The 56,628-nt window shown below is 59.5% G+C and carries 55 protein-coding genes and 2 pseudogenes (1 of these 57 only partly in view); 28 read left to right on the top strand and 29 right to left on the bottom strand.

The genetic code is table 11. The features are described 5' to 3' along the window. The 8 genes and pseudogenes from E1N52_RS32040 to E1N52_RS44620 form a co-directional block, all read left to right on the top strand. Window positions 1-39, top strand: partial view of a hypothetical protein gene (locus E1N52_RS32040; RefSeq protein ID WP_133187431.1) — the final stretch only. Its footprint begins 369 nt before the window's first position; only the last 39 of its 408 coding nucleotides appear in the window; its start codon lies beyond the left edge, outside the window; it ends in the stop codon at window positions 37-39. Between the two features lie 54 nt (window positions 40-93). Then, the gene (locus tag E1N52_RS32035) at window positions 94-1,248 is read left to right on the top strand and encodes an IS110 family RNA-guided transposase (protein ID WP_133187429.1); all 1,155 of its coding nucleotides are present in this window, start codon (window positions 94-96) and stop codon (window positions 1,246-1,248) included. Window positions 1,249-1,782: 534 nt separating this feature from the next. Further along, window positions 1,783-3,264: a UvrD-helicase domain-containing protein gene (locus E1N52_RS32030; protein ID WP_133187426.1), complete on the top strand. Its 1,482-nt coding sequence runs from the start codon at window positions 1,783-1,785 to the stop codon at window positions 3,262-3,264. An 87-nt stretch (window positions 3,265-3,351) separates the two neighbouring features. Then, a complete protein-coding gene (gene parS / locus E1N52_RS32025) occupies window positions 3,352-3,858 on the top strand; it encodes a type II RES/Xre toxin-antitoxin system antitoxin (RefSeq protein ID WP_133187424.1) in 507 nt (168 codons plus the stop codon). Beyond that, window positions 3,855-4,337: an RES family NAD+ phosphorylase gene (locus tag E1N52_RS32020; protein ID WP_133187422.1), complete on the top strand. Its 483-nt coding sequence runs from the start codon at window positions 3,855-3,857 to the stop codon at window positions 4,335-4,337. Before parS ends, E1N52_RS32020 begins: the two co-directional genes overlap by 4 nt. A gap of 533 nt (window positions 4,338-4,870) precedes the next feature. Beyond that, window positions 4,871-6,436 carry an integrase gene (locus E1N52_RS32015; protein ID WP_133187420.1) on the top strand — a complete coding sequence of 522 codons (1,566 nt, stop codon included), beginning with the start codon at window positions 4,871-4,873 and terminating at the stop codon, window positions 6,434-6,436. Between the two features lie 92 nt (window positions 6,437-6,528). Then, the gene (locus tag E1N52_RS32010) at window positions 6,529-7,494 is read left to right on the top strand and encodes a hypothetical protein (RefSeq protein ID WP_133187418.1); all 966 of its coding nucleotides are present in this window, start codon (window positions 6,529-6,531) and stop codon (window positions 7,492-7,494) included. 219 nt (window positions 7,495-7,713) lie between these two features. Then, window positions 7,714-7,860, top strand: a pseudogene (locus tag E1N52_RS44620) (IS6 family transposase); the annotation flags it as partial. Between the two features lie 10 nt (window positions 7,861-7,870). On the opposite strand, the gene E1N52_RS32000 reads toward E1N52_RS44620, so the two are convergent. The 3 genes from E1N52_RS32000 to E1N52_RS31990 form a co-directional block, all read right to left on the bottom strand. Further along, entirely contained in the window at window positions 7,871-8,098 is a 228-nt protein-coding gene (locus E1N52_RS32000) for a phage integrase N-terminal SAM-like domain-containing protein (protein WP_133187416.1), read from the bottom strand. Window positions 8,099-8,985: 887 nt separating this feature from the next. Continuing rightward, window positions 8,986-10,056, bottom strand: a complete 1,071-nt coding sequence (locus tag E1N52_RS31995) for a trypsin-like peptidase domain-containing protein (RefSeq protein WP_342777911.1) — start codon at window positions 10,054-10,056, stop codon at window positions 8,986-8,988. Window positions 10,057-10,190: 134 nt separating this feature from the next. Beyond that, a complete protein-coding gene (locus E1N52_RS31990) occupies window positions 10,191-10,475 on the bottom strand; it encodes a hypothetical protein (RefSeq protein WP_133187414.1) in 285 nt (94 codons plus the stop codon). 366 nt (window positions 10,476-10,841) lie between these two features. On the opposite strand from E1N52_RS31990, the gene E1N52_RS44980 reads away from it, so the two are divergent. After that, complete coding sequence (locus tag E1N52_RS44980) at window positions 10,842-11,129, top strand: hypothetical protein (RefSeq protein WP_028207653.1); 288 nt, start codon at window positions 10,842-10,844, stop codon at window positions 11,127-11,129. A 208-nt stretch (window positions 11,130-11,337) separates the two neighbouring features. Beyond that, entirely contained in the window at window positions 11,338-11,622 is a 285-nt protein-coding gene (locus E1N52_RS31980; protein ID WP_133187412.1) for a hypothetical protein, read from the top strand. A gap of 316 nt (window positions 11,623-11,938) precedes the next feature. Here the strand turns inward: E1N52_RS31980 and E1N52_RS31975 are convergent, their stop codons facing one another. The 3 genes from E1N52_RS31975 to E1N52_RS31965 form a co-directional block, all read right to left on the bottom strand. Further along, on the bottom strand, window positions 11,939-12,136 hold the full coding sequence (locus tag E1N52_RS31975) for a hypothetical protein (protein WP_133187470.1): 198 nt from the start codon (window positions 12,134-12,136) through the stop codon (window positions 11,939-11,941). Between the two features lie 958 nt (window positions 12,137-13,094). Further along, window positions 13,095-13,328 (bottom strand): hypothetical protein, encoded by a 234-nt coding sequence (locus tag E1N52_RS31970; protein WP_133187411.1) that lies wholly within the window; start codon window positions 13,326-13,328, stop codon window positions 13,095-13,097. 699 nt (window positions 13,329-14,027) lie between these two features. Continuing rightward, window positions 14,028-14,267: a hypothetical protein gene (locus E1N52_RS31965; RefSeq protein ID WP_133187410.1), complete on the bottom strand. Its 240-nt coding sequence runs from the start codon at window positions 14,265-14,267 to the stop codon at window positions 14,028-14,030. A 681-nt stretch (window positions 14,268-14,948) separates the two neighbouring features. On the opposite strand from E1N52_RS31965, the gene E1N52_RS31960 reads away from it, so the two are divergent. From E1N52_RS31960 to E1N52_RS31930, 6 genes are all read left to right on the top strand, one after another. Continuing rightward, window positions 14,949-15,266 carry a hypothetical protein gene (locus tag E1N52_RS31960; protein ID WP_133187409.1) on the top strand — a complete coding sequence of 106 codons (318 nt, stop codon included), beginning with the start codon at window positions 14,949-14,951 and terminating at the stop codon, window positions 15,264-15,266. A 472-nt stretch (window positions 15,267-15,738) separates the two neighbouring features. Next, window positions 15,739-15,942, top strand: coding sequence for a cold-shock protein (locus tag E1N52_RS31950; protein WP_133187408.1), 204 nt, complete (start codon window positions 15,739-15,741; stop codon window positions 15,940-15,942). A 199-nt stretch (window positions 15,943-16,141) separates the two neighbouring features. Beyond that, window positions 16,142-16,372, top strand: a complete 231-nt coding sequence (locus E1N52_RS44970; protein WP_133187407.1) for a hypothetical protein — start codon at window positions 16,142-16,144, stop codon at window positions 16,370-16,372. 158 nt (window positions 16,373-16,530) lie between these two features. Further along, window positions 16,531-17,010: a hypothetical protein gene (locus E1N52_RS31940; RefSeq protein ID WP_133187406.1), complete on the top strand. Its 480-nt coding sequence runs from the start codon at window positions 16,531-16,533 to the stop codon at window positions 17,008-17,010. Between the two features lie 41 nt (window positions 17,011-17,051). Further along, entirely contained in the window at window positions 17,052-17,288 is a 237-nt protein-coding gene (locus E1N52_RS31935; protein WP_133187405.1) for a hypothetical protein, read from the top strand. Window positions 17,289-17,386: 98 nt separating this feature from the next. Further along, window positions 17,387-17,704, top strand: coding sequence for an H-NS histone family protein (locus E1N52_RS31930; protein WP_133187404.1), 318 nt, complete (start codon window positions 17,387-17,389; stop codon window positions 17,702-17,704). A 171-nt stretch (window positions 17,705-17,875) separates the two neighbouring features. On the opposite strand, the pseudogene E1N52_RS31925 reads toward E1N52_RS31930, so the two are convergent. The 22 genes and pseudogenes from E1N52_RS31925 to E1N52_RS31810 form a co-directional block, all read right to left on the bottom strand. Next, a pseudogene (locus E1N52_RS31925) lies at window positions 17,876-18,331 on the bottom strand (IS6 family transposase); the annotation flags it as partial. A 430-nt stretch (window positions 18,332-18,761) separates the two neighbouring features. Then, the gene (locus E1N52_RS31920; RefSeq protein WP_133187402.1) at window positions 18,762-22,226 is read right to left on the bottom strand and encodes an adenylate/guanylate cyclase domain-containing protein; all 3,465 of its coding nucleotides are present in this window, start codon (window positions 22,224-22,226) and stop codon (window positions 18,762-18,764) included. A 284-nt stretch (window positions 22,227-22,510) separates the two neighbouring features. Continuing rightward, window positions 22,511-23,599, bottom strand: a complete 1,089-nt coding sequence (locus E1N52_RS31915) for an MBL fold metallo-hydrolase (RefSeq protein WP_133187400.1) — start codon at window positions 23,597-23,599, stop codon at window positions 22,511-22,513. A 198-nt stretch (window positions 23,600-23,797) separates the two neighbouring features. Continuing rightward, the gene (sucD, locus tag E1N52_RS31910; protein ID WP_133187398.1) at window positions 23,798-24,679 is read right to left on the bottom strand and encodes a succinate--CoA ligase subunit alpha; all 882 of its coding nucleotides are present in this window, start codon (window positions 24,677-24,679) and stop codon (window positions 23,798-23,800) included. A 98-nt stretch (window positions 24,680-24,777) separates the two neighbouring features. Then, window positions 24,778-25,944: an ADP-forming succinate--CoA ligase subunit beta gene (sucC, locus tag E1N52_RS31905; RefSeq protein WP_133187396.1), complete on the bottom strand. Its 1,167-nt coding sequence runs from the start codon at window positions 25,942-25,944 to the stop codon at window positions 24,778-24,780. A gap of 199 nt (window positions 25,945-26,143) precedes the next feature. Beyond that, a complete protein-coding gene (locus tag E1N52_RS31900) occupies window positions 26,144-27,160 on the bottom strand; it encodes an NADP-dependent oxidoreductase (protein WP_133187394.1) in 1,017 nt (338 codons plus the stop codon). A 473-nt stretch (window positions 27,161-27,633) separates the two neighbouring features. Continuing rightward, on the bottom strand, window positions 27,634-28,596 hold the full coding sequence (locus E1N52_RS31890; protein WP_133187392.1) for an electron transfer flavoprotein subunit alpha/FixB family protein: 963 nt from the start codon (window positions 28,594-28,596) through the stop codon (window positions 27,634-27,636). 23 nt (window positions 28,597-28,619) lie between these two features. Beyond that, window positions 28,620-29,369: an electron transfer flavoprotein subunit beta/FixA family protein gene (locus E1N52_RS31885; RefSeq protein ID WP_133187390.1), complete on the bottom strand. Its 750-nt coding sequence runs from the start codon at window positions 29,367-29,369 to the stop codon at window positions 28,620-28,622. Between the two features lie 55 nt (window positions 29,370-29,424). After that, window positions 29,425-31,038 (bottom strand): methyl-accepting chemotaxis protein, encoded by a 1,614-nt coding sequence (locus E1N52_RS45350; protein WP_133187388.1) that lies wholly within the window; start codon window positions 31,036-31,038, stop codon window positions 29,425-29,427. Window positions 31,039-31,117: 79 nt separating this feature from the next. Next, window positions 31,118-32,140 carry an FAD-binding oxidoreductase gene (locus E1N52_RS31875; RefSeq protein ID WP_133187386.1) on the bottom strand — a complete coding sequence of 341 codons (1,023 nt, stop codon included), beginning with the start codon at window positions 32,138-32,140 and terminating at the stop codon, window positions 31,118-31,120. Between the two features lie 4 nt (window positions 32,141-32,144). Then, window positions 32,145-33,182 (bottom strand): 4-hydroxy-2-oxovalerate aldolase, encoded by a 1,038-nt coding sequence (gene dmpG, locus E1N52_RS31870; protein WP_133187384.1) that lies wholly within the window; start codon window positions 33,180-33,182, stop codon window positions 32,145-32,147. A gap of 13 nt (window positions 33,183-33,195) precedes the next feature. Next, window positions 33,196-34,146: an acetaldehyde dehydrogenase (acetylating) gene (locus tag E1N52_RS31865; RefSeq protein ID WP_133187382.1), complete on the bottom strand. Its 951-nt coding sequence runs from the start codon at window positions 34,144-34,146 to the stop codon at window positions 33,196-33,198. Window positions 34,147-34,579: 433 nt separating this feature from the next. Continuing rightward, complete coding sequence (locus E1N52_RS31855) at window positions 34,580-35,929, bottom strand: AMP-binding protein (protein ID WP_133187378.1); 1,350 nt, start codon at window positions 35,927-35,929, stop codon at window positions 34,580-34,582. 4 nt (window positions 35,930-35,933) lie between these two features. Continuing rightward, window positions 35,934-36,713 carry a 2-keto-4-pentenoate hydratase gene (locus E1N52_RS31850; RefSeq protein WP_133187376.1) on the bottom strand — a complete coding sequence of 260 codons (780 nt, stop codon included), beginning with the start codon at window positions 36,711-36,713 and terminating at the stop codon, window positions 35,934-35,936. 36 nt (window positions 36,714-36,749) lie between these two features. Then, a complete protein-coding gene (locus E1N52_RS31845) occupies window positions 36,750-37,748 on the bottom strand; it encodes an NAD(P)H-dependent flavin oxidoreductase (RefSeq protein ID WP_133187468.1) in 999 nt (332 codons plus the stop codon). 23 nt (window positions 37,749-37,771) lie between these two features. Beyond that, window positions 37,772-38,581: a 3-(cis-5,6-dihydroxycyclohexa-1,3-dien-1-yl)propanoate dehydrogenase gene (hcaB, locus tag E1N52_RS31840; protein WP_133187374.1), complete on the bottom strand. Its 810-nt coding sequence runs from the start codon at window positions 38,579-38,581 to the stop codon at window positions 37,772-37,774. Between the two features lie 2 nt (window positions 38,582-38,583). After that, window positions 38,584-39,135, bottom strand: a complete 552-nt coding sequence (locus tag E1N52_RS31835) for a 3-phenylpropionate/cinnamic acid dioxygenase subunit beta (RefSeq protein WP_133187372.1) — start codon at window positions 39,133-39,135, stop codon at window positions 38,584-38,586. Then, window positions 39,132-40,535 (bottom strand): aromatic ring-hydroxylating dioxygenase subunit alpha, encoded by a 1,404-nt coding sequence (locus tag E1N52_RS31830; RefSeq protein WP_133187370.1) that lies wholly within the window; start codon window positions 40,533-40,535, stop codon window positions 39,132-39,134. Before E1N52_RS31830 ends, E1N52_RS31835 begins: the two co-directional genes overlap by 4 nt. An 11-nt stretch (window positions 40,536-40,546) precedes the next feature. Beyond that, window positions 40,547-40,891, bottom strand: a complete 345-nt coding sequence (locus E1N52_RS31825) for a non-heme iron oxygenase ferredoxin subunit (protein ID WP_133187368.1) — start codon at window positions 40,889-40,891, stop codon at window positions 40,547-40,549. A gap of 19 nt (window positions 40,892-40,910) precedes the next feature. Beyond that, on the bottom strand, window positions 40,911-41,750 hold the full coding sequence (locus E1N52_RS31820) for a DODA-type extradiol aromatic ring-opening family dioxygenase (protein WP_133187366.1): 840 nt from the start codon (window positions 41,748-41,750) through the stop codon (window positions 40,911-40,913). 7 nt (window positions 41,751-41,757) lie between these two features. After that, window positions 41,758-42,054 carry an extradiol ring-cleavage dioxygenase gene (locus E1N52_RS31815; protein ID WP_133187364.1) on the bottom strand — a complete coding sequence of 99 codons (297 nt, stop codon included), beginning with the start codon at window positions 42,052-42,054 and terminating at the stop codon, window positions 41,758-41,760. Further along, window positions 42,051-42,881: an alpha/beta fold hydrolase gene (locus tag E1N52_RS31810; RefSeq protein WP_205965695.1), complete on the bottom strand. Its 831-nt coding sequence runs from the start codon at window positions 42,879-42,881 to the stop codon at window positions 42,051-42,053. Before E1N52_RS31810 ends, E1N52_RS31815 begins: the two co-directional genes overlap by 4 nt. Before the next feature lie 187 nt (window positions 42,882-43,068). Here E1N52_RS31810 and E1N52_RS31805 point away from each other — a divergent pair, with 187 nt between their 5' ends. Further along, a complete protein-coding gene (locus E1N52_RS31805) occupies window positions 43,069-43,671 on the top strand; it encodes a TetR/AcrR family transcriptional regulator (protein WP_133187362.1) in 603 nt (200 codons plus the stop codon). Window positions 43,672-43,728: 57 nt separating this feature from the next. Here the strand turns inward: E1N52_RS31805 and E1N52_RS31800 are convergent, their stop codons facing one another. Then, the gene (locus E1N52_RS31800) at window positions 43,729-44,679 is read right to left on the bottom strand and encodes a helix-turn-helix domain-containing protein (RefSeq protein ID WP_205965694.1); all 951 of its coding nucleotides are present in this window, start codon (window positions 44,677-44,679) and stop codon (window positions 43,729-43,731) included. A 211-nt stretch (window positions 44,680-44,890) separates the two neighbouring features. On the opposite strand from E1N52_RS31800, the gene E1N52_RS31795 reads away from it, so the two are divergent. From E1N52_RS31795 to tnpC, 11 genes are all read left to right on the top strand, one after another. Further along, window positions 44,891-46,015 (top strand): saccharopine dehydrogenase family protein, encoded by a 1,125-nt coding sequence (locus E1N52_RS31795; RefSeq protein WP_133187358.1) that lies wholly within the window; start codon window positions 44,891-44,893, stop codon window positions 46,013-46,015. Beyond that, window positions 46,012-47,235 carry a thiolase family protein gene (locus tag E1N52_RS31790; protein WP_133187356.1) on the top strand — a complete coding sequence of 408 codons (1,224 nt, stop codon included), beginning with the start codon at window positions 46,012-46,014 and terminating at the stop codon, window positions 47,233-47,235. Before E1N52_RS31795 ends, E1N52_RS31790 begins: the two co-directional genes overlap by 4 nt. A gap of 29 nt (window positions 47,236-47,264) precedes the next feature. Next, window positions 47,265-48,095 carry an enoyl-CoA hydratase/isomerase family protein gene (locus E1N52_RS31785; protein ID WP_133187354.1) on the top strand — a complete coding sequence of 277 codons (831 nt, stop codon included), beginning with the start codon at window positions 47,265-47,267 and terminating at the stop codon, window positions 48,093-48,095. A 33-nt stretch (window positions 48,096-48,128) separates the two neighbouring features. Further along, window positions 48,129-49,433 (top strand): acyl-CoA dehydrogenase family protein, encoded by a 1,305-nt coding sequence (locus E1N52_RS31780; RefSeq protein ID WP_133187352.1) that lies wholly within the window; start codon window positions 48,129-48,131, stop codon window positions 49,431-49,433. A 13-nt stretch (window positions 49,434-49,446) separates the two neighbouring features. Continuing rightward, window positions 49,447-51,018, top strand: coding sequence for an AMP-binding protein (locus tag E1N52_RS31775; protein ID WP_133187350.1), 1,572 nt, complete (start codon window positions 49,447-49,449; stop codon window positions 51,016-51,018). 261 nt (window positions 51,019-51,279) lie between these two features. Then, on the top strand, window positions 51,280-52,077 hold the full coding sequence (locus E1N52_RS31770) for an SDR family NAD(P)-dependent oxidoreductase (protein WP_133187348.1): 798 nt from the start codon (window positions 51,280-51,282) through the stop codon (window positions 52,075-52,077). 218 nt (window positions 52,078-52,295) lie between these two features. After that, window positions 52,296-53,033 (top strand): OmpW/AlkL family protein, encoded by a 738-nt coding sequence (locus E1N52_RS31765; RefSeq protein WP_133187346.1) that lies wholly within the window; start codon window positions 52,296-52,298, stop codon window positions 53,031-53,033. A 224-nt stretch (window positions 53,034-53,257) separates the two neighbouring features. Next, window positions 53,258-54,025 carry an SDR family oxidoreductase gene (locus tag E1N52_RS31760; RefSeq protein ID WP_205965693.1) on the top strand — a complete coding sequence of 256 codons (768 nt, stop codon included), beginning with the start codon at window positions 53,258-53,260 and terminating at the stop codon, window positions 54,023-54,025. A 94-nt stretch (window positions 54,026-54,119) separates the two neighbouring features. Further along, window positions 54,120-54,617 carry a transposase gene (locus tag E1N52_RS31755; RefSeq protein ID WP_133187342.1) on the top strand — a complete coding sequence of 166 codons (498 nt, stop codon included), beginning with the start codon at window positions 54,120-54,122 and terminating at the stop codon, window positions 54,615-54,617. Next, window positions 54,593-54,946: an IS66 family insertion sequence element accessory protein TnpB gene (gene tnpB / locus E1N52_RS31750; RefSeq protein ID WP_133187340.1), complete on the top strand. Its 354-nt coding sequence runs from the start codon at window positions 54,593-54,595 to the stop codon at window positions 54,944-54,946. The genes E1N52_RS31755 and tnpB overlap by 25 nt, the downstream gene beginning before the upstream one ends. A gap of 31 nt (window positions 54,947-54,977) precedes the next feature. Next, window positions 54,978-56,558 carry an IS66 family transposase gene (gene tnpC / locus E1N52_RS31745; RefSeq protein WP_133187338.1) on the top strand — a complete coding sequence of 527 codons (1,581 nt, stop codon included), beginning with the start codon at window positions 54,978-54,980 and terminating at the stop codon, window positions 56,556-56,558. The last annotated feature ends 70 nt before the right edge of the window (window positions 56,559-56,628 follow it).

The raw sequence follows: 56,628 nt of genomic DNA, 5'->3' as shown, positions 1-56,628 counted from the left end.
GTCGAAAGGGCGCTGAGATCCTATGTAGCGAGGACCTGAACACGCTGACGCCTAAAATCAGCGTGCTGAGGTTTGGCTCTCTAGGAGAACATCATGCGTATCGATCAGGCATACACGGATAATGGTGACGGACTGGTGCTGGCAGTGTCGCTGGAACTGGCAGCAGCCAAATGGAAAGTCGCGCTCCACGACGGGCGGCGCGAGAAGCCAGCCGTGCACACGGTCGCGCAACCGCAGGCTGCGGCGCGCCTGCAGGAGGTGCTGGACCTGATCGAGGCGCACAAGCAAAAGTGGTTACTGCCGGCAGACGTACGAATCGCCGTGAGCTATGAGGCTGGTCAGGACGCCTTCTGGATCTGTCGCGCGTTACAGACCCGGCATATCGCCTGCTACGTTGTCGACCCAGCCAGCATTCCGGTCGAACGCCAGAAGCGGCGTGCGAAGACCGACCGGCTTGATGCCATCAAGCTGGTCGTCAACCTGCGCGCGTGGCTCCGCGGCGAGCGCGACCGCATGCATGTGGTGCACATGCCTTCGCCGCAGGACGAAGCGTCTCGGCACCTGATACGCGATCGCGGCCAGCTGCAGAAGGAAGTGCTGCAACATCGCGACCGCATGCGCAAGCTGCTGGTTACGCTCGGTTGCTGGGATGAAGTCGGTCACAGGCATTTCGCCGACCGGCTTGCCCGCGAGGAGGTGAAGTGCCATGACGGCGCACCGCTGCCGCCCGAAGTGCGGGAGCGGCTGCTGCGCGAATGCGAACGACTGTCGCTGGCGCAGAAGCAGCTCGCTGCGCTCGAGACGACACGGCAGGCAAGCCTTCCCGCACCGGCGCGCCAGCGGTGCGATGACCTCGCGCGCCTCAAAGGGATTGGTGAAGTGGGCGCGTCACGCCTCGTGCTTGAACTGTTCTGGAGAGGGTTCAGCAACCGCCGCCAGGTGGGTGCCTGTACGGGGCTGGTGCCCCAGCCCTACGACAGTGGCGAGAGCCAGGTTGACCAGGGAATCAGCAAGCAGGGCAACCGGAGAGTGCGCGCGTTACTCATCGAGATGGCGTGGTGCTGGCTTCGCTTCCAGCCCGACAGCGCGCTCACGCGTTGGTTCAACGAGCGCACTCAGGGCACGGGACCAAACCGCCGCGCACGGCGCATCGCGATCGTCGCAATCGCGCGGCGCCTCGCGATTGCGCTATGGCGTTATCTGAAAGACGGCGTCATTCCCGAAGGCGCAGAGCTGAAGTCGACGTAATCCTTCAGGTTTAGCAGGCAAGAGGTTTATTTGCGTCAGTCGTACGTAGAAGAAACAGTCTGAATTGGACATGCCCGAACCATTGCCAGGTTGCTGATACAACCGATGTCTGAGATGGGGCATGTTCCCGGTAAACGATTCCGGCGTAACGCGCATGCAGGATGAGGCCGGTCACCGCGCCGGCGGATAGAAGGCAGTGGGACACTGGGTCTCACGAGCGCAACGATTCGGGCTTCGAACGAAAAAATTCCTCTGGCAACAGGGGTATCACCTTTCTGTTAAGACGCCTGGAGGAACATGGCGGAAATTCACAATCCAGTCAAAAATGACCTTGACAACATTTTTCTCATAGAAGGCAATGGTGTGCCGAGAACGGGCTGGAGCTTGTTGAGACCTGACGGGCGCTGTGGGATTTCGCCACGCCAGATGTGCTGAATCCGCGTCCGGCGCGGGGCCGCTCGATCGGCTGCGGGTCATGCGAAAATCAGCGACCCGACATCGTCTGGAGCAACCGCACATGAGGTCCGGTATCGCGTGAAGAGGAGCTTTAGTCCAACAGGAGAGCAGCAGGCCGTGATCGCGGCGGCGCGTGGGGCCGGGAACCTGAAGGTCAAGGCCTTCGCTGGCGCGGGCAAGACTTCCACACTCCAGCTCGTGGCCGAGCACTTCGGCCAGCGGCGCGGCATGTATCTCGCGTTCAACCGGGAAATCGCGGCAAGCGCCGCCCGGCGCTTTCCACCTCACGTCGGCGCACGGACGATGCATTCGCTGGCGTGGGCCTGCGCCAAGCCGTCGCTCAGAAGCCGGATGAGCCTTCAGGGCGAGCCGCCGCACGAACTTGCCGCACGCTACGGGCTTGGCCCGCTTGAAGTGCGGACGGTGACGGGTAAGGCCGTCGAGATTGCCCCGTTCGAGATCGGGCGGATGATTGCCGATGGGCGGGACAGGTTCTGCCGGTCCGCGGATGCCCAGCCGGCAGTGCAGCACGTTGTCGTCGATGAAAAGATCGACGAAGCGATGGCCGCGCAACTGCGCACCTACCTGCTGCCTTACGTCGGGCGGCTCTGGGAGGAGGGCGCAGCTGCGCGCGCCGCGAGCGCCATTTCGCCTGACGTGCTCCTGAAGCTCTGGGCATTCTCACAGCCTAGCATCGAAGCCGACTACATCCTGTTCGACGAGGCGCAGGACAGCGACGGTGTCATGCTTTCGGTCCTTGACCGGCAGCGCCACGCGCAGATCATCTATGTGGGCGACCCTTACCAGCAGATCTACGAGTGGCGCGGCGCGGTCAATGCGATGGCGCAGATCGACGCGCCCGAATGCGCGCTCACGGAATCGTTCCGCTTTGGTGCGACGTTCGCGGCGCTTGCCAGCCGCCTGCTCGCACTGCTCGGTGAGCGCACGCCCGTCCGGGGGCAGGAAGCCATCGGCTCGATCATGGTGGAGGATCCCGCGCTCGCGCCGCCGGTCGACGCGATCCTGTGCCGGAAGAACGTCACGGCGCTCTGGCAGTTCGCCGCCGGACTCGAGGCGGGGCACCGACCGGCGATCCGGATGAGTCCCGCCGAGATTCTCGCTTACGCTGACGGCGCTGACCGCTTGCTGGCCGGCCAGCGCGCGTTCCGTCCGGCGGCGTTTTCGCTGTTCGAGACATGGAGCGACGCACAGGCGTTTGCGCGCAGTGCATTTGGTCAGGACCTGCTGCCGGTTGTGCGCATCGTCGACGAGCTGGGGATCGGCTACCTGCGGGCCCTGGCGCAGCGTTCGGCGGCGGAGGGCGCCGCCGACTATGTGATCTCAACCGTCCACCGTGCCAAGGGTCTCGAGTGGAAGCGGGTCAAGGTTGCCAACGATTTCCGCCTGCGCGGGGCCGACGGAAGCCAGATGCCGGACGACGATGAGCTCCGCCTCCTCTATGTGGCCGTGACCCGGGCGCAGCATGTCCTGGATATCTCGGAATTGCGAGACGAACTGCTGCGGCTTCTCAGTCTCCGGCGCCAGGACCGGTCAGCATAATAAGTCATCAAATGGGAGAAACTTGATTCCCGTTTGAGATTAATCTAGAATGGGAGTCATGAAAATCCCATCTGGGAGACCCGCATCATGTCCCTGAATCAACCGTCCGGCCGTCACTCGGCCTCGCGTCCGGGCGCAGCACGTGCCGGCAAGGCCCTGGCCGGCTCTGGCAGACCCGGCGCCCACGCTGACGATATCGAAACGTTCCTCGTCAGGTTCGACCCGCTCGAGCAACGCCGGCAGATCCGGGAAGGCATGGAAGCGGCGATCATCGAGCGCGTGGCGAAGGACCTGCTGCACGTGCCGGTGCAGACGCTGCTCGCGAGTCTCAATCTGCCGAGTTCGACGATCCTGCGCAAGGTGGCGCGCGCGGAGCGCCTGTCGCCAGCCGAGTCGGATCGCGTTGCGCGTGTGCTCTATGTGCGTCAGCTTGCTGTCGAGGTGTTTGAGGACCCAGCGCTGGCCGCCGAGTGGATGCAGCGATCGAATGCGGAACTGGGTGGACTCAGCCCGCTCGAGGTGCTCGACTCGCAACCGGGCTACGACCGCGTGCGTGAGATCCTGCTGCGCGTCATTCACGGCGTGTCTGCATGAGGCTTTACCGCCTGGCAAAAGAACGGCGCGGGTATTACCGTGCCGATGACCTGAGCGGCAATGGTGCGGCGATCGCCGGCGGCCGCTGGAACCCGCGTGGCATGCGGGTGCTTTACACCTGTTGCCACGCGTCGACGGCGCTGCTTGAGGCGCTGGTGCACATGGCGGGCTTGCTGCCGGCCGGTGGCTATTTCCTCGTGACGCTGGAGGTGCCGGACGCTGTCTACGATGCCGCTCTTGTCCCGGATCTCCCAGAGGGTTGGGCGGACCTGACGAGCGATCCCGCAGCCACAAGGGCGCTTGGCCGGCAATGGCTTGAAGCGGGCGAGCAACTGGCGATGCGGGTCCCGTCGGTCGTTTGTCCTACCGACTTCAATCTGCTGCTGAACCCGATGCATCCGGAAATGGCAAGCGTAAAGGTGATCAACACGGAACCCTTTACGCTGGATCCGCGGCTGTTTGGCCAGCCGACGCGATGAGGCCGATGTCGATTGCAGGCGGATGAACCATGCCCCGCGATCAAATATCAGGGTTCGCGATGTGCGTGCCGGCGGCCAAGGTGCTCTCCAGACATCCAACCTAAAAAGCACGATCGTTCGAAAATGCGATAATCTTAATTATGTAAAGTATAGAAAGCTACAATTGGAAGTTTGCTACCGTCGGTAATCTGACCGGGAAAGCTGACGCCGATGTTGGCGCGCGTGAGCTCAATGCGGCGCGGTGAAACATACCGCCCGCCCGAGATTGCGCTTGCGTTGCTCCCTGCGTGACGATCTACCGTCGCACTTCGAAGCCCGTATCGTCCAGAAGCCAAACAGTCTTCCCGACAATGCGGACAGCGCCAATTTTTGCGCGCAATAAAAAAGGCCCTGCGTGTACGCAGGGCCTTCAATAAATGGGGGCTTGAGCCGCTCAGTTCAGGAAGTTCTAGAACTACCGTCTTTGATTGGGTCGCGCCCCGCCTAGCCTGTAGGCCAGTACCTCTACTGACCGAACTGGCATAATAATGCGCATGCTTACATTTGTCAATCCTCTGGAGCAGGTAGCGGTGGTCCGCCTGCTTGAGTTCCTTCAGAACCGTACCCCTTGGAATCGGTCCCTCTGGGGTATCGGGATCATCCTCGCGATGGACGAGCTTTACGAAGGGTGTGCCGCGCTAAGACACGGTCACCTGAGCGATGCCTCGATTAAACGTATGGCCTCGTCGCTGCAAAAGCGGGTCGGTGTACATCCGGCCTTTACTGAGCCCGAGCGACAATTTCTTCGTCAACAGGTCCAGCAGGTTCCGCGAGCGGAAGGTGCAGCGCACTACGGGATCCGCGAACTTTCCGAGAGGGTTTCAAGAGACTACCTGACCCGATGGGCTGGCGCGCTCAGGGCGGGCAACCTGAAGGTCGAACATTTCGCACGCAGCGTCGGCGCCCATCTGCTCGATGCCGGTTTCTCAAGTCAATACCTCCACGACTTTATCAAAGCACGACTTGACGCTCCCGACCCGATCACCGCGGCCGAGCTTTGTGACGAGTTGCACACTGCGATGGTGGCAGCGCCAAGGAAAGAGTTCGAGGTCATGCTGGCGTTTGGCACAAAACCGGAATTCCTCAACGGCATTCCGACCACGTGGCTTCGCGACGCAGCCGTCACAGGTTGGTTGAGGGAAAACGGGTTCGATACTGCGGGAGTCCGCTCGCCCGTCGCGATGATTTTACGCGTGCAGGCTCGCGATGTCGTTGGCGCCGCCGAGATGGCACGGAACGAAACCGATCGTTATGCCGCGCGTGCGTTGATCGCAACCGGTGCCCCGCTCAACCGGCTTCCTCACCTGTGGGTTAAAGGAGCGAGCAATTCCTTCCCACTTAAAGGACACTCCCGCGGCGTCGGCGTAAAAGAACTATTCCGCGAAGATCGCGTTTTCTCCAGCGATGCAAATCAGAGCGTGGATGCCGCAATCGAACTGATGGCACACCTTGAAGAAAGCTCGCCTCCTGCGGCGGTAGCCGGCGGCTGGGGTGCGATTGAGGGCTTGCTCGCGGACCCGAGCGACCGATCCTCGGCAGCCGACCACCTAGCCACGTTGGTCACTTGCTCCTTCCCTCGCGCGGAACTCACGGCGCTTTCGTACAGGGCGGAACAAACAGATCCAGCGGTAGCCGCCGAACTTCAGAACGCCCCGACGAATCGCGAACGTTGCCGTATTCTCGCCAGCATGATCATCGAACAACGCCTTCCCCCGATGCGTGCGCTCACTGACCAAGCGGCAGTCGCAAGACTTACGAAGCTGTTTGCCAATCCGCACCCTGAATTGCAGACGATCCGGGAAGCAATCGGTGATTCGTTTCACCGCTTGTACCGGCAGCGAAACCTCATCTTGCACGGCGCAAAACTTGATAGTGTCGCGCTTGCTGCAAACCTGCGCACCGTCGCCCGCCTCGCTGGCGCCGGCATGGACCGCATCACTCACGGACACTATGTGCAAAATCTGAAGCCCCTAGAACTCGTCGCCAAGGCAAACCTTGCTCTGACGCTGGCCGGACGCGATTCACCGCTAGGATGTGTAGAGCTGCTTGAAATCACCTGAGCAGCCACCCGAGGGCTATGCGAGCAACCTCATCGCCACAGGTACAGACGCCCTCCCTCACCTGAATGCCATAACTTCAAAGAGATAACGCCATGCACCCTTCAGGCCTACAGCGACAAGTCGAAGGTCTCGTCCTGTCGGCTGCGACCCTTGAGCAGGCTATCCACGCCCTCGCAGGACAGTTCCCAGGAGTTGCTTCGCTGGTCGCGTGGAAAGATGCCCTTTTCACCGCGCAACCGCAATATCCGTTCGAAGGGGATCCAGTTGGCGTTCAGACACAGATTGCGCAGCTTTGGCTTGCGCTGGCGAAAATTGACTGTCTTGAAGTGAAAATGGATGTTGAAACCGGGTTGCAGATTCGCGAAAGCCCCGAGCCGCTCGGCAGCCATGCCACGGAATTGCCACGGCCCCCGTCGCTACAGATGCAAGGAAGGATTCGCAAGCTGCTTTTTCGGTCGATGATGGGCATTACTGGGCGCGGGCTCCAGATCAACGAGCTCGAATTCGAATTCGCGCGTTCGATGCAGCAACCACTGAAGCGGTACGTGGCAGATCTCAACATCACCGTCCGCGATCTCGTCGCAAAAGAGTACATTCGCACGACGCAACCAGGGCCACACATGACGCTGTACTATCGTGGCATTGACTTCGACCTATGGATAGAAGAGGTAAAAGCGGCAATGTCCGGTTCCGAATCCCCACATGTTCAGAATTTCACATTCACCGGCGCCGTTGCTTCCGTGCAAACTGGAGCTAACGCCACTGCGACGGTGACACAAAACAATTCGGCGACCGCCGATATTGCAAACGTGATTAGTGCACTTCGCGCGCTGCAAAACGAACTCCTCCAGGCGTCATTGCCACAACATGACCGAGATGAACTGTCGGCGATTACGGAAGAGTCGGTCGTCGAGCTTTCCAAAGCGAAATTCAGCAAATTGAAAATCACGGGGCTGCTGAAGGTCATCGGCGAGACAGTCCAAGTTATGGGCGCAGCTCCTGACGCGTACAAGGTCTTGAAGCATGCGGCCGGTGGCATTGGCATATCGCTTCCCTGAGCGGCGAGCTGATCGCTGGCCCCCGAACACCATGCAACCACTATATGCGCGCACAACGACAGCAATAAAGAGCCTGTGTGTGAAATTCGACAATTTGATTTATGTAAAATAACAAAGGAATGCAGATCAGATGAAGTTTGTCCATTCCCTGCTATCCATCGGGGAAAAATGATCGGCCAAAACCGCCGCTCCGGCATCGCCGCCCGACCTTCGCCGGCCCGGCCGATGCTGGGGTTCAAGAGTTTTTGATGTGCACGCATCATACTCGGCGGCATCGAGTTCATGCACATGATCGTCAAAGGCCAGATGAACGACGGTGGCATCGCGCTAACTCTCGCCCAGCAGTTCCACTCGTTGGCTGCATAAGTATTCCTCATCATCTCGGATTTGTTTGACTCGACTTCCTTATCGCGACAAAACCCGAGCGCTGGGCATCAACCAGATGCAATTGCCAGGCGCGAATCTCCTCAGGCCCGAGCAGCTCGGGCGAGCGTCCGAAATGACGGGCGAACGCACTGACGTAGGACGCGTAAAGGCGCTGGGTATTGGCTGCGAGGTTACGCACGCGCATATCCTCGATCATGCGTCGACTTAGAAGTGTCATGGTGGACTCCGCTCTGAGTGGTCACAGCAGCAAACTGCACTGCCATTGTCGCACTCGAACGGATGAGTCCCGCCGATGATCCCGGAGCCGATGTCGCTGGACGGCCACCCCCTCCCGCGTCAGCGGGGATTAGCGCACTCGCACCGCACCCTTGGCGGCCCCGGCTTCTACTACCCGCGAGTCGGCACCGCTTGCAGGCGGCAGCCGGCAGCAGACGATCCCTTCTCAACCAGTCGCAGCGTCGGCCTCCCGGTGAGTGCCCGTATGGTCACAAAGGTCATCGAATTGAGAGCCCGTCGATGTAGACCGCGATGCTTCTGTCACCGTTGCGACATGAGAAGCGAATCTCCATCTATTTGTTGCGCGGGACACCCATAAACATATCCCGTGACTTGACTGCGGCAGAAAACGCGCTCAATCCGCCCATTGCGTGATCAAGGGTGGCAACAGCACGATTTATCGACGCAGATTCTGCCCCGTACGCTCTTGCTTCCCGCATGTAGAAATTTATTGCATCGAGGCCTTCGAGTCTGTGGGATTGGTTCTCCGGTTGCCCAGGCCAACTGGCGCTCAACATCGAGGCAGGAGGCGAAAGGCTGTCATCGACGATGGAAAGCACACATCCCGTCTCAATATGGATAACTCTGCAAGCCAGGCGGTCTGCATGAAATTGTGGCAACGTTGCAAGGAACTCCAGGAGTGGGGACATATAGCCTCTGGCGTTTCAGTGGGGCAGCCTGTGCTCCGTGTTCGAAGTGGGCAAAGGAATCTGTGGTGGCAATCGCCGCAACGATGCATAAGGCGCGGAATTCGATGCGGCCGTTGCGCCTGCTGGAAAAAGTGAACGGGCGGCGGCCCTTACGGCGGCAGACGGGCAAGATGGCGCGCTAGTGAGCCGTCAGCACCATCAAAATATCTGCATACCATGCGCTGTTCAGTCCGAGCGTTTCGTCCATCTGCTCATCCCGGCCGCCCATGTCAATGCTCGAAGAATGAACGCCTAAAAGCAGCCACGGCAGTTCGTCGGGCGTTCTGCCTTCCGATGGCGCTCTCAGGACGACCGGTGCGCCACTGGTGCCGCGGTGAGTTCTTGCATCGGTGACGAAGCAGCCCTTGCCCTGAAAGCGCAGGCCGAACGCCGAAGCCAGAACGCCTTGCCGAACGACAGGCAGGTGGTGAAGCGAATCGTGGAACCCGAGCGGGAAACCGACGATCAGCAGCGATGCCCCAATCGGCATTGCATCACCAGGGCGCGGCAGATGACCGGGGCCGAAGGTCTGGAACTTTGCGCCGGCAGGCAACGCGCCCCTGTCGAGTTCGATTACGGCTACGTCGATCTCGCCACCGTCATCCGTTCCCTGACGCCAGAGAGGATGTCCCGCGGTGTACAACGGAACGGACATCCACGTCGCGGCGGCCAGGTTCTGCGCGTCGACATGAAACTCGATCTCGAGCCGGTCGGGGAAATGTTCACCGGACACGTCGATCATGACGTGCCGACTGGTCACGAGAAAGAGACGTGTTTCCTGCTGGAAGAAGAAGCCGCTGGCATTGGTCAACCGACGCTCCTGCGCAAACGTACATACACGCGTCACGGCGAGCAGCAGCGCATCCGCGCCGACCTGGGTGTGTGATTCCGGGCGATCGCCTGGGTCTCGCGCCGAGGCAACAGGCCCGCCGTCTGGTTGAGCAGGCCTCTTCCCGTGCGGAATCGACCCGGCGACGAGTTCGAGCAGTGCTTCGTGCTCGGGGCCGTAGTTCTCCGACGACAGAAACGCGCCAACCGCCAACTCCGATACGGTGCCCCCCGAAGCCGCGTTCGACAGATGGCGCACGATGGGAGCCTTGGGCTCGCGGCGACACAGAAGCCATCTGTCACCGTTAGAACTACGATGGAATTCGAGCGCATCGTCGCTCGTTCCAGTGCTGTGTTCCATCCTGGTGAGGCGAGAATCCATGGTCACTCCCGACGTGATCGTGATTTCAATGCGTTGTGGCGTCGCGAATCACGACGGGGGCCGAATTGCGCGAGGACGTACCGTTCGGAAGTCCGCGTGCACGATCCGGCGCATGGCCTGCCTGGCTGGGCCACTCAGGCGGGCGCATCGATCGTGCGATCAAACCCGTGACCGTCAATCAACATTTCAGCATAGGCCACGCACGCGCGCCTCGCATCGCCGGTATTTGCGAAAGGATGCTTGCCGGGCACACGGAAGAGCCGGCTGCGGGAGTTGTCAATCCCGGAATCGGGTTCGCTGATACGGATCGACGCATCGAATCCGTCCTCGTAATTGTGGCCAAATCCTGCCTGGGTCGCCCGGTGGGGATACACGAGCAGGGAAATATCGAGGCCTCGATAACGGCGAATGGTTGTCATCAGGAAACTCCCTTTTGGCCACAGCATGCAGCCGGTTTTTTGATAGTTGTGCGGGTCTGGCCGAAGGCGATATCCAAAGCACCTGACGAGCCGTACCAGCGAGGCGAAGCAACCCGACCGCGCAGTTGTCGGTGAGCATTATCGAAGGGGGTCACCTGCAGTTGGAGGAGAAATGATGCTGATAGCCGTCGCCATGTCATCCGAAACAGGATTGACGACCATGCCGGCAGTGACTGCTTTGTAGACCTCGTGAACCACCATACGCGCGCCGGCACCGTCGGTCAATTCAATTCTGGTAACGTATCTGCGCCGCCCTGCGGTTCCGTTATCAAGGTATAGTGGGGCTCCCCCTCTGGAGTGACCAACATGCCGACACGACCGCTTCTTCTCTACAGGGGGTACGAACTTCATCCCCTCGTCTTCGCTCGCACATTCAGTCGCTTTGACGGACATTCCCGTTACGACGAAGGGTATGACATTGCGGTACGGATATGTCGCCCGGGCGCCATAGCGACCTCTGCCGCAAGCCGTGTTTTCAGGCCGAACCAGGCGCACGCATTATCCGACTTCGGTATGGCGAGGCGTGCCGCCCGGCAGCATGGAAAGGACATCATCGACGGAAAGGTGAGCGGTTCTTCGGTCGTCGATATGTGAAAGGGCTGCTGGCGTGTGACATCAGCCGATTTTTCCCGGCGGAGAATTGCACTTTCCTCGATGCCGCCTTGACCGTAGCGGCTTCTACAATGCGGCCACTGGTGTCGTCCATCCTCAGGCGCATTTCCTTCGTTCATGCAAACGCGGCGGAAGCCCGTGGGAACCGGGAACCTGACTGCACGCACCCCTCCAGACTGGTGTCACCTCCATGCAAAGTGACCGCACCGAAATTCCGTACTACCTGGTTTTACGCGCTGGCTGCCTGCCGTACGTTTTAAACGCTGACCGCCATGTCGTGCGCCGCGAGGCAAGCCCTCTTCTGCGGGCGTTCGCGAGAGCACAGGGTGCGCCGACATCAATCGCGGACGACGCGTGGAACGCCTTTTCCGGCTCGGAGGCCATTTTGCTCATTGAGCGCGCGCAGATGCGGGCCTACGCACTGGTTCGCGGGACCGAAAGCGAACATCAACTCCGGTTACTGGCTGCGCTCTGATTGCACCAACGAGCGCATTCGTTGTGGACAGCGAGCGCAACCACTCGAGCGCACATTTTTCGATGATGTTTTTAGCATGTCTAGCCATCAATCCAATGGAGCGCCCCATGTCTCGGACGATCGGGTATCGCGAGTTCGAGATTCACGTCTAACCCGGCCAGTCTGCAGGAGATCTCCACGAGATAACAGATATCGTTTCTGGCCAGGAGCGACCACTACCTTCACGCGGTCGGCGAATGCGGTGGCCAATTTCGATCGACCTGTCACATAGCCGTCAGCGCCGTGCCGTCATGGCTGTATATCAAGCAAGCCCATCTCAGTACCTCCTTGCATACCCTTCGCGCCACAGGGCAGCACCCACGGACGTCAGCAACGCAGCGTCAGCTGCGTCCAGATCATCCCATGCACTGGCCAGCCATCTTGCAAAGCTCGCGCAGGCATGATCCAGATCGACCGCGGCGCGACCTTCGCGATTCAGTTGCTCGAAGACAGAGATCACATCATCTGGGGTCATCGTTGCTCCCTGGTTGAGACGTTCGGCAGCCTGGGTGTAATTCTTAAGGCCGCCCCCAATATTGATTCGCTTCAGCTCTGCGGACCGTAGCGACGCGCCAACGCTCGCGATCGCCACCAAATTCTCACCGGCGGTCATTTCCTATGTACGAGCGGGCGTGAAAACCAGATCGAGATGCGCTTGTTCATGTCAGGCACCCCCTCCGATGTCGACAACGGAACACTGGCACTAGCTGATGTCTTGCAGACCACGAAATCTGATCTCATTCCTGATGGCGCGCCTGCAATCCGAGAATGCCGAATGAAAAGCCGCGTCCGCGGTGTCAAAAGGGAAGTCCACGTGACCCTTCATGGCGGGGCTAAGGGGCTCAGCCGCTGAGAATTCTTTGTATGTGGCGGGCTGGACAATGTAGTATTTCGGACCATCCGTAATTGTGGGGCGGCTTTCGACTATTGCCTTCATTTGCCACCCGTGGAAGGTATCAAGGCGCGTTTCCATAAGGCCTCCCGCAGGCAGTCGGGAAGGCCGGCGCGCAGTCGAAAGTCCCCCTCCCAAGCACATGATGTGCTCAATCCTGCCCGGCAGCAAGCGAACGCGCTACCATGTTGACGTTGCAGGCAAATTCCGGAATTGATTGGGGCGGCGGACTCCGCCGTCTCCCTCAGGCCATTGGCACCAAAGTTTGACAATCGCCTCCGCGTAGCTGCCGAGAAGGTCCTGCGGCTCAGCACGGGCACTGACACCGGCTCGCACATCAAGTTCGAAGGGAACTTGCCGGTCTGGATCAACCGAAGCACTTTACTTACGAGCGTCGCGCAACCGGGCGGATGGCAACCGTTGAACCTTTGCAATGCCGTTCCCCGCCGCTGGACGAGCAATACCCTGTAAGCGAAGCAGCTGTGGCGGTCCGCTGCATATTGATCAATCGACCAATGCCCGACAAGCGATGGGCATGGAACTACGATTCCGGACCAATGAGAATATCAATGGCAGCCTGACCGGCAATCTCCGCTACAAGGTACGCCCAGCGCTCTGAGAACGGACCATGTCGAACAGGAACGACAGCCCCGTCGATGCTGGTGCGGCCAACATTATGGCCCTTTATCCTGAACGTCACACTGTACATATCCTGAGCAACCTCGGTCAGTGCCACATGGATTTCGAAACCCCGATAGGTGATCAATCGATTCATGTCTGCTCCTGGGTCGCGGACCCGGCGCATGGCACGGATCGCATGAATATCCGAGCCATAATGCGCTTTACATGTCCGCAATCTAAACGCGCTTCAGGTTGCATTCCGGGAGTTCCTGAATGTGGTGCCGAAGCAGCTGCAGCACTGGCAGGCGGACCATGGTTGCCCACGCTTTCGCCAAGGTCCGAGGCTCCGCTCCCAGGTTGCGTATTGCGACGGTTCAACGTCCTACGCATGCTGCGTGCTGCCCGAGGCGGTCGTTCCTATTTTGACCGTTACCTCCAGTTCGCCAGCCACTGATTGCAGGGTGCCCAAACGCGTTCCGTTCCACCAATCCAGCCTGCGTGCGTCGCCGGGCAAGGCGTCCCCGGCAACAGGCACCGCATCTGTTGTCGTTGTTTGCCGCGCGGCTCGCATTTCGCGCGCCTACTCGCGGCCTGTGATTCCGTGCGCGCCGAAAGGTCGCTGTTGCCAGCGGCGATTTCACTGATGGCCAGACGCAACTGATTGACCTCGTTCCGTACGTCCTGCACGACGGTCCGTAGATTGACCGACATCTGCATCAAGGCTTGCTGCACTCGCCCGGCTGCTCCGCTCGCGCCCGTCGTCACCGAATGCAGCAGGCCCCTGCAGCTAGTCGCCAGGGGCCGTCCTCCTATGCGATCACTGAGTGCATTGGGTCGGGAAACAAATATGGAATCAGTCCACGGGACCGAGTAACACGTCGATTGCAGCTTGACCGGCGATTTCGGCTACCGGATAGGCCCATCGCTCAGTAAAAGGGCCGTTGCGCAACGGGATGCGGCCTCCGCGCGCGCCGAGCACTTCGAGGTTTGTGGCGCCTTTTATCTGAAAGGTCACGTCAAAGGTGTCCTCATCAGCAGCCGGAGTCAGTTCGACCTGAATCTCGAAGCCGCGGTACGCGATCGTTCGGTGCATGAAAGCCTCCCTTTCGTCATCGAGCCTAACATGAGTCAGCATTGGACGGCTTACGCAACTATTGGGCCAGGTAGTCACGCATGCGCCACCATACGCTCGTCAAAATCTGCTTATCGGGACGTTCAGGACCACAGCTTCCAATTTGGTCAACCAATGCGCCCCGATTGTCGGTGATCCAGGCGAATGTGCCGAACCTCCGCAAGTGGCCGGTTTGCCTTAGCAATGAGCGTATGCTTTCCCCGCCTCACGAGGGAGCCATCGGCCGCGCGCGACCCGAAAGGGAATTTCACATTTCTCCTGAAGCTGCGACTCCCAATCGACCAACCCTGTCAGCTTTCCGCGTAGCGACACGCCACATCAGTTGATTTTCACGCCGCGACCAAGCTAAGCGCGTATGCTGGGGATGCCAACTTGTCATGTAACGCACCAGGAGCAACACCATGGCCAAGAGTCAATTGCGCAGCACTCGCGAAGCGAAAAAGCCCAAGCAGCCCAAGAAGCCGTCAGTGCCGGCAAAGCCGTACAACACGGTTCATTCGCGGGTTGCGAACGAAGTTGTCGCCAAGAAAAAGACGTAACTCGCTGGGCCGCGGACACGTGGCCCAGCGAACACACGCAACTTGTAACGTTCAACGCTGACATCTGCGCGTTGAAAGCGCAAACCGCTTCGGGAGGCGCATCATGATCCATCACAACACAGACCCCACTTTTCGCGGGCTTCCGCTCACGGCCGAGCAAGACTCGGAAATCCGTCACTACGTGAACAGGAAGGCCAAGCTGGGCAAGCCGTGGAATACTCCCGAACTGCGCGGGATGCTTGAGGACATGCTGCTGCCGCCAAGTACCGACGACGACAGCCAGAGCGATATCTCGGGCGACGCGTCGACCGCCGCAGAGCGCGCAGCAGCGTTCGTCGATCAGGACATGGAACCAATCGAGGCGTATGAGGAATTGCATGCCGCGATGGAAGCCGAAAGCATGAAAGGCGATCGGCGCTAGAGGGAGCGCTCCGCGCAGGTTGAGCGGTTCAACCCGGTCCATCAAAGGCGCAGAGCGAACGACGACACATGGCACTCAGCTTTTCCAACCCCAGCCGCAGCTATGATGGGGTCCGGCATGGCGAGTGGTTCTGGGAATACGACAAAACACGCGAGATTACCCGAAGCCAAAACTCGCACCTGGCAGTCGTTTCTTCTTGACGAGCACAGCAACCGCAGGGCTTTCCTCGGTCCGCAATGGAATTTACGATAACGATCAACTCACCGACGCGTTGCTGGATAGCGAGCCCGCTTCACGATATGCGTTGACAGTCCCTGCTTGCTGGGGTATTGTGACTCTTGAAATATTCAAGAAGCTCGATTGCTGATCACTATTTTCCGCCTCTCCTGAGCGGTATTCGTTGTCCTCTCCTCTTCCTTGAAATTTTTGTCGCTCCGCAACGGAGCTGTTATTTTTATTTCAAGGAATTCTCATGGATACCGGTACTGTCAAGTGGTTCAACGATAGCAAAGGCTTTGGCTTCATTACTCCTGACGCTGGCGGCGACGATCTCTTCGCTCACTTCTCGGAAGTTCGGGGCGACGGCTTCAAGACGCTCGCAGAAAATCAGAAGGTGAGCTACGAAACAAAGCGCGGCCCGAAGGGTATGCAGGCCGCGAATATCTCGCCGCTGTAACGTATTTCAAGGGCCGGCTTACCGGCCCTTTGCTTGTTTGCCTGACTAGTATCCTCGCGGAGCCGTGCGCTCCCGATCTGATCGCCGTGTTTCAACGTGCGCATCATTTGTCTTTGCGACACGATCCGTCTCGCCTCAATTCCAATTTATTTCGCTTGTACGGCATAAATACCGTGCGGGTGTCGCTCGATTATAGCTTATGCAAAATAATAAACAACTTCACCAATACAACGGTTATTCAGTCTCCCCATCTGCGCACCGATTACCGGACGGCTGGTTTGCCGCCAATCTTCTGCTCGTAAGGGATGGTGCCCTTGACGTTGATCGGGTTTCCTACAAGTTCCACGCGCTCGAGTATTTCGATAACGAAACGCAGGCACTGGGACACGCTACCACTTGGGCACGTGACTGGGTCGACAGTCGCGGTTAGTCGGCACCGCTGCGTAGCAGCGGCGAGATGGACGGCGTCGAGGATTGACTGGCCGTCGGTGCAGGGCCCATCTGATCGTAACGATACACAGCGATAGCACCAACTTTCGAATGGACCAGTGTCATTCCGGCGGGCGGTTTAGCGCCCGGGAGTCGCAGATGGACGCGCGGGATGCTCACCGCATGATGTATCTCACGACACACGACGCCCGTTACACCCGCGTCAATCACACAATCACACAACGTCGCAATGAAGCACCTCAAGGGTGCTCGGTCTCGTGCCTGACCAGAATGTCACTCAACCGGATCACGGGGTTCGGTCGCCTGATCGACACAACGCTATTCCCGTCAATCGAATCACAAGGAGCCGAGATGGCGTTATTGGTCATGCAGGTCGCGGTCAGTGGGGAACTGGTTGAGGTTTTCGAAATGCCGGTTGATGATGTCGACGGGCATCGGATGCTCGCCGCCGCCAATGAAGACGACCGGGTTATTCATCCCGTGGTAGAACTTCGGAGGCGGCTGGACGGTGTTGCCACCCGACTCGCACTGAGAGAGCTGCCGTCGCCTGTGCAGGCCGCAGCGCAGCAACTGAAAGAATCGATAGAAAGCTACGTGGGTGCGGTGCAGCGCCTGTGAGGCAGCGGCCTTAGCTGCATTGCGGAATATGAGGGAGCTGTATGCAAAGAACGCTGAAGTATCGCGGGTTTGAGATTTGTGTTGACCTGGTGCCCACTTCTAAAGACATGTTTGACGCGTGGTTCCGCATAGACGGTCAGACTTCCGCCCCGGGAGTGGCTGCGCCAGGCCAGCGTATCAAGGTCCGCAGCGGCCCGTTTTCCCGTCGTTGGGCGTACTTCGTCGCGGAGATCGCGGGCCAGGCGTCAGTCGACGTCATGCTCGGCCCTAACGAATAGTTTGACGCCGTAAAACGCGAAAAGCGGACTTGCCTATCGCGCGTTGTCGCATGCCGTTTAGAAAAACACAGGATACCGATTTAAAGGAAACAGGTTTCATGGACGAACGCAAGCGAGAAAGCATGATTGCCTATCTCCGCCACCGCATGGCGGACTTCGGGATTACCCCGGATGACGTCGCTGCAGCACTCGCTGCCGCGCCGGAAGTTGGCCGCTACCGTAGCGCGAACGGCGATAGCTGGAGCGGCGAAGGGGCGATGCCTCAATGGCTGAAGCAGGCGATTAGCGCTGGACAGTCCTTAGGGCACTTTGAGTTGTCGTCAGGGTGTGTTTCCACGCCCTCCCTTCAAGCAGGCGCAGACTGGACGAACGACCCATTCGCAGGTAGCCCACTCGCCCGGTCTAACGCCCGTTAGACCATACTTTGCGTCTTTCTGGTTTTGCCCATGATCGTCGCTGATCGCATGACCGCGATCGCCTGCATGAATCAACGGTCGGAAAATCAGGAATTCTGATTCCGGGGTCGTCGCTGGGTTTTGTCGCGATAAGGAAGTCGAGTCAAACAAATCCGAGATGATGAGGAATACTTATGCAGCCAATGAGTGGAACTGCTGGGCGGGAGTTAGCGCGATGCCGCCGTCGTTCATCTGGCCTTTGACGATCATGTGCATGAACTCGATGCCGCCGAGTATGATGCGTGCACATCGAAAACTCTTGAACCCCAGCATCGGCCGGGTGCGACGCTTGATGGCGCGGTGATCCTGCTCGATGACATTGTTCAGGTACTTCTTCTGGCGGATCCTGATCGGCGTCTCACGTTCAACATTGAGCGCCTGTAGCGCCGCCAGATTTGATCCGCTCTTATCAATCGTCACGGTCTCCGGCTCGCCGTTGTGCGCGATCACCTTTTCGAAGTAGCGCCGGGCCGCAACCTTGTCACGACGGGCTCGCAGCAGGAAATCGATCGTGTTGCCAGTCTTGTCCACGGCGCGATACAGATATTTCCATTCGCCCCTGACCCGAACGTACGTTTCGTCCATACGGGGGTAATCGGACGATTACCCCTCGCCCCATTCTGTTAAGCCAGATCTTCCGGCAAATGCGAGCTCGGTGCCTGTTCCCTCGAGAAGCGCGACGCCTTAAAGCGCCGTCCGACTGCTGGCCGCTCTCGCGAAGCGACTTGTGGGCGCGATATAGTTAAGATATCGGGGAGCTTGTAGGTATAACTAACTAAACTAACGCGGCTTACAAAGAGCTTTGACGCGTTCTGGCGCGGGCGGATAGACAGCAACCAACTGATTTTTCGCGCTTTTTATTTGGGAGTCGAAGGTGAACCCACGGCTGGCTTGGGTGCGTCTAGCCGGAGACTTGTACGGAAATCGAAGTCACCCCTGTAGCGGCTCATTGGGCTAATCGTTGCGCTACCTGTCGGTGGCAGCCTGAATCCGCGCTAATCCGGCGGTTCCCGCGGTGTCAAGCGTCGCCGCGTGAAGTGCTCGGCGACATACCAGAAAGGCCGCTCGGAGCCAGCTCATCGAGCAGTCCTTTGGCCTCCAGCAGGTCAGCGGTATCGAACCCCTCAGTGAAGAAGCTGTAGATCTCGCTCAGCTTCTTGCTGGCCGCCTCCGTCCTGCCTTGTCTCTGCCACAGGCGGGCGAGACTCAGGGTGGCGCGCAACTCCAGCGACTTGGCGCCCTGATGGCAGCCTTTCTCGATGGCTTTGTGAAAATGTCCTTCGGCTTCCTGCTCCGTCGCCCCATCGTGTTGACGATCCGACTGATGAAGGATCAGCTCCCCCCTAAGGCGATGCAGTTCCGCTTCGTAATAGCGCTCTCCCGTTCTTTCGACCATGGCAAGCGCCTCAGCAAGCGCGCCCAGCCCGGCCTGCGCGTGCCCAGCATGCTCATAGGCTGAAGCGAACAGGCCCAGTACGTATGAGCGCCCCAGTTCGGCTCCTGCAGTTCGGTAGGCGGAGAGACCCTGGGTCATCTGGGCAATCCCCTCTTCGAGACACCCCTGTTCGGCCAGCGCCCAACCCCGAAGGATCGTTCCCCACCCGAGCCAGAATGGGAACCCCTGCGCGGTCGAAAGAGCGATTGCCGATTCAGCGCGCTCTTGGACTAATTGCGCTTCGCGGCGGAACTGGTGCAATACGGCCGTAGCAACCAGGGTGAACGCCAGGCTGAAGGGGTGGGACATCTTCTTAGCCAGCGCAAGAGCCTCCTGATTCGGCTTACATGCCCGATCGGGGTAGCCCTGATACCACATGATCCAAGCTGACAAGTTAAGGTCGCGTATACCGGGATCCGTCCCGTAAATGAAGGCATGCGCATGATGCTGCTGGGGCCTGTAGAGCGCAAGCACCTGTTGCTGTCGGGCATGGGCAGTGCCGAAGTCGCCCTGAAAGAACAAGGTAGTCCCGAGCGCGCTGTTCGCTTCCACGAGCAATTCCGGGTCCCGCGCGTCTTGGGCGAAGGAGAGCAACCGCTCGCCCAACTCGCGCGCAGTGGCGTACTGTGCGTGCAACGCATAGTAGGTCAGCAACCCTAGCTGCACAGGGAAGAGTTGCGACGTCTCTCCAACCTGTTTCCACAACGCCAGCGCGCGCGTGTAGACCGCTTCCACCTCAGGCGCTCCATAGCCTCGGGCGGCCATCAAGGCCGGACCGAGCGCGAGCTGCAATGTCAGCTCCTGGCGGGCGCGTTCGGGCGTGTCAGGCAAGTGCTTCAGCAGTTCCAGGGCCGTGCCGAGGTGCTGGATCGCTTCAAGCGTGGCAGAACGCTTGAGGGCCTGCTGGCCAGCGCAGTGCAGGTACTCCACAGCTTTTGGAACGTTACCGCTCAGGTTGTAGTGGTGCGCCAATTCGCCGCAGTAGTTCTTGAGCCGACCGGCGAAGAGTGCCTCGATGGCCTGCGCCGTGCGTTCATGCATCGCGCCGCGCTGTTCGGCGAGCAGGGAGCTACTCGCAACTTCCTGGGTGAGGGCATGCTTGAACGCATACTCCACCTCCGGGAAGGCTGGCCGCTCGTAGATGAACTCCCCGGCTTGCAGGAGGGACAGTAGACGGCGCAGTTCGTCTTCAGATGGCGCACCGTGACCAGCACTGCAGACCTGCCGGATCAGGCTCCACGGGAACTCCTTGCCGATCACGGCAAGGGTCTGCAGCAACGACTTCTCCGCAGGGGGCAGCCGATCGATGCGGGCAGCGAGCACGCCCTGCACGGTAGTTGGGATGTGCAGCGCGGCAGGAGTCTTCTCGACGCGATAATGGCCGGGCGCGCCGAGTAGCGTTTTTTCCTCGACCAAGGTCTGGATGGCTTCCTCCATGAAGAAGGGATTGCCCTCCGTTTTTTCCAGAATGATCTGTTTGAGGGGCGCAAGTGCGGGTTCGTCCCCCAGCAGAGCGCTGAGCAAGCCTTGGGCTTCAGCCTCGCCAAAGGGGTCGAGCCGCAGTTGCGTCTGGTAGCTTTTCTGCCCCCAGCGGGGCTGATACTCGGGCCGGGAGTTAACGAGGAGGAGGATCCGAGCGCTCGCCACGCGGTCGATGAGGAACGCGAGGAACGCCTCGGTCTCGCTGTCCAGCCATTGCAGGTCCTCGAACAGCAGCTCGATGGGCTGGTTAAGACTCTCGCGCACCAGCAGCCGCGTGACCGCCTCGAATGTGCGCTCGCGGCGAATGCCGGGGTCCATGTCCGCCTGCGCGGAGCCCGGTTCGCTTACGCCCAGCAGATAGAGCAGGTAGGGCAAAAAGTCTTCCAGGCTGCGCTCGAGCGTCAGCACCTTGCCGGTGACCTTCTCCCGGCAACGCCGTTCGTCGTCCTCGACGGCAATCTGGAAATAGTTTCTCAGGAGATCGATCAGCGGCAGGTATGCAAAGGACTTGCCATGCGAGACAGAAAAAGTCTCCAGCACCAGGCAGTCGCGCGCCGAGCGCTCTTTGAACTCGAGGAACAGGCGCGACTTGCCGACCCCGGCCTCGCCGACCACCGCGACGACTTGCCCATGACCCGCCACCGCCTCCTCAAGCGCGCGATGTAACACTTCCAGCTCGGCCTGGCGGCCCACGAACCGCACCAGGCCGCGGTGTGCCGCCACTTGCAGGCGCGTGCGCAGCGCGCCAAGACCGAGCACCTCATAAACGGCGAGCGGCTCGGGGATACCTTTCACTTGGGTGTCCCCCAGGGCCTTGAACTCGAAATACCCCTCTGCGAGCTTATGGGTAGATTCGCTTACCAGGATCGAGGAAGGCGCGGCCATTGTCTCCATGCGTGAGGCGATGTGAATCGTGTGCCCCACCGGGTCGTAATCCGTGCGCAAGTCGTCCTTGCGAATCGAGCGCACCACCACTTCGCCCGTATGGATGCCGACCCGGATCTGCAACGGGACGCCCAGCTCCAGCCGAAGCCGGTCGGCATGGCGGCGCATTGCCTCCTGCATGCGCAGCGCCGCGTACAGCGCACGCTGGGGATGGTCCTCATGGGCGATGGGCGCACCGAACAGCGCCAGGATCCCGTCGCCCAGGGACTTCGCCACATAGCCTTCGTAGTGGTGCACGGCCTCCATCATCAGAGCCACTACGGGGGTGATCAGACGATGGGCCTCCTCCGGGTCTCGGTCGTGGATCAAGGCTGTAGAGCCCGCCATGTCGGCAAACAGCGCGGTGATGGTCTTGCGTTCACCGGCGCTCTCTCCCCTGGCTTCCAGAGCGGCCTGCTCGGCGAGGATGCGTTCGACCAGGTGGGGTGGGGTGTAATGAATCGGGGCAGCGGACGCCGATGGCGATGATTCGCTCACAGGCGCGCCGCATGCGCCGCAGAACAGCGCGGTCGGGTTCAATTCCTGGCCACAGTTCGCGCAGATCCGTGCAAGCCTAGCCCCGCATTGTCCGCAGAAGTTGTGCCCGGCGGGGTTCTCGAACCCACAGTTTGTGCAGCGCATATAACTACTCGACGTTTTCGCGTGCTTCCCGGCCATTAGACGCGTAATCGACTTGCGCATCAACACAGATTGAATGAGCTTTCCGGCTCATCCTGGCAGACATTCGGTGCCGATGCCTTAGTTATCGGCAGTTTGGCAGCGATCTGCGCTCTTGATTGAAGCCGGCGAGGTCGCGGAGTGCGCCCCATAATTCACTCATCTCGTCGAGATTCCGACTAATAGCACTCGAAGCGCCAGACACGTCCCTCCTGAGCGGTCGCTTTAGCCATCTTCGGACGCTCACGTCAATGGATCGAGCGGCTCAGGCGATACCATGCGCAACCGTCGGACCGGAGTTCCATCTCCGCTTCGCCGCGGTGCAACAGGTAGTTCAGGTGTGCGATGCTCTCGCCGGTGGCCATGCCGAGCAAGCCAGGCTCCGCCGAGCTGATCGGACGTGAGAAAAGCTGCGGGAATACATCCACTGCGCGCTTTGGCTGAACCAGAGCCTGCCTTAGCCGGTCGAGCGTCGCATGGTGGCTTCGTCTCAAATAGTCCAGGCGCTCGTGAAGTCCCCTGAACGGCTCGTTGTGTGCGGGCAGCACGAGCACGTCGTCGGGGATCATTTGCTGCAGTTTGTCGAGGGATGCTAACCAGTCCTCCATCGGGTTGGCGTCCGGTTCGGTCGGGACGACCGAGACATTGGATGAGATCCGCGGCAATACCTGGTCGCCGGAGATCAATAGTTTCGATTCGGCGCAGTAGAAGCATGCATGTTCGGGCGAGTGCCCATTGCCAGTTACAACACGCCAGGAATGCTCACCAATGTTCAGGGTCTCGCCGTCGCTAAGCCGACGGAAGCTGTCCGGAAACGCGTGCACGAACTTGCCAAAGCCGCCGAAGCGCATCCTGTAGAGCTCGATCGCGTCGTCGTCCCAGCCCGCCTGCCGGTAAAAGCGCACGCCGTCGTCCGGTGCGGCTCGTCCGGTATCGGCGGCCAAGACCCGGCACATCAGATATTCCATGCGGGTCATCCAAAGCCGGCAGTCGAACTTCCGCGTGAGCCACCCTGCCATGCCGATATGGTCCGGGTGCATGTGCGTGGCGAAGACGCGCGTCAGTCTGCCTTGCGCCAAAGCACCGCCGTCGGCAAACAGTTTGTGCCAAGCCGCTGCCGTGTCGCTGGTTTGCAGGCCGGTATCGACGACTGCCCATCCGTTGCCGTCACGCAATGCCCATAGATTGATGTGGTTGAGCGCGAGCGGCATCGGCATGCGCAACCACAGCACGCCCGGCGCAATTTCGCTGACCGTCCCGGCTGCGGGCGCTTCGCCACAAGGGTAGTGAAGAACGGGCTTATCGTCTCGAGGAGGAATGAGAGTCTCGTCACTCATGGAATCGGACCGATTCGTTTAGCGCGAGCAACGTAGGCAGCCAAGTTCAGCGAGACGCCCGACAAGCCAAAGCACCACAGCGTTGGTGTCTTGAGGATCCACGGATCGGACGGTCGATCTTGTGCTCGGCGACTTTGGTTGCGTCGGCTGCACCGCGCGCGGGTTCGTGTTCTACATCCCTATTGTTGCCGCTCCTGATCAAAGCAGCGACTTCAGCAGTCGGCCCATTTCCGACGGGTTGCGCGTCACCTTGATGCCGCACGCGTCCATGATTTCCAGCTTCGCGTCGGCCGTATCCGCACCGCCCGAGATCAGCGCGCCGGCGTGGCCCATGCGCTTGCCCGGAGGGGCTGTCACGCCAGCGATGAAGCCCACCACCGGCTTCTTCATGTTGTCCTTGATCCAGTAAGCCGCATTGGCTTCGTCCGGACCGCCGATCTCGCCGATCATGATGACGGCATCCGTATCCGGATCGTCATTGAACATCTTCATGACGTCGATGTGCTTCAGACCGTTGATCGGGTCGCCGCCGATACCGACCGCCGACGATTGACCGAGGCCGAGCGCCGTCAATTGCGCCACGGCTTCATACGTCAGCGTGCCCGAACGCGACACGACGCCGATGCGGCCCTTGCGGTGGATGTGGCCCGGCATGATGCCGATCTTCAGTTCGTCCGGCGTGATCGTACCCGGGCAGTTCGGTCCGAGCAGCAGCGTCTTGCGGTTTTCACGGCGCATGCGATCGCGCACTTCGATCATGTCGCGCACGGGAATGCCTTCGGTGATGCAGATCGCCAGGTCGAGGTCGGCTTCGACCGCTTCCCAGATCGCCGCAGCCGCGCCTGCCGGCGGCACGTAAATGACCGAGACGGTCGCGCCGGTTTCGGCCTTCGCTTCCTTTACGCTTGCGTAGATGGGGATGCCTTCGAAATCTTCGCCGGCCTTCTTCGGGTTCACGCCAGCGACGAACGCTTCACGGCCGTTCGCGTACTCACGGCAAGCGCGGGTGTGGAACTGACCGGTCTTACCGGTGATGCCCTGCGTGATGACCTTGGTGTCTTTGTTGATCAGAATCGACATGTATTGACCTCTGTTCGTTTGGCGTCATGCGTCGCACCAAACCGCTTCTTGCGTTGCGGTGTTCGCGCCGGCACCACGCCATTCGTGTCCGGTGAAAATTACTTGCCTTCGGCAGCCGCGACAACCTTCTGCGCGGCTTCTTCCATGCTGTCTGCCGAGATGATCGGCAGGCCCGATTCGGCCAGCATCTTCTTGCCGAGGTCCTCGTTCGTGCCCTTCATGCGCACGACGAGCGGCACCTTCAGGTTCACGGCCTTCGAACCGGCGATCACGCCTTCCGCGATCACGTCGCAGCGCATGATGCCGCCGAAGATGTTCACGAGGATCGCCTTCAGTTCCGGGTTCTTGAGCATGAGCTTGAACGCTTCGGTGACCTTCTCGGTCGTCGCGCCACCGCCTACGTCGAGGAAGTTGGCCGGCTCGCCGCCGAACAGCTTGATGGTGTCCATCGTGGCCATCGCGAGGCCTGCGCCGTTCACGAGACAGCCGATGTTGCCGTCGAGCGAGATGTACGCGAGGTCGAACTTCGAGGCTTCGATTTCAGCGGGATCTTCTTCGTCCAGGTCGCGGTAAGCGACGATTTCCGGATGACGGGCCAGCGCGTTGGAGTCGAAGTTGAACTTCGCGTCGAGCGCGATAACCTTGCCGTCGCCGGAGACGTTCAGCGGGTTGATTTCAGCCAGCGATGCGTCGGTTTCCCAGAATGCCTTGTACAGGCCTTGCAGGATGGCGCGGGCTTGCGGAATCGAAGCGGCCGGCACGCCGATCTTCGCGGCGAGGTCGTCGGCCTGGGCGTCGAGCAGACCCGTCGACGGCTCGACGATGACCTTGTGGATCAGTTCCGGGTGCGTTTCGGCGACTTCTTCGATGTCCATGCCGCCTTCGCTCGAACCCATCAGAACGATCTTTTGCGACACGCGATCAACGACGAGGCTGACATACAGTTCCTGCTTGATGTCGGCGCCTTCTTCGATCAGCAGACGGTTGACCTTCTGGCCTTCCGGACCGGTCTGGTGCGTGACGAGCTGCATGCCGAGGATCTGGTTCGCGTATTCGCGGACTTGCTCGATCGTCTTGGCGACCTTCACGCCCCCGCCCTTGCCGCGGCCGCCAGCGTGGATCTGCGCCTTGACGACCCAAACCGGACCGCCCAGCTCTTGAGCGGCCTTGACCGCGTCATCCACCGAAAACACCGGGATGCCGCGCGGTACCGCGACGCCGAATTTCCGCAGGATTTCCTTACCCTGGTACTCGTGAATCTTCATGCGTGATTCCCTTCAGTCTGAGAGTTGGATTGAGTTGTTTCGATCGAAAATTGCGAGAGGCGTTGCCCTGTACAAGCCGCAACGGAGGCGAGACAACCGATTGGTGCACCAAGAGCGAACCGCGTGAAGCCGGTGGTCGACAAAGCACCCATCTCGGCGCCAGCCCATTTTCATATGTCTGAGAACGGTAATGGAAATCCTATCGCGACGCCACGCGGATCATTACCTTGCCTTCATTAGCACCACTAAAAAACAGCTTTAGAGATTCAGCCGCGTGCTCGAGGCCGTCCACCAGGTGCGCACGATGCTTCAGCTTGCCCTTGGTGAACAAATCGAGGAGCACTTCGTCGAACTCGGCGTAACGATGTTCGAATTGCGAAACGACGAATCCTTCCATCCGCGCTTGTTTGATGAGCATGAGCGGAAGATTCTTGATTCCGTATGCTTCGCTCTCGGTAGCCAGGTCATACTGTGAGATTGCGCCACAGACCACAATGCGGCAACCAACAGCCATATTTTCCAAGACAGCGTCAAGCGTCGCCCCCCCGACGTTGTCGAAGTAAAGATCGATGCCGTCGGGACACTCGCGACGAAGCGCTGCATCGAGTGGCTCAGACTTGTAGTCAATCGCACCATCGAGTCCCAACTCGTCGAGCAACCTGCGGCACTTAGCCTCACCGCCGGCAATGCCGATCACGCGGGCGCCAAATGCCTTGGCTATCTGCGCCGCCAGGGATCCCGTCGCCCCCGCTGCACCCGACACCACCACAGTGTCCGACGGACTAAGCGCGCCCACTTCGAGAAGACCCACCGCGGCCGCACGCCCGATGTGCGAAAAGATTGAAAGGTGCGTTTCCAACGGAACGCCTCGTGGCAGCTCGATTTTCTCAAGCGCGTCGGAACGGGCAACCGAGAATTCTTCCCATCCCCATAGTCCCTGCACGAGGTCTCCTCGGGAGAAGCACCCCGCCCCCGACTGAACGACCTCACCCACGGCCATGCCAACCATCACGCTGCCTACTCCGAGTGCCGAATGGGAAGATGCAGGATCGAGCCTGAGCCAATTGCGACTACTCGGGTCCAGGCTCAGCAATAGCGTGCGCACGAGAACCTCTCCGCCCGCCTGACTCGGCCTCTCTCGCTCCTCAAGCTTCAGACAGCCAGGGTCATAGGCGCCTCGCGCCGGCTTGTGGACAATCCACGACTTTTGCTTCATACGTTCTCCATGCACCGCTCGCTTCCGCGATCGCTATTCCGAAATTCTCAACAAACAGGCGAACAAGGACGCCGCCTTATCGCGGTTTAGTGGGTATGTCCGACGGGAGACCGCAGACATTCATCGTCGGACCGGAGGCACCGCGTCACGTCCTCGTTCACCCTCGACCGTCTCGCATCGCCCGATGCTTCGTGCAACAGGCCAAGGCCGCGATTTTCGGCGGCCCGTTTAGCCGCGCGTATGGCATCGTGAAAATTACTTTCGGCTGCAACGCGAACTCGATCAACGCTCACGACCCATTGATCGAACGCATAGCGCCACCGCACTCTGCGCTCTTCGAGAAGCACGCAAAACCAGCGCCAAATCGAAGCGTCCTCCGCATTGGCCGCGGCAGCCGCGTCAAGGCGGGCCTGCTGCATCGTATCCATCGTTCTGTTCCGCCTAGATAGTTCCGATGGCGATTTCGACGAACCTCAGTTGATACGCTCACTCAGTTCGGGCACGGCAACAAACAGGTCGCCGACGAGCCCGTAGTCGGCCACGCTGAAGATGGGCGCCTCGGGATCCTTGTTGATCGCCACGATCACCTTCGAATCCTTCATCCCGGCCAAGTGCTGAATCGCACCCGAGATGCCCACCGCCACATACAGTTGCGGTGCGACGATCTTGCCCGTCTGGCCCACTTGGTAGTCGTTCGGCACATAGCCCGCATCCACGGCCGCGCGCGAGGCGCCCAGCGCCGCACCGAGCTTGTCGGCCAACGGCTCGAGCACCTTGGTGTAGTTCTCGCCGCTGCCCAAGCCGCGGCCACCCGACACGATGATGTCCGCGCTCGTGAGCTCCGGGCGATCGAGCTTCGTCACTTCGCGGTTCACGAACTGCGAAATGCCACGGTCACCTGCGGCTTCGATCTTGTCCACCGATGCGCTGCCGCCTTCGGCCGCCACCGCATCGAAGCCCGTCGCACGCACCGTGATGACCTTGATCGCGTCGCCCGATTGCACCGTGGCAATGGCATTGCCCGCGTAGATCGGACGCTCGAACGTATCGGCGGACACCACAGCCGTGATTTCGCTGATCTGCGCCACATCCAGCTTGGCCGCCAAGCGTGGTGCAATGTTCTTACCATAGGCCGTTGCCGGCGCCACGATGTGCGAGTAATCCTTCGCAATGTTCAGCACCGTGGCTTCGACGTTTTCCGCCAAGCCTTCGGCCAGATGCGGCGCATCGGCCAGCAGCACCTTCGCCACGCCCGCGATCTTGGCTGCTGCCTCGGCTGCGCCATGCGCATTGTGGCCGGCGACCAGCACGTGGACGTCGCCGCCAATCTTCTGTGCGGCAGCAACTGTGTTCAGCGTCGCGCCCTTGATCGATGCGCTGCTCCCCAAGGGGACTTCTTTCAGGGCGTCGGGTTCAGCTATTACTAAAATCGTCATTTCGTCTCGCTCCGCGCGTAATCTCACAGCACCTTGGCTTCGGTCTTCAGCTTCTCGACCAGCGTATGCACGTCCGGCACCATCACGCCGGCGCTGCGCTTGGGCGGCTCGGCCACCTTCAGCGTCTTCAAACGCGGTGCCACATCCACGCCGAGGTCCTCGGGTTTAATCGTTTCCAACGGCTTCTTCTTCGCCTTCATGATGTTGGGCAGCGTCACGTAGCGCGGCTCGTTCAGGCGCAGATCCGTCGTCACCACGGCAGGCAGCGTCAACGTCAGCGTTTCCGCGCCGCCGTCCACTTCACGCGCAACCGTGGCCTTGCCGCCTTCGACCGTCACCTTCGAGGCAAACGTCGCTTGCGGCAGATTGGCCAGCGCGGCGAGCATCTGGCCCGTTTGGTTCGAATCGTCGTCGATCGCCTGTTTGCCCAGGATCACGAGCTGCGGTTGCTCCTTATCCACGAGTGCTTTGAGCAGCTTGGCCACAGCCAGCGGCTGCAGATCTTCGTTCGACTCGATCAGGATCGCGCGATCGGCACCGATCGCCAGCGCCGTGCGCAGCGTCTCCTGGCATTGCGCCACGCCGGCCGATACCGCCACCACTTCCGTAGCCACGCCCGCTTCCTTCAGACGCACCGCCTCTTCCACGGCGATTTCGTCGAACGGGTTCATCGACATCTTCACATTCGCAATGTCGACGCCCGTGCCGTCCGACTTGACCCGGACCTTGACGTTGTAGTCGACCACGCGTTTCACTGAAACCAACAATTTCATCTCAATCACCGCTCATTGAAAAATGCAAAACCCTCCGAGGGCTCGGAATTTCTTACTAAACGACGGGAACTTCTAGCTGCTCCTCAACCTGGCCGCGTTCGGATGCCACCGTTCCTTCAGTGCTCTGCCTCAACACGAAGACCGATACCGCGCCGCCTAGATTTTTTGCTTGCTCCTGGAGTGACTGCGCGGCGGCGGCCGCCTGTTCGACAAGCGTCGCATTCTGTTGCGTCACCTCGTCCATCTGCGATATCGCCTGCCCGACCTGCTCGATCCCGCGGCTTTGCTCGTCTGACGCGCGTGCTATTTCGGCAACGATATCTGAGACGCTGCGGATGGCCTGCTTGACGTGCGTCATGGTTGCGCCCACGTCCGTAGCTTGGCGAGCACCCTCCTGGATCATCGCCACCGACGCGCCAATCAGTTCCTTGATTTCCTTAGCCGCAGCCGCTGACCGCTGGGCAAGGCTGCGCACCTCACTGGCAACGACTGCAAATCCGCGTCCCTGCTCGCCGGCGCGCGCCGCTTCAACTGCGGCGTTCAGGGCAAGAATGTTTGTTTGAAACGCGATGCCTTCGATCACGCCCGTGATATCTGAAATCCTGGACGAGCTGCTGGCGATTTTCTCAATAGTTCCAACCATGCCTTGTACTGCTTCGTTACCCGTGTCGGCTAGATTGGCTGCGCCAGTCGCGAGATCATTCGCCTGCATTGCATTGTCTGCATTCTGCTTCACGGTCTCCGTCAGCTGCGTCATGCTCGCCGCCGTTTCCTCCAGCGACGAAGCTTGTTCTTCAGTTCGTGAGGAGAGTTCCATATTGCCGCTTGCGATTTCGTGGGACGAACGCCCAACCGAGGCGGCGGACGCCAGTATGCGGCGAACCGTCGACGATAGCTGCTCATCCATCCTTTTCAGAGCCGCGAGCAACTGACCGAATTCACCTCCGCAGTCGACGATTAAATTGTTCTCCAGCTTGCCGACAGAGATGCTACCGGCGACACCTATTGATTTTTCGAGCGGGCGCGAGATCGAACGCAGGAGATAGATGCTAATAGCGATTGCTATGAGTAGGCCCATACCCGACATCGTCAACGCGAGAATCAGCGTTGTATGATAGGTCGCATGCCCCTGGTCGGCCCATTTTCCCGCTTCAGAACGTGTAACATCGACGCCATCATCAATGGCAGCCGTCAGTGCTTTCCAGACCGCTTCATCGGCAACGATATATTTTTCCGCAGTATCTCGGTCGCCGGCCGCATAGGCCGAAGTAATTTTCGCGTCACCATCCATGATCCGAGGAAGTAACGCCACAATGCGGTCGGCAACAGCGCGTCCTTCGCCACTCGCAGCCCCACTGGCGTAGTAGTCATTCCACGCCTTATGCAGGAGGTCTTCATCTTCGCGCATTGCATCGGTCAACGATGAGACGGTGGACGCATCGGTCGTTGCCTGTATGCGGCGCAGCTGTAAGCGTATGTCCGACAGCGCCTTGCGCATGTCGCCGAGGTTCGCGATAGGAAGCGCGCCTTTGAGGTAAACGTCCGCGACACGTGTATTTAGCCTGGCTAGTCCGATAGCGCTAAAGGAACTCATCGCAGCCAGCATAACCACGCAGACAGTCGCACCCACAAAGATCGTGAAGCGCATCGTTCCCATCATGCCTTTCATCTGTTGTCCCCAGTTTCCCGCCAGGCCAAGGTTATGGCGTGCGCACAGGCGTATTCGTGCATACCTGTGCGGTCGAAAGTCATACCGTTTCGTCGGTCTTCGCCGGCTCCGGTCTAGTGACGAACGCATCGCTGAAGAAATTTCCCGCGGGAAGTCCGTTCGCTTGAGTGAAGGTGTGCCGCGCTGCGTCGACCATCAGCGGGTTGCCACAGGCGTAAACTTCATGCTGCGAAAGATTCGGGAAATCCGCAGACACGGCCTCATGCACGAAGCCTTTGCGTCCGGCCCAACCGGGCTCGTCGCCCGACAGAACCGGAACGAAGCGGAGCCCGGGATGGGCCTGCTCCCACGCGCATACCTCGTCGTATGCGTAGAGATCGCTAAGACGCACGCCTCCCCAATAGAGCACCGCGCCACGTTGCCGGATGACCGTCTCATGCGCCTTCAGCATCGCCGCAATCGGCGCGTAACCCGTTCCCGAGGCCAGGAAGATAACGGGCGCAGACGAATCTCGTAGCATGAACGTGCCAAATGGTCCCTCGATTCGCAGCATGTCACGCGGCTTCAGCGAGCGGTAGACGTGGTTCGAGAAGCGCCCGCTTGGCACCGCGCGGACATGCCACTCGATCGTTCCGCTCCCGTCGGGCGCGTTCGCCATTGAGTAGCTGCGCCGCGTCCCATCCCGCAAGACCACTTCCACATACTGCCCCGGTTGAAAAGCAAAACCCGTTTCCGTTGGCACTGCCAGCCGCACGCGGGCCACGTCCTCGCTCACGCGCTGGACTTCCAGCACCCGCGCGCCTGTCTGCAAAACACGCTGTCCCGGCGTGGACGCGACCTCCTGGGCCTCGATCGTGACATCCGTCGTGCAGCGAGCCTGACAGGTCAAGACATAACCGTCGCGCACGCCTTCCGGCTCGAATCCGCTCGGATAGCGCGTGTCGCCGGACAGGACGCGCGCCTCGCACGCGTTACATTGACCACGCCGACAGCTATGACGCGGAAAGTAACCGGCAGCCAGCGCGGCGTCGAGCAGGCTGCCCTCGGCGGAACACGGAATTTCGACACCTGCCGGCTCGATTCTCAGCTTGAATGCAGTCATGGCACTATCCGGTTACTCGTTCGGCCTCTTTTGCCTTGAGCAGATCAAGCGCAACGTCCACAATCATGTCCTCCTGGCCACCGACCATACGACGGCGGCCAAGTTCAACGAGGATGTCGACGGTCTTGAGTCCGTACTTTTTTGCGGCAACTTCGGTGTGACGCAGGAAGCTCGAATAAACACCGGCGTAACCGAGCGCGAGCGTTTCGCGGTCGACTCGCACCGGCCGATCTTGCAGCGGGCGGACGATATCGTCTGCAGCGTCCATCAGCTTGTAGAGATCACAGCCATGGTTCCATTCGAGTCGAGCGGCCGCCGCGATAAATACCTCGAGTGGCGCGTTGCCGGCACCCGCCCCCATCCCTGCAAGACTCGCATCAATGCGATCACATCCTTCCTCTACCGCCACGATGCTGTTCGCGACCCCAAGGCTCAGGTTGTGGTGTGCATGAATGCCGGTCTGCGTCCGGGGATCAAGTACGTCTTTGAATGCGCGGAAGCGCTCGCGGACGTCGTTCATGCCAAGGGCACCGCCCGAATCCACGACGTAGCAGCACGTCGCTCCGTAGCTTTCCATGAGCTTTGCCTGCTGAGCCAGATGCTGCGGCGTCGTCATATGGCTCATCATCAAAAATCCCACCGCTTCCATCCCAAGCTTGCGCGCATGCTCGATATGCTGTCGCGAGACATCGGCTTCGGTGCAGTGGGTCGCGACACGTACGATGCGTGCGCCGGCATCATAGGCATTGCGCAAGTCGTGAATCGTGCCGATGCCAGGCAAAAGTAGCGTCGCGACCTTGGCATGCTTGACCGTCCCCGCCACTGCCGCTATCCATTCGAGGTCGGTGTGTGCGCCGAAGCCATAGTTGAAACTCGATCCTTGCAAACCATCGCCATGAGCGACCTCGATCGAGTCAACTTTCGCCTCGTCGAGCGCCCTGGCAATGGCGACGGCCTGTTCCACGCTGTATTGGTGACGAATCGCATGCGAACCATCGCGTAGCGTCACGTCGGAAATGTAGAGCTTTTTGTCAGATGTCATGCCGTCTCTCCCTTCAGGCAGTGGTACGGGCGACCATTTCGGCGGCCATGCGTTCAGCACAGGCCATCGCCGCGGAGGTCATGATGTCGAGGTTGCCGGCATAAGACGGCAGATAGTGCGCGGCCCCCTCCACTTCGAGGAATACTGAGGTCTTCAACCCGCTCATCCGCGCGCCGACCCCGGGGATATTCAACGGTTGAGTGGCGTCAATGCGGTCAAATTGGACCGTCTGCTTGAGGCGATAGCCAGGTACGTAACGGTTGACGGCAGCCACCATTTCCTCGATCGACTGCGCCACGGCATCCTCGTCGGCCGGCTCTGACAAGCAGTACACAGTGTCGCGCATGATCAGTGGCGGCTCTGCTGGATTCAGGATAATGATCGCCTTTCCCTTCGTCGCTCCACCGATCTGCTCAATCGCCTTTGAGGTCGTTTCAGTAAATTCATCGATGTTCGCGCGCGTACCCGGGCCTGCCGATTTGCTCGAGATCGACGCGACGATTTCGCCGTAGTGCACTTTCGCGACACGAGAGACGGCGGCGACCATCGGAATCGTCGCCTGTCCGCCGCACGTGACCATGTTGACGTTTAGCGCATCGACATGCTCATCAAGGTTCACAACCGGTACGCAATACGGACCAATCGCTGCCGGCGTCAGGTCGATCATTCGGACGCCAGGCTTGAGCCGACGTAAGAACGCGTCGTTCTTCACATGCGCGGCGGCGCTTGTCGCATCGAATACGATATCGATTTCGTCAAACACCGGCAGACGGGTGAGCCCTTCGACGCCCTCGTATGTCGTGGCTACGCCCAAGCGCGAAGCACGTGCGAGGCCGTCAGATGCACGGTCGATTCCGACCATCGCCCCCATCTCGAGATGCTCGCCATGTCGCATAATCTTTATCATCAAATCGGTGCCGATATTTCCGGATCCGATGATCGCGGCCTTCAGTTTCTTTGCCATTGCTCGTCCTTCGCTAGTGTCTCGAGTTAGAAATTCGCTTCAATATTTCTCTTCACCAATTGGCGACCTACTGCTTGATCAGACATAAAGAAGCCATGTGGTTTGCGCGGCGTGGATCAGGCGGAAATACACGCCACGCACCGTCTGCGTGTCGAAAGAAGCAGAGCGCAATCGTATTACCCTCTTCCCTTGACGCTTCGACACGCACGTATCGTCCGTAAGCGCAGCGTGCGTGGCTGAACCGTGTTACCCGCAGCGTTGTGGTCAAAGTTGGGGCAAACCATTTTTCAACTATCGATCGCAAGGACATCTCAGCAGTGTTCATCTGACTTTCCTTCGACTACATTCCCTCGGATCTGCCATGCCCATTTGCAAGTGACGGCTTGGCACCCAGCGTTTTGCTGCGAACTTCTAACTCGGGACACTAGTGCGTTCAATGAGTGTTGGTGGCGGGAAAGATGACCGAGGCGCCCGCATGGAGGTACCCGCGGAAGACGTGTTGGCCGCGCACTCGCATTTCGAGCTTGTCACCGTTCGGTACGAACTTAATTTCTGCGCCCGGAACCGGCACACCGAGATTGCCGGGCTCGGGATAATGGAAGTGCAGGCTGGCGATAACCGGTGAAGTTTCCGTCGAGCCCCACGCCGAACTGAACAGTGGCGGCGCATCACAATGGCGTTCAGCGGCCGATTTCAGGCGATCCCATAGCGGCTTTGGCAACGCAGCGCCAGCGAAAAAGATCGCCCGCATATTCTTGAAAAAATGCCGTGCAAACGTCTCGTTTTGCTCGAGATGGGGCAGCAACACATCGAATCCGCGCGGCACGTTGAAATAGAGTGTCGGCGACAGTTCGATTAAATTACGCACCGATTTTTCGATCGACCCAGGCACGGGCCGCCCATCATCGATATAGAGGGAGCCGCCATTGCGCAGGATCATGTTGAAGTTGTGGTTGCCGCCAAATGTATGGCTCCAAGGCAGCCAATCCACGACGATCGGTGCGGCGGAGTCAACAAACGGCCAAACCTGAGCGATCGCCTCCTGGTTTGCACAAAGCATTCCGTGCGTATTGATTACGGCTTTCGGGATGCCAGTCGAGCCTGACGTCAGTAGGTATTTCGCGTGCGTATCCGGCATGACGCGTGCGTGAGCCTCCATGATGGCTGCCGTTTCCCGCGTCTTGCGCAGGCAGCCGAGATCGATGCCGCCGTCCGGTACATTCCGCGAATACACGAGAGGGCATTGCCTGCCGCTAGCCTGCATTGCCTTGCCATAAACTTCTCCGTCGTCGGCATACATCAGACCCGGATCCAGCACGTTCAGGAGCGCGTTCAATTTGCTGCAATCGTGCGCTGCTCTCGAATAGGCTGCTGATATGAACGACACCGGCAAGCCGATATGCATCGCGGCCAGCGCCACAAGCGCAGCATCTATGCTGTTATCCGATAGAACGACAATGGGCCTCCCGGATGCCAGGCCGATATCGAGCAGGCCCTGGGCGATCGCGCCCACCTCTGCCCGCACTTGCGCATACGTCAAACGGCGCCAACCCGCACCGTCGTCAGTACGCTCCGCCAGGAAGACCTGTCCAGGCGTGGTGCGGCTCCAGTATTCAAGCCAGCTGCCGATGCACCGAGCGTGCGGCCTTGGCGGCATGCGCGAACGCAGAATGAAGCTGCCGTCCGGAGCGTCAATGCGTTCGATATCGGGCGTTGCCAAGGCAAGCTCCGCTGACGCGTGATTCCAGCCAAGCCCGTCGGGTACATCATGCGCCGAGTTCATCACGTCACTCCAGCGCGCAGCTCACGCGGCCCAGGCCGCTGATCTCCACGTCGACGCGATCGCCCCTCGTCACCGGCACCATCGGCCCGAGCGCGCCCGACATCACGACGTCACCGGCGCGCAGTGGTTGGCCGAGTTCAGTCATCTTTTTGGCAAGCCAGTACGTCGCGCTCAGCGGATTTCCGAGGCAAGCCACCCCTGACCCGACAGAGACAGTCATCCCGTTCTTCCTAAAGTCCATCCCGCATCCGGCCAACGAGAGATCGCCTATACGGCGCGGCTCGAGGCCGAGAACGTAAAGCCCGCACGACGCATTGTCAGCGACGGTATCGACAAGCGTAATCTTCCAATCGTCGATCGCACTGTCAACAACCTCGATCGCCGGCAACGCGTATTCCAAACCGATGAGAAAATGCCCCCAGCTCAAGTCCGGGGCATCGAGATCGCGACCAACAACGAACGCGATCTCCCCTTCGGCCTTTGGCTGAATCAGCTTTTGCGCCGGCAGTTCAGCACCGCTCAAATACTCCATGTCCGCGAACAGTACGCCGTAGTCGGGCTGATCGACCCCAAGCTGCTGTTGCACAGCTTTCGATGTCAAGCCAATCTTTTTTCCACAGACTCGTGCGCCCGCCGCAAGGACGCGGTTGACGTTGACCTCGGCGATCGCGTAGGCATCCTGCACCGTTTGAATGTCGAAGGTCTCCGACACGCGAGCGATAGTCTTCCCTTCGGAGCGCGCCTTCCACAATGCTTCGGCTGCTCCCTCAATGCCTGGTTTCATGCCTCTCTCCTCGTAATATTGATGGACCGACGCGTGTCACGCGGATGCCCCTCGCCAGCGACCTAACAGTGCACCGGTCTGTTCCCGTTCAGTTGTCAGCATTTCGAGGTATTCGCATTCGAGCTGCCTCACCAACTCAGCGACACCGCTCAAGCGCTCGATTGCGCCTAGCCCTTGTCCCGCCGACCACACGTCCTTCCACGCCTTTTTCCCGGCACTGATGTCGCCCGAAAAATCGATCCGTTTGTCTTCACTATCCAGAGACGCATCGATGCCGGCCGCATGCAGCGTGGGTTTGAGCCAATTGGCAAGAACACCCGACACGGCTTTCGACTCAACTAAATCCTCAATCCGGCTACTAACCACCAGATCGCGATATTCGGCCGACGCCATGCTTTCGCGAGTCGCGATGAAGCGTGTGCCGGCCACGACGAAGTCGGCACCGATCAATTGGGCGGCGCGGATATCGCGTCCGCTCGTAATGCATCCAGCGAGCCCAAGTGGTCCGTTCCAGAATTGACGGACCTCGGCGACGAACGCGAAAGGGTTGTAATAACCCGTGTGCCCGCCTGCGCCATGGGTAACAAGAATCAGCGCATCGACGCCTGCATCGACAGCCTTGCGCGCCAGCGTGGGCGTGACAACATCCGCCATCACGATGCCGCCGTAGCTATGCACATGCTCGCGCACGCGCGCAGGGCTGCCGAGCGCGGTAGAAACGATGCGGGGCCGATATTTCATGATCAGTGCCAGCTCACGCTCGAAGCGATCATAGGTGCTATGCACGATCATATTGAGCGCCCAGGGGGAAGCGCCCGGCATATCGCGCAAAGCGGATGTCACCTGCGCGAGCCATACCTCCAAGAGATCGACATTGCGAGCATTCGGGGCGGGGAAGCTACCGACAATGCCGGCTGTTGCACAGGCGATCGCAAGCTCCGGTCCGGAAACCAGAAACATCGGCGCCGCCATTAACGGCAACCGACCGGCAGGGAACAGCTCGTCCAGGCAGCCGCGGTTTGTCGCACCGTCCATCTTCGTCACGCCTCCCATATCCGTCATACTTTGCGCGGGGGACGCCCGCGCACCTCCCACCCGCCATCGCTTTGAATGATGTTCGCCGTCGTCGCGCATGAATTGGTGCGCGAGGCGAGCAGCACGTAATGTCCAGTGTGGTCTTCCGGTTGGGCCATAAAGCCGAGCGGTACGGCGTCCGCCACGGCATCCGAGAATCCAGGGATCTCGGATAGCCGCGCGTCATGCTTGCCTAGTGACTCCGGGCCTTTGAGAGGGGTCGCAGTGCCGCCCGGGGCCACGCCGTTCACGCGAACGTCCGGCGCGAGTTCATAGGCGAGTTGCCGAATCATCCCGACGCAGGCGTGCTTCGAAGCCACATAGACGGGACCGCCACCACCCGCATAAAAACTCGAGTTGGAGAGCGTAAAGATCATGCTGCCCCTCGTCTCACGCAACACTGGCGCCGCTGCGTGCGCGGCAAGCAAATACCCCATTACGTTGACCTCGAACACTTCGCGGAAAGTGTCAGCGAGCTGCTGTCCGTCGGCAAACTTCCGCAGCGATGCGAAGTAGTCCCAAACGCCCGCATTGCCAATCAACGTATCGAGTTTGCCGAATGCGCTCAGCGTCGCAGCGACAGCCTCTTCGTTGGCCGTGGCGGAGCGAACGTCACCAACAGTCACCGCGACGCGGTTGCCGAACTCCTGACGCAAGGCATCCGCGCCTTGAGCGCTACGCACCAACGCCCCGACGCCCTTCGCGCCCTCCTGGAGGAAACGCCGCAGCACGGCGAGCCCGATCCCGGAATTGGCGCCCGTAATCAGCGCTACATCGTTGTCTAGCCAACCCATGGTCAAAGGAACGTATTAAGGTTCTTGGACATCAGCAGCGATTGCGTGATGACGATCTTGCGGCTCGCGATCTTGAAGCTGCCGTCGAGTTCGCGGAGTAGATCCTCGCGTCTGCCAAGTAGCAGGTCGTTGTCCGCCTCGCCGCGGCTGCGGTAATTGACAAAGACGGAATGGACGACATACTCGCCAGGCCGAGAACCGGGCAACGCCTCCACATTGCTGATCGCATGCACATGCCGGGTTGGCGGATCCTCCGCCCATGCCGACGGTTGCTTGAACCTTGCAATGCGGCGCTCCAGATCGAAGTGGTTGTCGTCGAAGTAAGCGGCGCGACCCGGGGCATACGCGCCAAGTTTGTCTGCGCGCCTGCGGTTCTCGATGGCAGGCATCCAATAATGGATATCCTCTGTCATGAGCGAGAGCCAGTCGTCCCATGCCTCCGTATCGAGCAGCCGTGCCTCACGGAAGAGGAACTGCTCGATGCGATGGGCAACCTCCCGATCCACCGTGCCATCCGCCGGGCCGGCGGATACGAGCGTAGGTACCGCACTCATGCGACCTCCTTTGCTGCCTGCCCATGGACAAATGCATTCTCATCAAGCCTCGCCGAGTCGCGCTTCGGCACGTCACTCCACGAGTGGGCCTGCATTAGATCGAGCCAGCGCCGATAGAACGCACGGTGGTTGGCCTCGTTGACCTGATTCCGGTAAACATTGCCGGGCAAGTCGCTGTCCTCAAGACGGCTGCCGCGACCAAGCCCCATGTACAAGTCCTGTTGCCGCGTGACGAAGCCCGCATTGGTACGCGTCGAAAACTCAAAATTTTCGCCGTCGTCCATCTCGAACACACCCGTCGGCGAGAACGTCATCATCGTCCCCTTAAGCCACTTGTCCTTGATCTCCTGCGGCGCGCTCTTGTTGACGATGGTCCATGTGTGCAGTTCGATCTTGCCCGGTCCTCGCGGATGCCAAACGCGGAAAGTGTTCTGCCCCGGCAGGAACGACAGGTTCGGAAAGACGCTGACAGACGAAATCGAACCGATCATCTTGGAGCGAAACTCGCCAAGTCGCTCTGCAACTTTCGGTTGAATGCCATACAGATATTTGCGAATTTCCTTTTCGCCCAACGTAGCCGCGTTGCCGATGATGTCGAGATTGAACTCCCAGCCGTGGCCGTTGAAGTTCACATGGTACGAGTCGGGATCCTTATAAACTTCCGCGACCGGTCCGCCCAGCATTGCGCGTGCCGCCGAGTCGTGCGTCCAGAGCGCGTGGTAGATATCGCCGATGAAATTTTCCGTCGGAATCTTCCAATTGCAGTTGATCACCGACTTGACGCAGCCGCCGACAAACTCGGTGCCCTCCCCGTCCATATCGAGGATCACATCGAGGTAATACCGGAAATCGCCAAGGTATTCGTTCAACGAGGGCGCATCCGGATCCATATTGCCGAATACCAAGCCCTTGTAGGTTGCGACCTGAGCGACGGGATGCAGGCCGTGCTCGGCACGATTCATTCCACTTTCGTCGAACAATTCCTGGCCGGCCATACCGCGCAACGCACCGTCGATGCCGAAAGCCCAGCCGTGATAGTTGCAGACAAAACTGCGTGCGTTACCAGCGTCTGTGAAGTTCAGCTTGTTGCCACGATGTGGACAGGTGTTGAGGAACGCTTTGATGGATCCGTCCTTCTGGCGAACGACGATGACGTTGTCTTCGGCCATGTAGGTCGTTAGATAATCGCCGGCCTTGGGAATCTGTGACTCATGCGCGAGAAACAGCCAACTCCGGGCAAAGATCTTCTCGAGTTCCTGCTCGTAGATGCGCTGATCCCAATAGACCCTGCGCGACAGACGCCCGGCGTCGAGATCGATCAGCCGGTCGAGGCCGGCAAGCGGCTCGCTAGCCGGATCCTTGCGCAGCCGCTCGCAGCTTCCAGTGCACTCGTGTGTCATTTCTTCGCTCCTCAGATTGCCGACGCCGCCGCGTCCGCTTCCTGTTCAAGGTCGGCGTAAATATCGTCGCCTTCCTCGATCACCTTGTAAGTCCGCAGATCCGCCGTGCATGGGAACGCCATCGCTTGCCCGGTCGGAATATGAAATTGCCCATCGTGGAGCGGGCAGGCGATCAGATCGCCGTCTACAATTTCGCCTTCCGAAAGCGAAGCGGTCGCATGCGTGCACGTATCGGACGTCGCATAGAAAACACCGTCGACGTTGTAGACCGCAAGCGGGCAGCTCGACTGCTCAGCCTTGCACACCTGTCCTGGTTGCAGCTGATTTCGTTTGATCAAGAAAATCTTGTTGCTCATCTCAGGAGTCCTTCTCGCTTCACTGCGGATGCAGCTGTACGAAACCCAGCCCGGTCACCCACTCCGGCACTGCCTCGTAGGCAATCGTTTCTCCGCGGGAGCCTTCGAGCGCTCCCATGGCACAGGCCCAATTGCGGATTTCCATTCCACCCTCACCGCCGTGCTCGAGGATGTACTCGTCCGACAACGCGCATAGCGCATTGAGATCGCCTCCCTCGGCGTACCCGATGATTTCGCGATCGAACACAGCGTTCACTCGCCCCATTTGGGCAGAGCCTACCCAATGACTTATTCCACCGCTGCCGATCACGACGACGCGCTCATCGATGGGGAAAACCTCGACGGCCCGCCTGATCTGTTCGCCCAGTTCCGCGGATCGCCGTAACGTGATGTACGGATCGACGCCGCACGCCAGATAGACCGGAATGGTTTTGACATCTACGCTCATCGTGCGCAACGGATCGACGATAAGCTGCTGAGGAATCGCCACCGAATGGTCGGCTGTGAACGCGCGCGCCACCGCCCAATCGAATCCGTTTTCACGTCCGTACGTAGCGATATGTGTCGCCAACGCTTCGTTATTGCTGAACGCAGCGCGTTTGAGTCCGGGTAGCTGATCGATGGGGCCGTCGACGTCTCCGGTCGCTATCAGGTAGCTCGGCAGACACTGCGGACCGAACAAGATGTAGTGATCGCAGCCGATGATGATTACGGTGGTCGGCTCTAGCTCTTGCAGGCGCTGCGCGCACTCCGCATAGGCCTGCCAGACCGCATCGCGCTGCTGCTTCGCCGGCGCCTCCGGCGCCACATACATGACGGGATCATGCGGAACCAGAAACGCTCCTACGATTTTTCCCATAGTTGATCTACCCCTTCAGTGCCGCTGCAAAAACCGCTTCCCCGTCCTTCACATCACGCAGGCGCGACAGATAGGCCCTCATGTCGCGATTCGGCGAGAGCTCCTGCCAAAAACCCATGGTCAACATGCTGTTCACCCCGTATCGCTGAAGGCCTTTCACGTCGAACGACAAGATCATCGCGCGCTCGGCATCAGTCAGCGGCAAGCGCTCGAGGAACTGCTCCGCGCCCTCTTTAAACCGCTGTTTAGCGCCGCGATCGATACACAGCTGATGCAGCACACGCTCCACGCTGCTGCGGCTCATGATTGCTGTCCGACGAAATCCGTGACGAGCCGGAGGAAATCGTCTCGGCGCTCCGTTTGCACCCAGTGGCCGCACTTGGCGAACTGGTACAGATCGGCGTTGGGAATGTGCTGAGCGAGTAGGGCACCGCAAGCAGGCGGCACGACTCTGTCCTCGCGCCCGTGCAGCACGAGCGTCGGCGCTTCGATGCCGGCAACGGCGGACGCGGGAAATCCCTTGACGATCGTCGGCCCGTCGTTATTCGGCCTCGGAATCAGCTTACGCAAAGCGTCTTGCGCACCAGGACGAGCGCTGGCCTCATAACGCGTCCGGACCATCTCATCGGTGATGATCGCCTGGTCATAAGGGAACAAACGCATCGTCTGCTCCATGTTCTCGAGCGACGGTTCATACGTCCATGCCGACCTCAGGCCGGGGGTCTGTTCGAATTCGCCTGCAGGGGTGCCTAGCAACACTAGCCGGTCAACGCGTTGCTTGTCGAAAAGGGCGAGACCGATGGCGAGCGCGCCGCCGAACGAGTTTCCGACGAAGGACGCCTTTTCGATACCAAGTGCGTCCATGATGCCCGTGAGATGGCGCACCCAGAGCTTGATGTCGTACTTGCTGCCTTCCTTGAACTCGGTGAAACCAAAGCCGGCGATGTCTGGCACGATCACGCGAAACTGCTCACCAAGATCGCTCATCACGCCCTTCCAGTTGGTCCAGCCCGACACACCGGGACCGGATCCATGCAGCAGGAAAAGCGGCTTGCCCTGCCCGACCTCGTGATAGTTCGTTCGATGGTCCGCCGCCTGCAGCGTCTTTCCAACGCCTGCCAAATCGCCCATTCTCGCTCTCCTCGCGTTCTCTCCATACACATACGTATGTGTATGGAATGCATCGTATGTCGTGGCAGAGATGAAGTCAATATCCCTCGCCAGTCAAATTTCCAGGTGTTAACGTGAATACACATGACCATACGGCTCTGCATGTGTCGATGAAGTAAAATATTTCTTTTGCCCTTACGGACACGCAATGTCACGATCTTCGGTACCGCGTACTTCGGACGCGTCAAGCAAACCTCAACTCACGCCGGATGACTGGATTCGTGCAGCCGCAGAAGTTCTGGTCGACAAGAGTGTCGAAGCCGTGCGTGTCGAGGTTCTGTCGAAAAATCTTGGGGTCACACGGGGCAGCTTTTATTGGCACTTCAAAGACCGCGACGATCTCTTGAGTCATTTGCTGACGTGGTGGCGCGATACCGCGACAGAGCAAATCATTGAGCGTTTTGAGAAACGCAACGTCAAGGCGCGGGAACTGCTGCGCCAACTGCTGGCATTGCCGTTTCACGGCGAAGCAGCGCAGGTTGCCGCCGCGACGGAGTTAGCGATACGGGGATGGGCAAGGCGGGACGAGATGGCCCGTCAATTTGTGGATGAGGTGGATGGGAAGCGCCTTGCTTATATTGCCCAGTGCTTTAGTGCACTCGGCTTCGATATTTCGGAAGCACGCAAGCGCGCATTCGCCCTTTACAGTTATGAGTTGGCCGAATCCCTACTTTCAAACCAGGGTACCGATAAGCAGCGGGACGAGCGGCGCGTTTTCATGGAGCGCATGCTGCTGCGCGACGAACACTAACTCTGGCCTACGAAAGCAGGACCTCGCAGCAGCGCCCGTCCTGCCTTTCAGCTGGATTTAGTAATCGTCCAGGGCCGGTACCGCGCTGCCAATCCGCAAACTTCTTGGGGTTACGCCGAACGCCTGCTTGAACGTCCGACTGAAGTGGGCTGCGTCGTTGAATCCCCATTTGTAAGCCACGTCCGTCACCGTTTTCGTACTGGCAGCCGCACATAGTTCGCGATAGCAGACTTTCAGCCGACGATCACGGATCCAACGACTGACCGTTGTCCCAGTACCTGCGAAGGTAACGTGCAATGTCCGCACGGAAATATGATGAGCAGTTGCGATTGATGCAGCGCACAATTCCGGATCGTCCAGATTTTTGTCAATGTACTGCCGAATCGCGTTCAGCAGTAAGGCCTTTGAAGATGGACGATCGGCGGTGACGGTGAGCGCCGCATCGAGCAAGTCGAAAAAGGACTGGCAGGCAATCGCCAACGCGCCGTCGGAAAGTTGGTCGAGCTCCTGGGAGATCGTCCGGAAATGCTCACCGGCAATGGCCGACAGCCCGGATCCTTGAACCGCCGGTAATGCGCCGCGCAAATGAGTGGCAGCGCTCGCAACCGCCAAGGGAACTCGCTCGCGGGGCAACAGCAGATAGAACTCGCGATGAGGCCCCTCAACGTCGAAGTCGAAACCGAGTTCACTATCCCAGATCAGCAGGTGATTGGGGGGAAGTACGACCTCGCGCCCATCTTCGTACCGGCACGCGAGCCGTCCGCTGAGGTTCATCAGAACACCCAGTAACGGTGCTCCTGACGCCGCTCGTTGGCCGGCAATCCGGCCACTTCGCAGCTCCCCGATTGTTAGCCGATCCACTTTCCGGTATCGCACCGATGCGTCAAAGCCGTCAGGCTCCGGGATCGAAAGCGTCCAATTTACATGCAGATCAGAGAGCTTGCTGCTGAATGCGTCCTGCAAGAGCTTCTGAGGCAACCCGTGGGTCGACCAGGTAACAGCTGCCATCGGGTCCCTTTCCATTGGCGAGTTGGCAAATACGACTACCACCGATCGTGTGGATCAGGAAGGCCGCCGTCAAGTGCGCAGAAACCCCAATTCGCGCACGCGATGCGCAAACCGACAAGTCGCATGCACGCATGTGCAAGCGCCGGATGCCAGTCACCCAGTACAGTCGGCCATCACTAACAGGAACCAAACTATTAAATAGGAGGAGATGATGAGCGATCTGCGTCCTGTCGTCATCTATGGCGCCAGCGGTTATACCGGACGGTTGGTGGCCGAGTACCTGCGCGAATACAACATCCCGTTCGTCGCCGCAGGTCGAAACAAGTCGAAGCTACAGGAAGTCATGGCTTCAGTGCCCGGAATCGAAACTGCCGATTACGAAATCGCCGAAGTCGACGGTTCTGTCGAGTCGCTGGTAGCGCTTTTCAAAGGCAGAAAGGTCGTCTGCAATATGGTTGGCCCTTTTTTGCGATATGCGCCCCCAGTCCTCGAAGCCGCGCTGCGCGCCGGATGCCACTATCTCGACACTGCCGGAGAGCAGCAACACCATCTTCAGTTGCTTGACGAATGGGGCCCCAAATTCGCAGCCGCCGGACTGGTCGTATCGACTGCTGTGTCCATGCAGTATGCGGTTCACGACATTGCTGCCCGCATAGTTCTGGAAACACCGGGAATCGACACTCTCGAGCTTGGGGAGTACGTCAGCGCAGTTCCGACAGTGGGCTCGAGCCAGTCGATGTTCGATGTGATTCGCACAGATTCTTACTACCTCCAGGACAACGTCCTTAAAAAGTACGATGGCATCGTCCAGCAGGACATGGTCGTGCCTGGTACCGCGTATGTTGTCCCGGGCCTTCAGTGGGGTGGCACGGCACTCCCCGTGTTCTTCCGGGATGACCGCAGGGTGCGCAACTGTCGCATGTTCGTCGCGATGCGTAATGACAAGGGCGATATTCCCCAGCGGGTTCGTGCAGCGGAGCGCATGTTCAAGGTCATGTTCCAATGGTTGCCTGAAGAGAAACTGCACCCGGTGCTAGACCGGATCGCAGCCAGCATGACGCCCAATACGCCGCCTCGTGAAAACCGGCAGGTGCACCGATCCGTTGACTGGTGTATTGGCCGCGGGAACAACATCACCGCACGCGCAGTTATTCACGGCACTTCCGGCTATCAAATCACTGGTGTTTTGCAGGCTTATGCGGCCATGCGATTGCTCGGAAACACCTACAGCGGTGTGGGCTTCCGATCGCCGGCGCAGTTCCTGGGACATCGCGAACTGATGGGGGCTCTGGAGGCGTTTGGCCTTGCACGCGTGACCGAGGAGACAGTGGCATGACCGCGGTGCCCGTTTGGATCGCTGGCGTAGGCATGACCTCGTTCGGGGTTAGGCAAGACGCGTCGGTCAAGGATCTCACGAGGACGGCGGTGCTTGAGGCCATCTGTGACGCCGGAGGCGATCTGAGCGCCATTGACGCAGCGTACTTTGGCAATACGTGCCAGGACGTCCTCGAAGGCCAGGTGGTAGTGGCCGGCCAGATGGCGCTGCGATCCATGGGCTTCGAACGCATCCCGATCGTGAACGTCGAGAATGCGTGCGCGACGGGGGCGACAGCCTTGCATCAGGCGATCATGCATGTGCGCTCTGGGGCAGCAGACGTCGTGCTGGCAGTCGGAGCCGAAAAACTGAGTATTGGCGACAAGAGCAAAGCACTTGGAGTCTTCGACGGCGGTGTCGACGTCAATGACAGGCAAGGTGTGCGAGCCGTTCTCGAGGAGTTGGGGGGCGTGATTCCAGACGATGGGCAACCTCACAGCCTGTTTATGGATATCTACGCTGCGCTAACCAGAGCACACATGAATGCGTTCGGAACCACGCAGCGACAGCTTGCCGTCATCTCCTCGAAGAATCACGCGCATGCTGTCCATAACCCTCTCGCACACTTTCGCAAGGAAATGTCAGTGGAGGACATCCTGGCGGCACGGCCGGTGTCGGGGCCGCTCACAGTCCCGATGTGCGCCCCACTAACAGATGGAGCGTCCGCAGTCGTCGTTTGCAATGCAGCCGGCCTGCGACGTCTCGGCAGCGCGCAGCCGATAAGGGTACTTGCAAACGTTCTGCAGAGTGGGACCGTGCGTCCGCTCTCGGCCTGGGATCGATCAGTCACCCGCCTCGCTGCTCGGAGCGCCTATGAACAGGCGGGAGTCGGACCCGAGGACATTTCCGTGGCGGAGGTCCATGACGCATCTTCATTTGGTGAGCTTCTGCAATCCGAATTGCTTGGATTCTGCGAGATCGGCGCCGGCGGGCCGTTCGCGGAATCTGGTGCGACGAAGCTCGGCGGCAGCTTGCCGATCAATCCGTCCGGTGGCCTCGAATCCAAAGGTCACCCAATGGGGGCCTCTGGCCTCGCCCAGATTTATGAGCTTGTGCACCAGCTTCGCGGTAACTGCGGAGCACGTCAGGTTCCCCGCGCCCGTATAGCCCTCGCGGAGAACGGCGGCGGGCTGTACGCAGGTGAAGAGGCTGCCGCCGCAATCACCATTCTCGGCTCCTGAATCGTCCGCATATCTTCTCGGAGGAGACAATGACCTACCAGACACTTAACATCCGGCGCGATGGCCGGACTCTTTTCGTTGATTTCAACAATCCCCCGCTGAACCTGATCAATGCTCAGATGATCGGCGAACTGTTCGACCTTGCGGGATCGCTCGCGTTTGACCGTGAGACCGCAGTCGTAGTCTTCGGCAGCGCGAATCCGGAGTTCTTCGTTGCGCATTTTGACCTGAACGACCTCCTCCGGCTCTCTAGCGACCCGACAGCGCCCCGGAGCCGTTATGACGACATTAACGTGCTTCAAGCGCTCTCGACTGTATGGCAGACCCTGCCGCAGGTCACCATTGGCGTGGTCGATGGAATCTGCCGCGGCGCGGGGCTCGAATTCATACTCGCCTTCGATATGCGCTTCGCGACGCCAGGAAGCAGGTTCTGTCTGCCAGAGGCCAGTGGCGGCATCTTGCCTGCAGGCGGCGGTACCACACGTCTTGCGATGTTGATCGGGCCTGCCCGTGCTCGTGAAGTGATCTTGTCGGCACGCGATTTCAGCGGCGACGAAGCGGCAACCTACGGTTTCGTGAACCGGACGCTGCCGCGCGAGAATCTCCATACATACGTTAGCACGCTTGCCCACGGTGTCGCGAAGCGACCGCCAAGCTCGATTGCCGCTGTGGACGAGGTCATCAAAAGCGTTTTTGGCTGGGCCGTCGACGCACAATTCGCCGGCTTCGCCAGTGAGAACGCGGCGTTCATGAAGCTTGTAGACGAGCCCCCTGTCCGGGAGGGACTGGAAAAGATGGCGCAAATGCAGGACGTCGAGCATGAGCGTGACCTCCCAGCGCTTCTCGCCGCCGCCGAGTAGCCGAAACGACCGTTACAAACAGGAGACGCCGAAATGACACAACAGGTCGAACACGCTGCGCTGACTTCAGTGCGGCCAGATCTGCCGTACGTCGAACTCACGGGATTCGAAGTCCTCAGCGAGGAAGAACGCAACATCCAGCAAGCGATGCACAAGTTTGCACGAGATGTAATGCGGCCTACGGCGATTGCCATCGACAAGCTGAGCGCCGAGGATGCGATTGCACCGAGCTCTCCGTACTGGGACTTTATCAAGACCGCAGCTTCAGCCGGGATCAGTTTCGACACCGACGCTGATGATGTGCCGCCCCAAGCACTGGCCCGGCTACAGGCCATCGTAATCGAAGAATTCGGGTGGGGTGACGTGGGACTAACGGTATCGCTCGCCGCAGCCGCGTTCCCGAACATGATCGCCAAGCGGGCCGCCAACCAGGAACTCATCGATCTGACTGCAAACAAGCTCGGATGCTGGATCGCGACCCAGCCAGATCGCGGTTCCGACGGCACAATGCTCTACCCAGGCGAACGGCACGCTACAGCACCGCAGGGCAACAAAGGCAATCTCACAGCGAAGGTCAGCGGTGGCGACATCGTGATCAATGGACAGAGTTCTGCCTGGGTCTCAAACGGTTCTGTAGCGCAGGTTGCAATCTTGACGATCGTGGCCGACTACGGTAACGGGTTCTTCGACGAAGAAGGGCATCCGCACGGTATCGAGGTCATTGTTCCTTTGGACCTTCCAGGCGTGAGCCGCGGCAAGCCGCTTGAAAAGCTCGGCCAGCGGGCGTTACCGCAAGGCGAGATCTACTTCGACAACGTCAAGGTGCCCCTGCGCTACGCAGTGTCCTCACGGGAGCAATATTGGCGCGGTCATGCAAATACGTGGTCAACAGCCGGCGTTGGCATGGGCCAGATGGCAACCGGCATGGCGAGGGCGGCGTTCGAACTGGCGCTCGCTTATGTGCACGAGCGGCGCCAGGGTGGTGCACTTCTCAGCGACCATCAAATGGTCCAGTACCGGCTCGGTGCCATGGCGCGGAAAGTCGAGACCATTCGCGCGGTGGCCAGGCGTGCCACTGAATACACCCTACTCTCGCCGGCTAAACATCCGTACTTTACCGGCGCGTCGAAGGTTACGTGTACCGACCTCGCGTTCGAAGTCGTAGACGAGGCCCTGCAGCTGTTCGGCGGTTATGGATTGACCCGTGAATACCCGCTAGAGAAGCTCTTCCGGGACGCCAGGGCTGCTCGGATCGAGGACGGCGAGAATCATCTTCTAAACATGAAGTTTGGCTACCTGAATTCCCTGCTCTACCGCAGCAATCGAATCGGGTTGTGAACTAGGAACTTGTATGGCTATCACAGATTTCTTCGACCGCGGGTGGCGGGCCAACCCCGAGAAGATCGCCTTCATCGCTGGCGATCGCACCTTCACGTATAGGCACATCGGCGAGCTGTCCTGCCGCGTCGGCAATGCCCTACTCGGCCGCGGTATCGAGCGCGATGCCAAGGGCGCAGTGCTGGCAAGTAACGACCCTGAGGCGTGGGGTTGTGTGCTCGGACTGTGGCGCGCGGGGCTCGCCTGGGTCCCGGTCAATCCGGCGAATCCGCCAGAGGAGACGCAGCGGCTGTTGGACGGCTTTGACTGCGAAGTGCTGTTCTGTCACGAGCAGTTCCTGCCGCTCGTGCATGGAATTCGAGCTGACCTGAAAAAGCTGCATACCGTGATCTCGCTGGGCAACAACGCCGAAGCTGCATCTGCGGCGGGCGCTATTACGCTCGAATCGTTCCTTGCAAACGCGCCAGCCTCGCTTCCGGACTTTGTCCCGGAACAGGGCTCCCTCGCCGGCGTGATGCCGACCGGGGGAACGACGGGGGCACCGAAAGGTGCGATGAATACTCACCGAAGCTTGTCCGTCAGCGCACTGCACCAGATGTTTGCGGCGCCATACTCTTCGGACGAGCCGATCGTGAATCTTGTCGCCGCTCCGATGACACACGCCGCCGGCACGCTTACCCTGCCATGTACCGCGCGCGCAGGGACGATCGTGGTGATGAATCGAATGGACCTGCATCACCTCCTTGACCTGATCGAGAAACACCGTGTTACGGAACTCTATCTGCCGCCCACGGTAATTTATCGACTTCTCGAAATTCCCGGGATCGAAAAACGCGACTTCTCATCGCTGAAATACTTCATCTACGGCGCAGCTCCGATGTCAACGGAAAAGTTGCGCCGCGCGATCGAAGTGTTCGGACCTGTAATGTTTCAGGGATATGGTCAAGCCGAAGCTCCCTCCGCGATTGCATTCATGCGCCCCGAAGACCACTTCCGCAACGGTGAAATTGCCGACGACGCGCGGCTCTCGGCGGCCGGGCGACCTGCTCCGCTCGTGCGGGTCGAGATCCTCGACGATAATGGAAAAATTCTTCCCACCGGCCAGGCAGGCGAGATCTGCGTTCGTGGCGACCTGCTGATGGCGGGTTACTACAGAGCCCCGGACAAGACTGCTGAAACAATCATTGATGGCTGGCTGCACACCGGCGACATCGGCTATCTCGACTCAGAAGGCTTCCTTCATATTACCGACCGCAAGAAGGACATGATCATCAGCGGCGGGTTCAACGTCTACCCGAGCGAGGTCGAGCAGGTCATCTGGACCCACCCGGCGGTGCAGGACTGCGCTGTGATCGGCATTCCGCACGCCGACTGGGGCGAAGCAGTCACGGCTGTGATCGAACTGAACCAGGGCGAACAAGCGACCGAGGACGAGATCATTGCCTATTGTCGCCCTAAGCTCGGTGGAATCAAAACCCCCAAGCGCGTCGTGTTCGTCGATGCCCTTCCCCGAAGCCCCAACGGCAAGGTCCTAAAAAAGGATGTGCGCGCGCCTTTCTGGCGGGACGAGCAGCGCAAAATCTGACAAGCACACGGGGACGTAGAAGTTCGGCCGGTCGGCATACTCCCACCGGTCTTTTCAAACTCAATAACGATTGCATTGGTTCGCATAACGAAATAAACAATGGAGGCCTAGCCTACCTTTCGTTAGCGATGGCAGAGAGGAGACATTGAATGGACAAGAACCGTCCTTTGGTTACACCGACAGACGTCGGGTGGATGCCAAACTGCGTCAAAGTGTTGTGTCGTGCTACAGCAATGCGTGGCAATGCGGAGGTGCACGGCCATGTTCAGTAATCTCGTCGTGGCCATCACTGGTGCGGGGTCGGGCATTGGCCGCGCGCTGGCTATCGAACTCGCTCGCAGGGGCGCTCGTCTCGCACTGTCAGATGTGAGCGAGCAGAGTCTAGCGAAAACCGTCGAGCTATTGCCGGTCGCCACCTCGTCACGCTCCTACTTACTCGACGTATCAAGTCGCGATGCAATGTTTCGGCATGCTGACGAAGTAGCCAGTGACTTCGGGCAGGTCGACTTTGTGATCAACAACGCCGGAACATCCGTGCTGGCCTCAGTCGAACACGCCACGATAGAGGAGTTCGAGAAGGTAATCGGAATCAACCTGTGGGGTGTGATCTACGGCACCAAAGCCTTCTTGCCAAAAATGCTGGCCCGGCGCCAAGGCTGCATCGTAAATATATCGAGTGTTTTCGGGCTAGTGGCAACACCCTGCTCGGCTGCATACACAATCTCCAAGTTCGGCGTTCGAGGACTAACAGAAACACTGTGGCAGGAATTGGAGGGCACCGGCGTGCGAGCCGTACTCGTGCACCCGGGTGGCATCAACACCAACATCAGCAACGTTCCGAAAGCCGACCACGAGACGGATTTTGAGCGTCGTCTACTGGATGCCAACAAACGCCAGATGACGACAACACCCGAGCAGTGTGCACGCGAGATTGTGGCGGGACTGCTACGCGGCGACAAACGGCTGTTGGTTGGCAATGGCGCGCGCTCCCTGCATTGGATTGCTCGTTTATTTCCCGACAGCTATGGCGCACTCGTGCGCAGAAAGTTGGGGGTTTAACCCGGCCCGACCCGGCGTGACGTCGCGGCAACGTCCTGGTCAACGGCCCGCAAGTCGCCACGCCAACCCGTTCTAGCACGAGCGCGTCGCAGAGCACTGCGGCGGCCTTACTGTCCCACGGTTCCGCGAAGGTCGCCCCTCCCAATATGGCCTCGCTGAACTGTCGGAAGCTGTAGTTCGACCACAACGTATAGAAAAAAACGACAACGGAGACACTTATGTGGAAGTGGAAGTACGCGACAACGGCATGCCTGTCAGGCTTGACGCTGATTGCTGGATCTGTCGACAGCGCTCACGCACAGGCGGCTGGCGACAACGTCGTCAGTCTTGGCTGGGCGCATGTGGCGCCACAAACCGGTAGCGGTCCGCTGACGGTAACAAGCGTGGGCGGAACGCCTGTCAATATGCCGATTCCGGGTTCAGGGGCTGGTGCCCGAAGCGCAGACTTACCCGCCTTCATCTTCGAACACTACATTACCAATCAAATTGGCGTTGCGTTTTTGGGTGGCTGGCCCGGTCGAATGCAGCTAGAGGGGCGTGGCGTGATGGATAGCTATGGCGTTCTGGGCGATACGCGGACGTGGGCTCCCGAGGTGGTATTGCGTTACCACTTTGGTCAGCCCGACAGTCGATTCCGGCCCTTCGTCGGCGTCGGCGTCAATTACACGTGGTTCACTGACACGCGTGTCACGAACTCCGATTTTGTCGAGCAATCCTTCGGTCCCGGTGGAACTGCGACTGCACATGCCTCCAGTTCATGGAATCCGGTGGTACAGGCTGGCCTTGACTATCAGATCTCCAAGCGCTGGTCTGTGGACATGCTGGTTGCATATATCCCTACCGACACCAATGTGACGCTGACAGGGAAAACGGCAGGCGGAACAGAGATTGTCAGTCATGCGAAAGTCAGGCTTCATCCAATCGTGACTTTCCTCGGTATCTCGTACAAGTTTTAACGGTCGAAGGTGCTGCCTAAGCTCCGAAGGTATTCGGACGGAGCTTGACTGCATCATCTTTAGCTCCGGGTTCGATAGAACTGAATCAACGGCGAACGATTCCAAAGGGTAAAGCAACAACGGTTCGGTAATAAAAGTGTTATAAATTTCGTCCCATTACGCCATCAACTACATGGCGTTCTTTTTGAGCCAAATTCATTCATATGAGGGGAGATAACATGCGAATGGCGGGCAAAACGGTGCTGGTCACAGGTGGAAATAGTGGAATTGGATTCGCTGCGGCCAAACGGCTATCGGAAGAAGGCGCTACTGTGGTTATCACCGGACGCAACGAAGCTACACTTTCTGAAAGCAAGGCGGCACTTGGCGAGTCGGCTTTTGCCTTTCGCTTGGACGCTACTGACTTCGTCGGCCTGGAATCCGGGCTCGCATCCATCGTGAGAGACGTAGGCAATTTCGACGCTGTGTTTCTGAATGCTGGCGACGCAAGCTTGACGCCAGTGGGCGGCACGACTGTAGAACAGTTCGATCACTTGATCGCGACGAACCTGAAAAGTCCCTTCTTCTACATTCAAGCGCTCCTACCCCACCTACGAAACAATGCTTCCATAGTACTGAATAGTTCGATCGGCAATGCGATCGGAATGCCGGGGATGGCAGCCTATGCTGCCAGCAAGGCTGGACTGGTCGGGATGGCCAGATGCATCGCCTCAGAGCTGTCTGGAAGAGCGATCCGCGTAAATGTCGTCTCTCCCGGCAATATTCGAACTCCGTTCTGGCGAACTGTAGCAGACGCCGCGCTCATTCCAGCCGTCCATGAGTTCGCGACGCGATCCGTCCCTCTGGGCCGCCTGGGTGAGGCGGAAGAGGTCGCAGAGGTCGTGCTCTTTCTCTGCTCTAGTGAGTCATCGTATGTGCAAGCTACCGAACTCTATGTTGACGGTGGGGTCACTGGCGCGATGATGGGGGCTCCCGCCTATCGCCAGGGTTAGCGTATCTGYATGCGGTCGATAAACGACGCCCTTCCATGGAGTGGCTGAAGGTCTGAACCTAAGTGTCCGCGTGGACACATGCACTCAGACCTCTATGACCGCAAATCGAGACCTCCGCAGCAGACTGGTTGTTGGCCAGAAACGGGATGGCCGGCGCGAATTTGACGAGAACGCCATACGCGAACTGGTCGCGCTATGCCTGAGGCCCGGCGTGTCGATCGCGCGGGCCGCCATGGATCATGACGTCAATCCAAACCAGTTACGCCGCTGGATCGCGCGCTATCAGCCGCAGATGCAGCACGGTTGTCCAGCGTCAGACTCAATGGTGATCGACGGTGTCTCAATCGATGTTCCTGCTCCGGCGCTCAATAGCCCCGGCAATGTAAGTGCCTTACCCGCTTTTGTACCCGTCGTATCTGGCCCGGTATCGTCGTTGACGCAGTGTGATCCGGTGCCGTCGATGGTGCTCGCGCTGCAAGTTCGGTTACCCAACGGTGTTGAACTCGACTTCGGTGAGGCGAGTGTCGAAGAGATCGCAACGATCATCCAGATGCTCGGGAGGATGCCGTGTTCCGGTTCGACGAAAATCTGAAGGTCTATCTGCACCGTGATCCAGTAGACTTCCGCTACGGCATGAACAGCCTGTCCATTCTCGTCGAACAGGTCATGCAACTAAACCCGATGGACTCCTCTCTTTACATCTTTGGCAACCGGCGTCACGACCGCATCAAGATACTCTTCTGGGATGGTAGCGGCTTCTGGCTTATGACAAAACGTCTCGAGGCAAGCCGTTTCATGTGGCCCAACAACAAGGCCGAAGTTGTAACGATGACGACCAGCGTGTTGCACGCGCTGCTGGACGGCGATGACATCACTACGGTCCGTCGGCATCCGAAGCAGGAATATCTGCGTGTGAGCTGAACAGTTGGTAGCCATGCTGGTCTAATCAGGCATGCCGGACAACGTGACGATCACCGCCGAGGAACTGAAAGCCTTACTCGCCGAACGCGATGCTGCTCGTGCATTGCGCGAGGAACAGGAGGCGTTACGCGGAGCCCTGAGGCTCGTGACGGCCGAACGCGATCTTGCCGAGGAGCGCCTGCGGGCCTACCGTCACGAGTTGTTCGGCGCGAAGAGCGAAGCGCGGAATTCAGATCAGCTTGGCTTGTTCAACGAAGCGGAAGTGCTCGGCTCAGGTAACACGCCCGCCCTGGAGGAAACTCCAGAATCGACGGTCGCGGCACATACGCGCAAGAAGCGCGGTCATCGTAAGCCGCTCGATCCCAACCTGCCGCGCGACATTGTGCGGCACGAACTTCCCGAAGACGAACGCTTCTGTGCAAACGACGGTTACGCGCTCGTCGAGTTCGGCGTGGAGATCAGCGAGCAGCTGCACGTAATACCCGAGCAGCTTCGTGTGATCCAGCACCAGCGCGTCAAGTATGCATGCCCGTGCTGCGAACTTGGTATCAAGGTGACGCCAGCGCCACCGCGCATCATACCTCGCGGGCTGCTGAGCGAATCAGCACTCGCGTGGATTGCCACAGGAAAATATCAGTTTGGTATGCCAATCTATCGTCAGGCTGGTCTACTGCGTCGTTTCGGCGGCGATATCTCGTCGAATACGCTCGCCGCGAGCATGGTCCGTGTCGGCCTCGCGACGCAGCCCGTGATCAACCTGATGCGCGACGCGTTGCTTGATGCCGATCTGCTCTACTGCGATGAAACGACGCTCCAGGTATTAAAAGAGAAGGGACGCAGACCACAAACCAAAAGTTATATCTGGGCACAGATGACCGGCACAGGGATCCCCATCCGCTGTTTCAGCTATACGCCGGGACGTGGAACTAGGCTGGCCGACAAGCTATTCGCCGGTATCCGCAAGGGCGCAGTTCTTATGACGGACGGTTACGAGCCCTACAACGACATCGCGCAGCGCTACCAACTCGAGCACCTCGGATGCTGGGTGCACCTGAGACGGTACTTCGTTAAAGCCGAAGAAAGTGTACCGAAAGCGGCGCGCACACCAGATCTGCTCGCGACGCGCTTCATCAAGCTGATTGGCAAGCTGTTCGCCGCGGAGGCACGCAGCGAAAAATGGGAGGCCGATCGACGACAGCGTCTGCGACGACGATACAGCGCTCGGGTACTCGACGCCATTCACGCGCTCGCACTCGAGCAGTCTCGGAATGTCGTACCAAAAAGCCTGCTCGGTAAGGGGCTGACCTATCTGCGAGAACAGTGGCCGAAGTTGATCCGCTACATCGAGAACGGCAGTTGGCCAGTTAGCAATAACGCGTGCGAGAACTCAATTCGCCCCTTCTGTGTAGGGAGGCGCTCGTGGTTGTTTGCGGACACCGTGAACGGCGCAAACGCGAGTGCGAATCTCTACTCACTGGTCGAGACGTGTCGGGCGAACCGTATCGATCCATACCGCTACCTCACCTGGCTGTTCCAGCGCCTACCACTGGCGACAACAATTGACGATTACGACGCACTGCTTCCTTGGAAGCTGCCGGTCGATCTGCGCTGATCCACGTTCCTGACTCACCTCACGTTCTTCGTCATGCGACTCTGTGTGGCGTCGATGATGGATCGCATAC

The sequence above is a fragment of the Paraburkholderia guartelaensis genome, assembly GCF_004353905.1.
Classification (GTDB): Bacteria; Pseudomonadota; Gammaproteobacteria; order Burkholderiales; family Burkholderiaceae; genus Paraburkholderia; species Paraburkholderia guartelaensis.
The sequence above is the reverse complement of the archived record's forward strand: the minus strand, read 5'-3'. Positions and strand labels throughout refer to the sequence as shown.

Excerpts from the sequence above, each read along its gene's own strand:
- sucC (WP_133187396.1), bottom strand. The coding sequence starts at position 25,944 with ATGAAGATTCACGAGTACCAGGGTAAGGAAATCCTGCGGAAATTCGGC.
- E1N52_RS31795 (WP_133187358.1), top strand. The coding sequence starts at position 44,891 with ATGAGCGATCTGCGTCCTGTCGTCATCTATGGCGCCAGCGGTTATACC.
- E1N52_RS44970 (WP_133187407.1), top strand. The coding sequence starts at position 16,142 with ATGCAAAATAATAAACAACTTCACCAATACAACGGTTATTCAGTCTCC.
- E1N52_RS32020 (WP_133187422.1), top strand. The coding sequence starts at position 3,855 with ATGAGGCTTTACCGCCTGGCAAAAGAACGGCGCGGGTATTACCGTGCC.
- parS (WP_133187424.1), top strand. The coding sequence starts at position 3,352 with ATGTCCCTGAATCAACCGTCCGGCCGTCACTCGGCCTCGCGTCCGGGC.
- E1N52_RS31890 (WP_133187392.1), bottom strand. The coding sequence starts at position 28,596 with ATGACGATTTTAGTAATAGCTGAACCCGACGCCCTGAAAGAAGTCCCC.
- E1N52_RS31810 (WP_205965695.1), bottom strand. The coding sequence starts at position 42,881 with ATGGGCGATTTGGCAGGCGTTGGAAAGACGCTGCAGGCGGCGGACCAT.
- E1N52_RS31800 (WP_205965694.1), bottom strand. The coding sequence starts at position 44,679 with ATGGCAGCTGTTACCTGGTCGACCCACGGGTTGCCTCAGAAGCTCTTG.
- E1N52_RS31850 (WP_133187376.1), bottom strand. The coding sequence starts at position 36,713 with ATGAAACCAGGCATTGAGGGAGCAGCCGAAGCATTGTGGAAGGCGCGC.
- E1N52_RS31830 (WP_133187370.1), bottom strand. The coding sequence starts at position 40,535 with ATGACACACGAGTGCACTGGAAGCTGCGAGCGGCTGCGCAAGGATCCG.
- E1N52_RS31995 (WP_342777911.1), bottom strand. The coding sequence starts at position 10,056 with ATGGATTCTCGCCTCACCAGGATGGAACACAGCACTGGAACGAGCGAC.
- E1N52_RS32010 (WP_133187418.1), top strand. The coding sequence starts at position 6,529 with ATGCACCCTTCAGGCCTACAGCGACAAGTCGAAGGTCTCGTCCTGTCG.
- E1N52_RS31975 (WP_133187470.1), bottom strand. The coding sequence starts at position 12,136 with ATGACCCCAGATGATGTGATCTCTGTCTTCGAGCAACTGAATCGCGAA.
- E1N52_RS44980 (WP_028207653.1), top strand. The coding sequence starts at position 10,842 with ATGCCGACACGACCGCTTCTTCTCTACAGGGGGTACGAACTTCATCCC.
- hcaB (WP_133187374.1), bottom strand. The coding sequence starts at position 38,581 with ATGGGTTGGCTAGACAACGATGTAGCGCTGATTACGGGCGCCAATTCC.
- E1N52_RS31980 (WP_133187412.1), top strand. The coding sequence starts at position 11,338 with ATGCAAAGTGACCGCACCGAAATTCCGTACTACCTGGTTTTACGCGCT.
- tnpC (WP_133187338.1), top strand. The coding sequence starts at position 54,978 with ATGCCGGACAACGTGACGATCACCGCCGAGGAACTGAAAGCCTTACTC.
- E1N52_RS31950 (WP_133187408.1), top strand. The coding sequence starts at position 15,739 with ATGGATACCGGTACTGTCAAGTGGTTCAACGATAGCAAAGGCTTTGGC.
- E1N52_RS31755 (WP_133187342.1), top strand. The coding sequence starts at position 54,120 with ATGACCGCAAATCGAGACCTCCGCAGCAGACTGGTTGTTGGCCAGAAA.
- E1N52_RS31845 (WP_133187468.1), bottom strand. The coding sequence starts at position 37,748 with ATGGACGGTGCGACAAACCGCGGCTGCCTGGACGAGCTGTTCCCTGCC.
- E1N52_RS31825 (WP_133187368.1), bottom strand. The coding sequence starts at position 40,891 with ATGAGCAACAAGATTTTCTTGATCAAACGAAATCAGCTGCAACCAGGA.
- E1N52_RS31940 (WP_133187406.1), top strand. The coding sequence starts at position 16,531 with ATGGACGCGCGGGATGCTCACCGCATGATGTATCTCACGACACACGAC.
- E1N52_RS31760 (WP_205965693.1), top strand. The coding sequence starts at position 53,258 with ATGGCGGGCAAAACGGTGCTGGTCACAGGTGGAAATAGTGGAATTGGA.
- E1N52_RS31930 (WP_133187404.1), top strand. The coding sequence starts at position 17,387 with ATGGACGAACGCAAGCGAGAAAGCATGATTGCCTATCTCCGCCACCGC.
- E1N52_RS31815 (WP_133187364.1), bottom strand. The coding sequence starts at position 42,054 with ATGAGCCGCAGCAGCGTGGAGCGTGTGCTGCATCAGCTGTGTATCGAT.
- E1N52_RS31820 (WP_133187366.1), bottom strand. The coding sequence starts at position 41,750 with ATGGGAAAAATCGTAGGAGCGTTTCTGGTTCCGCATGATCCCGTCATG.
- E1N52_RS31770 (WP_133187348.1), top strand. The coding sequence starts at position 51,280 with ATGTTCAGTAATCTCGTCGTGGCCATCACTGGTGCGGGGTCGGGCATT.
- E1N52_RS31915 (WP_133187400.1), bottom strand. The coding sequence starts at position 23,599 with ATGAGTGACGAGACTCTCATTCCTCCTCGAGACGATAAGCCCGTTCTT.
- E1N52_RS31875 (WP_133187386.1), bottom strand. The coding sequence starts at position 32,140 with ATGACTGCATTCAAGCTGAGAATCGAGCCGGCAGGTGTCGAAATTCCG.
- E1N52_RS31790 (WP_133187356.1), top strand. The coding sequence starts at position 46,012 with ATGACCGCGGTGCCCGTTTGGATCGCTGGCGTAGGCATGACCTCGTTC.
- E1N52_RS31970 (WP_133187411.1), bottom strand. The coding sequence starts at position 13,328 with ATGAATCGATTGATCACCTATCGGGGTTTCGAAATCCATGTGGCACTG.
- E1N52_RS31920 (WP_133187402.1), bottom strand. The coding sequence starts at position 22,226 with ATGCGCTGCACAAACTGTGGGTTCGAGAACCCCGCCGGGCACAACTTC.
- sucD (WP_133187398.1), bottom strand. The coding sequence starts at position 24,679 with ATGTCGATTCTGATCAACAAAGACACCAAGGTCATCACGCAGGGCATC.
- E1N52_RS31990 (WP_133187414.1), bottom strand. The coding sequence starts at position 10,475 with ATGACAACCATTCGCCGTTATCGAGGCCTCGATATTTCCCTGCTCGTG.
- E1N52_RS32035 (WP_133187429.1), top strand. The coding sequence starts at position 94 with ATGCGTATCGATCAGGCATACACGGATAATGGTGACGGACTGGTGCTG.
- E1N52_RS31885 (WP_133187390.1), bottom strand. The coding sequence starts at position 29,369 with ATGAAATTGTTGGTTTCAGTGAAACGCGTGGTCGACTACAACGTCAAG.
- E1N52_RS31855 (WP_133187378.1), bottom strand. The coding sequence starts at position 35,929 with ATGAACTCGGCGCATGATGTACCCGACGGGCTTGGCTGGAATCACGCG.
- E1N52_RS31835 (WP_133187372.1), bottom strand. The coding sequence starts at position 39,135 with ATGAGTGCGGTACCTACGCTCGTATCCGCCGGCCCGGCGGATGGCACG.
- E1N52_RS31785 (WP_133187354.1), top strand. The coding sequence starts at position 47,265 with ATGACCTACCAGACACTTAACATCCGGCGCGATGGCCGGACTCTTTTC.
- E1N52_RS31780 (WP_133187352.1), top strand. The coding sequence starts at position 48,129 with ATGACACAACAGGTCGAACACGCTGCGCTGACTTCAGTGCGGCCAGAT.
- E1N52_RS31865 (WP_133187382.1), bottom strand. The coding sequence starts at position 34,146 with ATGGCAAAGAAACTGAAGGCCGCGATCATCGGATCCGGAAATATCGGC.
- E1N52_RS31965 (WP_133187410.1), bottom strand. The coding sequence starts at position 14,267 with ATGCACCGAACGATCGCGTACCGCGGCTTCGAGATTCAGGTCGAACTG.
- E1N52_RS31900 (WP_133187394.1), bottom strand. The coding sequence starts at position 27,160 with ATGAAGCAAAAGTCGTGGATTGTCCACAAGCCGGCGCGAGGCGCCTAT.
- E1N52_RS32000 (WP_133187416.1), bottom strand. The coding sequence starts at position 8,098 with ATGACACTTCTAAGTCGACGCATGATCGAGGATATGCGCGTGCGTAAC.
- E1N52_RS31805 (WP_133187362.1), top strand. The coding sequence starts at position 43,069 with ATGTCACGATCTTCGGTACCGCGTACTTCGGACGCGTCAAGCAAACCT.
- E1N52_RS31960 (WP_133187409.1), top strand. The coding sequence starts at position 14,949 with ATGATCCATCACAACACAGACCCCACTTTTCGCGGGCTTCCGCTCACG.
- E1N52_RS31775 (WP_133187350.1), top strand. The coding sequence starts at position 49,447 with ATGGCTATCACAGATTTCTTCGACCGCGGGTGGCGGGCCAACCCCGAG.
- E1N52_RS32015 (WP_133187420.1), top strand. The coding sequence starts at position 4,871 with ATGCTTACATTTGTCAATCCTCTGGAGCAGGTAGCGGTGGTCCGCCTG.
- dmpG (WP_133187384.1), bottom strand. The coding sequence starts at position 33,182 with ATGACATCTGACAAAAAGCTCTACATTTCCGACGTGACGCTACGCGAT.
- E1N52_RS31935 (WP_133187405.1), top strand. The coding sequence starts at position 17,052 with ATGCAAAGAACGCTGAAGTATCGCGGGTTTGAGATTTGTGTTGACCTG.
- E1N52_RS45350 (WP_133187388.1), bottom strand. The coding sequence starts at position 31,038 with ATGAAAGGCATGATGGGAACGATGCGCTTCACGATCTTTGTGGGTGCG.
- E1N52_RS31765 (WP_133187346.1), top strand. The coding sequence starts at position 52,296 with ATGTGGAAGTGGAAGTACGCGACAACGGCATGCCTGTCAGGCTTGACG.